General features: G+C 64.2%; 47 protein-coding genes (1 of these 47 running past the window's edge). 39 read left to right on the top strand and 8 right to left on the bottom strand.

What is annotated here, in order from left to right:
• The 8 genes from glmS to AUR_RS04420 all read left to right on the top strand — a co-directional run.
• Positions 1-1,585, top strand: partial view of a glutamine--fructose-6-phosphate transaminase (isomerizing) gene (gene glmS / locus AUR_RS04455; protein WP_062097453.1) — the 3' portion only. It extends 296 nt beyond the left edge of the window; 1,585 of the gene's 1,881 nt are visible here — the last part of the coding sequence; the start codon falls outside the window, past its left edge; the stop codon is at positions 1,583-1,585.
• Positions 1,586-1,589: 4 nt separating this feature from the next.
• The gene (locus AUR_RS04450) at positions 1,590-1,937 is read left to right on the top strand and encodes a holo-ACP synthase (RefSeq protein WP_011775548.1); all 348 of its coding nucleotides are present in this window, start codon (positions 1,590-1,592) and stop codon (positions 1,935-1,937) included.
• Between the two features lie 18 nt (positions 1,938-1,955).
• Positions 1,956-3,527: an NAD(P)H-hydrate dehydratase gene (locus AUR_RS04445; protein WP_206616219.1), complete on the top strand. Its 1,572-nt coding sequence runs from the start codon at positions 1,956-1,958 to the stop codon at positions 3,525-3,527.
• A 69-nt stretch (positions 3,528-3,596) separates the two neighbouring features.
• On the top strand, positions 3,597-5,918 hold the full coding sequence (glgX, locus tag AUR_RS04440) for a glycogen debranching protein GlgX (protein WP_021472455.1): 2,322 nt from the start codon (positions 3,597-3,599) through the stop codon (positions 5,916-5,918).
• Positions 5,915-8,227 carry a malto-oligosyltrehalose synthase gene (gene treY, locus AUR_RS04435; RefSeq protein ID WP_062097451.1) on the top strand — a complete coding sequence of 771 codons (2,313 nt, stop codon included), beginning with the start codon at positions 5,915-5,917 and terminating at the stop codon, positions 8,225-8,227. The genes glgX and treY overlap by 4 nt, the downstream gene beginning before the upstream one ends.
• A 96-nt stretch (positions 8,228-8,323) precedes the next feature.
• The gene (gene treZ, locus AUR_RS04430; RefSeq protein ID WP_062099280.1) at positions 8,324-10,090 is read left to right on the top strand and encodes a malto-oligosyltrehalose trehalohydrolase; all 1,767 of its coding nucleotides are present in this window, start codon (positions 8,324-8,326) and stop codon (positions 10,088-10,090) included.
• 82 nt (positions 10,091-10,172) lie between these two features.
• Positions 10,173-11,210 carry an L-glyceraldehyde 3-phosphate reductase gene (gene mgrA / locus AUR_RS04425; RefSeq protein WP_021472458.1) on the top strand — a complete coding sequence of 346 codons (1,038 nt, stop codon included), beginning with the start codon at positions 10,173-10,175 and terminating at the stop codon, positions 11,208-11,210.
• A 244-nt stretch (positions 11,211-11,454) separates the two neighbouring features.
• Positions 11,455-12,540 carry an inositol-3-phosphate synthase gene (locus AUR_RS04420; RefSeq protein ID WP_021472459.1) on the top strand — a complete coding sequence of 362 codons (1,086 nt, stop codon included), beginning with the start codon at positions 11,455-11,457 and terminating at the stop codon, positions 12,538-12,540.
• 185 nt (positions 12,541-12,725) lie between these two features.
• Here AUR_RS04420 and AUR_RS04415 read toward each other — a convergent pair whose 3' ends face one another.
• Entirely contained in the window at positions 12,726-14,414 is a 1,689-nt protein-coding gene (locus tag AUR_RS04415) for a formate--tetrahydrofolate ligase (RefSeq protein ID WP_062097449.1), read from the bottom strand.
• Positions 14,415-14,492: 78 nt separating this feature from the next.
• Positions 14,493-15,749 carry a D-inositol-3-phosphate glycosyltransferase gene (gene mshA, locus AUR_RS04410; RefSeq protein WP_062097447.1) on the bottom strand — a complete coding sequence of 419 codons (1,257 nt, stop codon included), beginning with the start codon at positions 15,747-15,749 and terminating at the stop codon, positions 14,493-14,495.
• A 92-nt stretch (positions 15,750-15,841) separates the two neighbouring features.
• On the opposite strand from mshA, the gene AUR_RS04405 reads away from it, so the two are divergent.
• Positions 15,842-16,357 carry a GNAT family N-acetyltransferase gene (locus tag AUR_RS04405; RefSeq protein WP_062099278.1) on the top strand — a complete coding sequence of 172 codons (516 nt, stop codon included), beginning with the start codon at positions 15,842-15,844 and terminating at the stop codon, positions 16,355-16,357.
• On the opposite strand, the gene AUR_RS04400 is transcribed toward AUR_RS04405, so the two are convergent.
• Positions 16,354-17,751: a family 4 glycosyl hydrolase gene (locus tag AUR_RS04400; protein WP_062097445.1), complete on the bottom strand. Its 1,398-nt coding sequence runs from the start codon at positions 17,749-17,751 to the stop codon at positions 16,354-16,356. The two genes, AUR_RS04405 and AUR_RS04400, sit on opposite strands and share 4 nt — an antisense overlap.
• 46 nt (positions 17,752-17,797) lie before the next feature.
• Between AUR_RS04400 and AUR_RS04395 the strand changes: the two genes are divergently transcribed.
• From AUR_RS04395 to tsaD, 6 genes are all read left to right on the top strand, one after another.
• Positions 17,798-18,892 carry a carbohydrate kinase family protein gene (locus AUR_RS04395; RefSeq protein ID WP_062097443.1) on the top strand — a complete coding sequence of 365 codons (1,095 nt, stop codon included), beginning with the start codon at positions 17,798-17,800 and terminating at the stop codon, positions 18,890-18,892.
• A gap of 63 nt (positions 18,893-18,955) precedes the next feature.
• Complete coding sequence (gene alr / locus AUR_RS04390; RefSeq protein WP_062097441.1) at positions 18,956-20,233, top strand: alanine racemase; 1,278 nt, start codon at positions 18,956-18,958, stop codon at positions 20,231-20,233.
• Positions 20,230-20,817 (top strand): tRNA (adenosine(37)-N6)-threonylcarbamoyltransferase complex ATPase subunit type 1 TsaE, encoded by a 588-nt coding sequence (gene tsaE / locus AUR_RS04385; RefSeq protein WP_021472466.1) that lies wholly within the window; start codon positions 20,230-20,232, stop codon positions 20,815-20,817. The genes alr and tsaE overlap by 4 nt, the downstream gene beginning before the upstream one ends.
• Positions 20,817-21,488 (top strand): tRNA (adenosine(37)-N6)-threonylcarbamoyltransferase complex dimerization subunit type 1 TsaB, encoded by a 672-nt coding sequence (gene tsaB / locus AUR_RS04380; RefSeq protein WP_021472467.1) that lies wholly within the window; start codon positions 20,817-20,819, stop codon positions 21,486-21,488. Before tsaE ends, tsaB begins: the two co-directional genes overlap by 1 nt.
• Positions 21,488-21,991, top strand: a complete 504-nt coding sequence (rimI, locus tag AUR_RS04375; protein ID WP_021472468.1) for a ribosomal protein S18-alanine N-acetyltransferase — start codon at positions 21,488-21,490, stop codon at positions 21,989-21,991. Before tsaB ends, rimI begins: the two co-directional genes overlap by 1 nt.
• Positions 21,988-23,121 (top strand): tRNA (adenosine(37)-N6)-threonylcarbamoyltransferase complex transferase subunit TsaD, encoded by a 1,134-nt coding sequence (tsaD, locus tag AUR_RS04370; RefSeq protein WP_021472469.1) that lies wholly within the window; start codon positions 21,988-21,990, stop codon positions 23,119-23,121. The genes rimI and tsaD overlap by 4 nt, the downstream gene beginning before the upstream one ends.
• Positions 23,122-23,160: 39 nt before the next feature.
• On the opposite strand, the gene AUR_RS04365 is transcribed toward tsaD, so the two are convergent.
• Positions 23,161-24,312 carry a glutamate--cysteine ligase gene (locus AUR_RS04365; RefSeq protein WP_062097439.1) on the bottom strand — a complete coding sequence of 384 codons (1,152 nt, stop codon included), beginning with the start codon at positions 24,310-24,312 and terminating at the stop codon, positions 23,161-23,163.
• Positions 24,313-24,473: 161 nt separating this feature from the next.
• Here AUR_RS04365 and AUR_RS04360 point away from each other — a divergent pair, with 161 nt between their 5' ends.
• The 3 genes from AUR_RS04360 to AUR_RS04350 all read left to right on the top strand — a co-directional run bounded on the left by AUR_RS04360 (position 24,474) and on the right by AUR_RS04350 (position 26,650).
• Positions 24,474-25,604 carry a GTP-binding protein gene (locus AUR_RS04360; protein WP_021472471.1) on the top strand — a complete coding sequence of 377 codons (1,131 nt, stop codon included), beginning with the start codon at positions 24,474-24,476 and terminating at the stop codon, positions 25,602-25,604.
• 25 nt (positions 25,605-25,629) lie between these two features.
• A complete protein-coding gene (ykgO, locus tag AUR_RS04355; RefSeq protein ID WP_021472472.1) occupies positions 25,630-25,752 on the top strand; it encodes a type B 50S ribosomal protein L36 in 123 nt (40 codons plus the stop codon).
• 79 nt (positions 25,753-25,831) lie between these two features.
• Positions 25,832-26,650: a shikimate 5-dehydrogenase gene (locus tag AUR_RS04350; protein ID WP_082694528.1), complete on the top strand. Its 819-nt coding sequence runs from the start codon at positions 25,832-25,834 to the stop codon at positions 26,648-26,650.
• 41 nt (positions 26,651-26,691) lie between these two features.
• Here the strand turns inward: AUR_RS04350 and AUR_RS04345 are convergent, their stop codons facing one another.
• On the bottom strand, positions 26,692-27,924 hold the full coding sequence (locus AUR_RS04345) for a THUMP-like domain-containing protein (protein ID WP_062097432.1): 1,233 nt from the start codon (positions 27,922-27,924) through the stop codon (positions 26,692-26,694).
• A 68-nt stretch (positions 27,925-27,992) separates the two neighbouring features.
• Between AUR_RS04345 and AUR_RS04340 the strand changes: the two genes are divergently transcribed.
• From AUR_RS04340 to AUR_RS04260, 17 genes are all read left to right on the top strand, one after another.
• Complete coding sequence (locus AUR_RS04340; protein ID WP_082694529.1) at positions 27,993-28,412, top strand: hypothetical protein; 420 nt, start codon at positions 27,993-27,995, stop codon at positions 28,410-28,412.
• 198 nt (positions 28,413-28,610) lie between these two features.
• The gene (gene groES, locus AUR_RS04335; protein WP_011775524.1) at positions 28,611-28,907 is read left to right on the top strand and encodes a co-chaperone GroES; all 297 of its coding nucleotides are present in this window, start codon (positions 28,611-28,613) and stop codon (positions 28,905-28,907) included.
• An 86-nt stretch (positions 28,908-28,993) separates the two neighbouring features.
• The gene (groL, locus tag AUR_RS04330; RefSeq protein ID WP_021472476.1) at positions 28,994-30,607 is read left to right on the top strand and encodes a chaperonin GroEL; all 1,614 of its coding nucleotides are present in this window, start codon (positions 28,994-28,996) and stop codon (positions 30,605-30,607) included.
• Between the two features lie 507 nt (positions 30,608-31,114).
• Positions 31,115-33,178 carry an acyltransferase family protein gene (locus tag AUR_RS04325; RefSeq protein ID WP_062097430.1) on the top strand — a complete coding sequence of 688 codons (2,064 nt, stop codon included), beginning with the start codon at positions 31,115-31,117 and terminating at the stop codon, positions 33,176-33,178.
• Positions 33,175-35,232 (top strand): acyltransferase family protein, encoded by a 2,058-nt coding sequence (locus tag AUR_RS04320; RefSeq protein WP_062097428.1) that lies wholly within the window; start codon positions 33,175-33,177, stop codon positions 35,230-35,232. Before AUR_RS04325 ends, AUR_RS04320 begins: the two co-directional genes overlap by 4 nt.
• Before the next feature lie 210 nt (positions 35,233-35,442).
• Complete coding sequence (gene guaB, locus AUR_RS04315; RefSeq protein WP_021472479.1) at positions 35,443-36,951, top strand: IMP dehydrogenase; 1,509 nt, start codon at positions 35,443-35,445, stop codon at positions 36,949-36,951.
• Positions 36,952-37,129: 178 nt separating this feature from the next.
• On the top strand, positions 37,130-38,989 hold the full coding sequence (locus AUR_RS04310) for an ABC transporter ATP-binding protein (protein WP_128397231.1): 1,860 nt from the start codon (positions 37,130-37,132) through the stop codon (positions 38,987-38,989).
• Between the two features lie 69 nt (positions 38,990-39,058).
• A complete protein-coding gene (locus tag AUR_RS04305; protein ID WP_021472481.1) occupies positions 39,059-40,195 on the top strand; it encodes a GuaB3 family IMP dehydrogenase-related protein in 1,137 nt (378 codons plus the stop codon).
• A 212-nt stretch (positions 40,196-40,407) separates the two neighbouring features.
• Positions 40,408-41,217: a hypothetical protein gene (locus tag AUR_RS04300; RefSeq protein ID WP_241650861.1), complete on the top strand. Its 810-nt coding sequence runs from the start codon at positions 40,408-40,410 to the stop codon at positions 41,215-41,217.
• Between the two features lie 48 nt (positions 41,218-41,265).
• Positions 41,266-41,898: a hypothetical protein gene (locus AUR_RS04295; protein WP_062097422.1), complete on the top strand. Its 633-nt coding sequence runs from the start codon at positions 41,266-41,268 to the stop codon at positions 41,896-41,898.
• On the top strand, positions 41,895-42,542 hold the full coding sequence (locus AUR_RS04290; RefSeq protein ID WP_031216587.1) for a hypothetical protein: 648 nt from the start codon (positions 41,895-41,897) through the stop codon (positions 42,540-42,542). Before AUR_RS04295 ends, AUR_RS04290 begins: the two co-directional genes overlap by 4 nt.
• Positions 42,543-42,645: 103 nt before the next feature.
• Complete coding sequence (locus tag AUR_RS04285; RefSeq protein ID WP_062097420.1) at positions 42,646-44,400, top strand: glycerol-3-phosphate dehydrogenase/oxidase; 1,755 nt, start codon at positions 42,646-42,648, stop codon at positions 44,398-44,400.
• Positions 44,401-44,460: 60 nt separating this feature from the next.
• Positions 44,461-44,949, top strand: coding sequence for a PTS sugar transporter subunit IIA (locus AUR_RS04280; protein WP_021472486.1), 489 nt, complete (start codon positions 44,461-44,463; stop codon positions 44,947-44,949).
• A gap of 43 nt (positions 44,950-44,992) precedes the next feature.
• A complete protein-coding gene (locus AUR_RS04275; protein ID WP_031216588.1) occupies positions 44,993-45,892 on the top strand; it encodes an SURF1 family protein in 900 nt (299 codons plus the stop codon).
• Positions 45,889-46,389: a DUF3817 domain-containing protein gene (locus tag AUR_RS04270; protein ID WP_021472488.1), complete on the top strand. Its 501-nt coding sequence runs from the start codon at positions 45,889-45,891 to the stop codon at positions 46,387-46,389. Before AUR_RS04275 ends, AUR_RS04270 begins: the two co-directional genes overlap by 4 nt.
• 123 nt (positions 46,390-46,512) lie before the next feature.
• On the top strand, positions 46,513-48,102 hold the full coding sequence (guaA, locus tag AUR_RS04265; protein WP_031216589.1) for a glutamine-hydrolyzing GMP synthase: 1,590 nt from the start codon (positions 46,513-46,515) through the stop codon (positions 48,100-48,102).
• A 153-nt stretch (positions 48,103-48,255) separates the two neighbouring features.
• Positions 48,256-52,533, top strand: a complete 4,278-nt coding sequence (locus AUR_RS04260) for a DUF4011 domain-containing protein (RefSeq protein WP_062097418.1) — start codon at positions 48,256-48,258, stop codon at positions 52,531-52,533.
• Between the two features lie 3 nt (positions 52,534-52,536).
• On the opposite strand, the gene AUR_RS04255 is transcribed toward AUR_RS04260, so the two are convergent.
• The 3 genes from AUR_RS04255 to AUR_RS04245 form a co-directional block, all read right to left on the bottom strand.
• Positions 52,537-53,319, bottom strand: a complete 783-nt coding sequence (locus tag AUR_RS04255; protein ID WP_079941116.1) for an RcpC/CpaB family pilus assembly protein — start codon at positions 53,317-53,319, stop codon at positions 52,537-52,539.
• A gap of 66 nt (positions 53,320-53,385) precedes the next feature.
• Positions 53,386-53,652 carry an FmdB family zinc ribbon protein gene (locus tag AUR_RS04250; protein ID WP_062097416.1) on the bottom strand — a complete coding sequence of 89 codons (267 nt, stop codon included), beginning with the start codon at positions 53,650-53,652 and terminating at the stop codon, positions 53,386-53,388.
• Between the two features lie 153 nt (positions 53,653-53,805).
• Positions 53,806-54,408 carry a 5-formyltetrahydrofolate cyclo-ligase gene (locus tag AUR_RS04245; protein WP_021472494.1) on the bottom strand — a complete coding sequence of 201 codons (603 nt, stop codon included), beginning with the start codon at positions 54,406-54,408 and terminating at the stop codon, positions 53,806-53,808.
• A gap of 131 nt (positions 54,409-54,539) precedes the next feature.
• Here AUR_RS04245 and galU point away from each other — a divergent pair, with 131 nt between their 5' ends.
• The 4 genes from galU to AUR_RS04225 form a co-directional block, all read left to right on the top strand.
• Entirely contained in the window at positions 54,540-55,445 is a 906-nt protein-coding gene (gene galU / locus AUR_RS04240; RefSeq protein WP_031216593.1) for a UTP--glucose-1-phosphate uridylyltransferase GalU, read from the top strand.
• A 5-nt stretch (positions 55,446-55,450) separates the two neighbouring features.
• Entirely contained in the window at positions 55,451-56,077 is a 627-nt protein-coding gene (locus tag AUR_RS04235; protein ID WP_062097414.1) for a GNAT family N-acetyltransferase, read from the top strand.
• A 152-nt stretch (positions 56,078-56,229) separates the two neighbouring features.
• Positions 56,230-57,099: a hypothetical protein gene (locus AUR_RS04230; RefSeq protein WP_062099272.1), complete on the top strand. Its 870-nt coding sequence runs from the start codon at positions 56,230-56,232 to the stop codon at positions 57,097-57,099.
• A 4-nt stretch (positions 57,100-57,103) separates the two neighbouring features.
• A partial coding sequence (locus AUR_RS04225; protein ID WP_128397054.1) for an SDR family oxidoreductase occupies positions 57,104-57,671 on the top strand: 568 nt, incomplete at its 3' end.

The following is a 57,671-nucleotide window of genomic DNA, read 5'->3' as shown; positions in this document are numbered from 1 at the left end:
CGGTGGCCGCCTGGCGTTGATCCACAACGGCATCATCGAAAACTTCGCCGAACTCAAGCAGGAACTCCTCGCCAAGGGCGTCACCTTCGAATCCGAAACGGACACCGAAGTTGCTGCCGCCCTGCTGGGCGATATCTTCCGTTCCGCGAATGGCGACGGCGGTGACCTCACCGCCGCGATGCGCCTGGCATGCCAGCGCCTCGAAGGAGCCTTCACGCTCCTGGCCGTTCACGCCGACCAGCCCGACGTCGTCGTTGCTGCCCGCCGTAACTCCCCGCTCGTGGTGGGCCTCGGCGACGGTGAGAACTTCCTCGGTTCGGATGTCTCCGGCTTCATCGACTACACCCGCCGTGCAGTCGAACTAGGCCAGGACCAGATCGTCACCATCACCGCCGACTCCGTGGAGATCACCGACTTCTTCGGCGCTCCGGCCGAGGGCAAGGAATACCACGTTGACTGGGATCCTGCTTCCGCGGAAAAGGGCGGCTTCAACTCCTTCATGGAGAAGGAAATCCACGATCAGCCCGACGCCGTAGGCCAGACCCTGCTGGGCCGTTCGGACCTGAACGGCAAGCTGACCCTGGATGAACTCCGTATCGATCCCGAGCTGCTCAAGCAGGTCAACAAGATCATCGTCCTCGCCTGCGGTACTGCTGCATACGCCGGCCTCGTGGCCAAGTACGCAATCGAGAACTGGTGCCGGATCCCCACCGAGGTTGAGCTCGCCCACGAGTTCCGTTACCGCGATCCGATCGTGGACGCCAACACCCTGGTGGTCTCCATCAGCCAGTCCGGTGAGACCATGGACACCCTCATGGCCGTCCGCTACGCCCGCGAACAGGGCGCCAAGACGATCTCCATCTGCAACACCAACGGATCAACCATCCCGCGTGAATCCGACGCCGTGCTGTACACGCACGCCGGCCCGGAAATCGCCGTGGCTTCCACCAAGGCGTTCCTGGCTCAGATCACCGCCGCCTACCTCCTTGGCCTCTACCTGGCGCAGTTGCGTGGCAACATCTTCAGCGGCCAGATCAAGGATGTCCTGGCGGACCTCGGCAAGATTCCTGCCAAGATCCAGCAGATCCTGGACGGCTCCGGCCCGTTGCGCGAACTTGCCCGCAGCATGAAGGACGAGAAGTCCGTGCTGTTCCTCGGCCGCCACGTCGGCTACCCGGTGGCATTGGAAGGCGCCTTGAAGCTCAAGGAAATCGCCTACATCCACGCCGAAGGCTTTGCCGCCGGTGAACTCAAGCACGGTCCGATCGCCCTGATCGACGACGGCCAGCCCGTCTTCGTCGTGGTGCCGTCCCCGCGTGGCCGCGATTCCCTGCACTCCAAGGTGGTCAGCAACATCCAGGAAGTCCGTGCACGTGGTGCCCGCACCCTGGTTATTGCCGAGGAAGGCGACGAGTCGGTCAAGGACTACGCAGAGCACGTGTTCTACGTACCGGAGACCCCCACGCTGCTTATGCCGCTGCTCACCACGGTTCCGCTGCAGATCTTCGCAGCAGAGCTTGCAGGAGCGAAGGGCTACGACGTCGACCAGCCGCGTAACCTCGCCAAGAGCGTGACCGTAGAATAACCGCATGATTGTTGGCATTGGCGTAGACGTCGTAGACATCGAGCGGTTCGGACGGCAGCTGGAGCGGACACCGGGACTAAGGGACCGTTTGTTCGTGCCCGCGGAGAGGGAACTCAACACGCGTTCCCTGGCTGCCCGGTTTGCCGCGAAGGAAGCGGTGGCAAAGGTCCTGGGCGCTCCTGCAGGTATGAACTGGCAGGACTGCTGGATCGGCCTTGATGAGAACGGCCCCACCGTGCAGGTGAAGGGAACGGTTCTGGCCGTTGCCGAAGCCAAGGGCGTCAAGCGCTGGCACCTGTCCATGAGCCACGACGGCGGCATCGCCACGGCCACGGTCCTGGCCGAGGGCTAGGGCAGGCACAACAGAACAATGATCAGCGCCTTCACCGGACAACAGATCAGGAACGCGGAACAACCGCTCCTGGACTCCGGTGAGGGCGCTGTTCTCATGCAGCGGGCAGCCTATGGCCTGGCGCAGGAAGTTGTCCGCGAAGTCCGGAAAAGGCGCAAGCTCACCGGTGCCAGCGTTACCGTGCTGGCCGGCAAGGGAAACAACGGTGGCGACGGCCTGTTCGCTGCCTCCATGCTGGCGCGCCGGGGAATGCGAACGACGGCGGTACTCGCCGCGGACGCGGCCCATCCGGAAGGGCTGGCTGCGTTTGAAGCTGCGGGTGGCCGGGTGCTCCACCTGGAATCCGGCGACCCCGAAGAGCTGGCCGTCGTGGCTGCCGGAAGCGACGTCGTCATCGATGCCCTGCTCGGGACAGGTGCCCGGGGTGGGCTGCGCGGTGCCGCTGCGGAGTTGGTTGCCTGCCTGCAGGAGCTCGGTCCCGCGTGCGTGGTGGCCTGTGATGTTCCCAGCGGCGTTGACGCCAACTCGGGCGAAGTGCACTGGCCGGTCCTGGAGGCCGATGTCACGGTCACATTCGGTGGTATCAAGGCCGGACTGCTGGCCGACCCCGGCGAAGGCTGTGCGGGCCGCGTGGTGCTGGTGGACATCGGCATCGAGCACCTGTTGGCCGCACCGGAACTGCGCCGGCTGACCGCCAAGGACGCAGCGCTCTTGCTGCCCCGGCCTACCCGCCGCTCCCAGAAGTACTCCAGGGGACTGCTGGGTGTGGTGGCCGGTTCGGAGCGATACGTGGGGGCGGCCGAATTGTGCGTGCATGCGGCCGCCGTCTCCGGTGTGGGCATGGTCCGTTACCAAGGGCCGGAGGCTGCTGCCCGCCAAGTCCTGGCCCGTACCCCGGAATCGCTGTGGGAAAGCGATGAACCCGGCCGCGTGCAAGCGTGGCTGATCGGACCCGGCGTGGACGGGAATGAGCAACAGGACCGCGCCCGCAAGGCGTTTCGGTCCGCCTTGGACGCCGGGCTGCCGGTGGTGGTCGACGCCGGCGCCCTGAGCCTCCTCCCGGAGCGTTGTCCTGCGAACTGGATTCTTACCCCGCATGCCGGTGAGCTCGCTACCCTGCTTGGCTCCTTGCATGCGGCCGGGGAGGTGGCTGTGACCCGTGAGGACGTCGAGTCCAGGCCGCTCCATTTTGTCCGCCTGGCTGCCCAACAAACCGGGGCCACAGTGCTCCTGAAGGGTGCCTCCACACTGGTGGCGTCGCCGTCGGGCGTTGTTTTCAGCCAGTCCGAGGGGACGCCTTGGATGGCCACCGCGGGAAGCGGGGACGTCCTGGCGGGGGTGCTGGGATCGTTGATGGCCCAGTCCGCTGAGGCACTGACGGACGACGATGGCGCTTACGCAGCCTTGGGGCTGGCAGTGGAGGACCGCTGGGCTGCTGTGGCGGCAGTTGCGGCTACCGTTCATGGCCGTGCCGGCACCGCAGCGTCGCGGGTTTTTGACGGGGGGCCCCTTACTGCCTCGGCGATCATGGGGGCTGTACCCCACGTTCTGGGTTCGCTCAGCGCGGAATGCGACTCGAGAAAACGGTAAGGTTACTGTCTTGTCGTAGGTCATGAGTAGGCTTGCAGCAGTTGTTCGCATCATCCAAGAGGAGAACGCATGGAAGTCTGGCCTGGATCGGCTTATCCGCTCGGCGCCACGTTTGACGGCACGGGCACCAACTTTGCTTTGTTCAGCGAAAGGGCTGAGCGGGTGGAACTATGCCTCTTCGATGACGACGGCGTGGAAGAGCGCGTCGAAGTCACGGAAGTGGACGGCTATGTGTGGCACTGCTACCTTCCGCAGGCACAGCCAGGGCAGAAGTACGGCTACCGGGTGCACGGTCCTTATGATCCCGATGCAGGATTGCGGTTCAACCCGAACAAGCTCCTGCTGGACCCGTATGCCAAGGCAGTCCACCGGCAGATTGACTGGGACCCGGCGTTGTTCTCCTACAACCTTGGAGACCCTGATTCCCGCAATGACGACGATTCCGCTCCCCACATGATGCTGGGCGTGGTCATTAACCCGTTCTTCGACTGGGACGGAGACAAGCTTCCGCGCATCCCGTACCACAAGTCGGTCATCTACGAAGCCCACGTCAAGGGCCTCACCCAGCTGCATCCCGAGGTACCCGAAGAGCAGCGCGGTACCTATGCCGGCGTCGCCCATCCGGCAGTCATTTCCCACCTGCAGAAGCTCGGGATCACAGCCATCGAGCTGATGCCGGTGCACCAGTTCGTGAATGACGGCATCCTGCAGGACAAGGGCCTGAACAACTACTGGGGCTACAACACCATTGGCTTCTTCGCCCCGCACAACAGCTACAGCTCCAAGGGCGATACCGGCCAGCAGGTCCAGGACTTCAAAGCGATGGTCCGTGCCCTGCACACCGCAGGCATTGAGGTCATCCTCGACGTCGTGTACAACCACACGGCCGAAGGCAACCACCTGGGGCCCACGCTGTCCTTCAAGGGCATCGACAACTCGGCCTACTACCGCCTGGTGGAGGACGACCAGAAGTACTACATGGACTACACCGGTACAGGGAACTCCCTGAATGTCCGGCACCCGCACTCGCTCCAGCTGCTCATGGACTCCCTGCGCTACTGGGTCACGGAGATGCACGTCGACGGTTTCCGTTTTGACCTCGCCTCCACGCTTGCCCGCGAGTTCTATGACGTGGACAAGCTCTCCACGTTCTTCGAACTCATTCAGCAGGACCCGGTAGTGTCCCAGGTCAAGCTCATCGCGGAGCCGTGGGACGTTGGCCCGGGTGGCTACCAGGTGGGCAACTTCCCGCCACAGTGGACGGAATGGAACGGCAAGTACCGGGACACCGTCCGCGACTTCTGGCGGGGCGAGCCGTCCACCCTGGGTGAATTTGCCTCGCGCCTCACAGGCTCGGCCGACCTGTACGAGCACTCCGGCCGCCGGCCCTATGCCTCCATCAACTTTGTCACCGCCCATGACGGCTTCACCTTGATGGACCTCGTTTCCTACAACGAGAAGCACAATGACGCCAATGGTGAGGACAACAACGACGGCGAATCCCACAACCGCTCCTGGAACTGTGGCGTCGAAGGACCCACGGATGATCCCACGGTGCTCGGCTTGCGTGCCCGCCAGCAACGGAACTTCATTGCTTCCCTGTTCCTGTCCCAGGGTGTCCCCATGCTCCTGCACGGCGACGAACTTGGCCGCACCCAGCAGGGCAACAACAACGGTTACTGCCAGGACTCCGAGCTCACGTGGATCGACTGGGAAAACGTCGACCAACCGCTGATCGAGTTCACCGCTGCAGTCAGCGCCCTCCGCGCCAAGCACCCGAGCCTCCGGCGGAGCCGCTTCTTTGACGGACGCCCGGCGATCCGTGGCGAGGGCGAACGCCTTCCGGACATCGTGTGGCTGGATAAGGACGGCGGCACCATGGCTCCCGAAGACTGGGACGCCGCCTTGGGCCGGTCCGTGGGAGTCTTCCTGAACGGCGACGGCATCCGCGGCCAGGACAACCAGGGCCGACGGATCACCGACGTCAACTTCCTGCTGTACTTCAACGCGGACGTGGATGAGGTGGGCTTCAGGATCCCGTCCGAAGAATACGCCCCCGCCTGGGACGTCATGATCGACACCGGCGCTGAAGGCGCCGTGGCCGACGTCGTCAAGCCGGAGCAGATCCTCATGGTCGCCGGAAAGTCGCTCGTGGTCCTCCGCGCCCACACCGCGCCCGAGGTCGAGCCGGACCACTCCGTGGCTGCTTCGCTGGCGGCACTGACCCAGACCAGCACGCCTGAGACCGCTTCGATCACGGCGCCGGCGGTGTCGTCCTTGGCTCTGGATTACAAGGATGACGACGCCGGCAGCGAGGCTACCGACGCCGAAGCTACCGAAGCTACCGAAGCTCCGGAGGCGGAAGAGGACGCAGAAGGGGACAAAGCATGAGGACGCCGGTCTCCACGTACAGGCTCCAGATCCGCCCAAGCTTCACGCTTCAGGACGCGGCCAAGCTGACCGGCTACCTGCACAACCTTGGTATCGACTGGGTGTACGTCTCGCCGATCCTCACGGCGGAGGAGGGCTCGGACCACGGTTATGACGTGACCGATCCCTCCACCGTGGATCCCTCACGTGGGGGACCGGAGGGTTTGGCTGCCTTGTCCAAGGCCGCCCGTGAGCAGGGGCTCGGTGTCCTGGCGGACATCGTGCCCAACCACATGGGTGTAGCAACACCGGGACAGAACCCCTGGTGGTGGGACCTGCTCAAGGAAGGCCGTAAGTCCAAGTACGCCGAGGCTTTCGACGTCGACTGGGACTTCGGCGGCGGCAAGATCCGTATCCCGGTGCTGGGCAGCGATGACGATGTTGACCAGCTCAAACTGGCCGACGGTGAACTCCATTATTACGATCACCGCTTCCCGCTCGCCGAGGGCAGCTTCAACGACGGCGATACCCCGCAGGAAGTCCATTCCCGCCAGCACTATGAACTGGTGGGCTGGCGTCGTGCGGATGCCGAACTGAACTACCGTCGCTTCTTCGCCGTCAACTCCCTGGCCGGCGTTCGAGTGGAGGTCCCCTGGGTCTTTGACGAGTCCCATGAGGAAATTGTGCGGTGGTTCCGCGAGGGCCTGGTGGACGGTCTGCGGATCGACCACCCCGACGGCTTGGCGGATCCCGAGGGCTACCTGGTCCGGCTTCGCGAAGCTACCGGTGGGGCCTACTTGCTGATCGAGAAGATCCTGGAACCAGGGGAGAAGCTCCCGGAGACGTTCCAATGCGAGGGAACTACGGGCTACGACGCCTTGGCGGACGTGGACCGCCTGTTCGTGGATCCGGCTGCGGAGGAGTACTTGAACTCCCTGGATGCCCGCCTGCGCGATGAAGCCGAACCCGCGGATTACCACGTGATGATCCACGGCACCAAGAGGCGGATCGCGGACGGCATCCTGCGTTCGGAGATCCTTCGCTTGTCCCGGTTGGTTCCCGAATCCAGCGCCTTGCCCCGCTTGGACGTCGCTGACGCCCTGGCTGAGATCATTTGCTGGTTCCCCATCTACCGCTCCTACCTTCCGTACGGGCGGGAGGTCCTTGAGGAAGCCATCGCCAACGCGGCCTCCCACCGCCCCGAGTTGAGGTCGGTCCTTGAGGGACTCCAGCCCCTTCTGCTGGATACCTCGGGAGAACTGGCGCGCCGCTTCCAGCAGACATCCGGCATGGTGATGGCCAAGGGAGTGGAGGACACTGCGTTCTTCCGCTACACCCGTCTGGGCACCCTGACGGAGGTCGGAGCGGACCCGACGGAGTTCGCCATTGCTCCGGAGGAGTTCCACGAACGCATGGCGCGCCGCCAAGCCGAGCTTCCTTTGTCCATGACCACCCTCAGCACCCACGACACCAAGCGCAGCGAGGATGCAAGGGCCCGAATCACGGTTATCGCGGAATCGGTCCCGGAGTGGGAGCTGTTCCTGGGCACCGTGCAGGAACTGGCTCCCATTCCGGACGGCCCCCTCGCCGCGCTCATCTGGCAGGCCATCGCCGGAGCATGGACCGCGGACCGCGGAAGGCTGCAGTCCTACGCGCTGAAAGCCGCCCGGGAGGCCGGCAATTCCACTAACTGGACCGATCCGGACCAGGAGTTTGAGCGGCACTTGGCTGCCGCCGTCGACGCCGTCTTTGACGTCCCTGAGGTGGAAGCTGCGCTGGAGAACTTCGTCGCCGAGCTGGAACCGTACGGTACTTCGAACTCGTTGTCGGCCAAGATTGTCCAGCTGACGATGCCGGGTGTGCCGGACGTTTACCAGGGCACGGAATTCCGGGACGGATCACTCACCGACCCGGACAACCGGCGCCCGGTGGACTTCGACGCCCGGATCAGTGCGCTCGCCGAGCTCGACTCAGGCTCCCAACCTGAGTACACGGAGGAAGCCGCAAAGCTGTTGGTGGTCTCCCGGGCGCTGAGGCTGCGCCGGGACCGTCCGGAACTGTTCGGCGGTTACCGTCCGGTGCCTGTCCAAGGTTCGGCTGCTGCCCACGCAGTGGCGTTCGACCGTGGAGACGCGAAGCCCGGCGCCCTCACGGTTGCCACGCGCTTGCCCAAGCGCCTGGCCCGCGACGGTGGTTGGCGGGGCACGTCCATCGACCTGCCTGGCAGCTACAAGGACGAGCTCACCGGCTCTACCTACCAGGCAGGCTCCGTTGAGTTGGGCACACTGCTGGACCAGTACCCCGTGGCGCTGCTGGTACCGGTCGACTGAGTCTGCAACGCTCCGCTGTCCACGCCTGGGCGCTGCTCACGCGTGGACAGCGTGTTTGAACTGAACCAAGTGTTTGAACGAATGACAGGGGGCATGATGCTGGAACACGCAGCCGGGAAAGACCTTTTTGATGTTTGGGCGCCGAACGCAGATTCGGTGAAGCTGCTCGCGGACGGCCGCGAGTACGCCATGGAGCAAAACCACGACGGCGGTGCGCGCGGTTGGTGGCGTGCCCCCGCGGGCGTCCCCACGGCTGACAACACCGCCTACGGTTACCTGGTGGACGGCGAGGGCCCTTTTCCGGACCCGCGCTCCAGGAGGCAGCCGGACGGCGTCCATGGGCTGTCGGCGACCTTTGATGCCTCCGGCCACCAGTGGAAGGACCAGGACTGGAAAGGGCGGAAACTCCAGGGGGCTGTGATCTACGAACTGCACCTTGGGACATTCACGCCCGAAGGGACGCTGGAAGCTGCTGCCGGAAAGTTGGACTACCTGGTGGACCTGGGTGTCGACTTCATCGAGCTGTTGCCCGTCAACGCGTTCAACGGTGTCCATAACTGGGGCTACGACGGCGTCCTCTGGTACGCCGTCCACGAGGCATACGGTGGACCTGCCGCTTACCAGCAGTTCGTAGACGCAGCCCATCAGGCCGGGCTCGGAGTCATCCAGGACGTGGTCTACAACCACCTCGGCCCCAGCGGCAACTACCTGCCCAAGTTCGGGCCGTACCTGAAGTCCGGTGAGGGGAACACCTGGGGTGACTCAGTCAACCTCGACGGTCCCGGCTCGGACGATGTCCGCCGGTACATCCTGGAGAACGCCGCCATGTGGCTGCGTGACTATCACGTGGATGGACTGAGGCTGGACGCCGTTCACGCCCTGAAGGATGAACGGGCCGTGCACATCCTTGAAGAGTTCGGGGCGCTGGGTGACAAGGTCGAATCCGAAACAGGGATTCCCCGGACCATGATCGCTGAATCGGACCTCAACAATCCGCGCCTCATCTATCCGCGCAGCGTCAACGGGTACGGCTTGGAAGGCCAGTGGAGCGACGACTTCCACCACGCCCTCCACGTCAACCTCAGCGGGGAAACCATCGGCTACTATTCGGACTTCGATTCCCTCGCCGTCCTTGCGAAGGTACTGGAACACGGATTCCTGCACGACGGCAGCTACTCCAGCTTCCGGGAACGCCACCATGGGCGGCCCATCCGGCAGGACCTGGCCCACCCTTCAGCCCTGGTGGTCTGCTTGCAGAACCACGACCAAATCGGGAACCGCGCCACGGGGGACCGCCTCACATCGTCCCTCTCCGACGGGAAGCTGGCGATCGGAGCGGTGGTCACCATGACCTCACCCTTCACCCCGATGCTTTTCATGGGCGAAGAGTTTGCCGCATCCACGCCATGGCAGTTCTTCACCTCCCACCCCGAACCGGATCTCGGCAAGGCGACGGCCGAAGGAAGGATCAAGGAATTCGAACGGATGGGTTGGGACCCGGACGTGGTACCCGATCCCCAGGACCCGGAAACCTTCCAGCGTTCCAAACTGAAATGGGAGGAAGCCGGCCAGGGCAACCATGCGCGGCTCCTGCAGCTCTACCGGGATTTGGCACGGCTGCGCCGTGAAACTCCGGAACTGACCGACGGAGGTTTTGCCGAGACCACCGTGGAATACGACGACGACGAGCACTGGCTGCAGTTCTCCCGCGGCAAGCTCCGCGTCGTCTGCAACTTCGGCAGCGAAGCTCTGGAGACTGCGCTCGAAGGTACCCTGCTCTTGGCAACCGAACCCGAAGCGGTGATCGCCGACGGTTCGTTGACCCTCCCGGGTGAGAGCGCCGCCGTCGTACGCGTCAACTAAGCCGAGTGGCCCAGGCAGGTGACGGCGCCCACATTCCGGACGGCGCCGTCACTGTCCGGCCTCCGGTGGCAGGATGGTACGTATGACTTATTCGGCTGCGGAGAACCGTTACGAAACCATGCCCTACCGCCGCGTTGGACGGAGTGGATTGAAGCTTCCGGCCATCTCGCTGGGCTTGTGGCACAACTTCGGTGATGACAAACGTTTTGACGAGCAGCGCGCCATCCTGCGCCGCGCCTTCGACCTGGGCGTTAACCACTTCGACCTCGCCAACAACTACGGACCGCCGGACGGTTCTGCGGAGACCAACTTCGGTCGGCACCTCAAAGAGGACTTCAAACCGTACCGGGACGAACTGGTCATCTCCACCAAGGCCGGTTACTACATGTGGCCCGGGCCCTATGGTGAATGGGGATCCCGGAAGTACCTGATCTCCAGCCTGGACCAATCCCTGCAGCGCATGGGCTTGGAATACGTGGACATCTTCTACAGCCACCGCCCGGACCCGGAGACGCCCCTTGAAGAAACCATGGGCGCCCTGGATTACGCCGTTCGCTCCGGCAAGGCGCTGTACGCAGGCATCTCCTCCTACACGCCGGAGCAGACCCTTGAGGCGGCCCGCATCCTGAAGGAACTTGGCACACCCTTGCTGATTCACCAGCCCAGCTATTCCATGCTGAACCGCTGGACCGAGGACGGCTCGCCGAACCTCTACGAAGCACTGGACCAGGTGGGCGCCGGTTCCATCGCCTTCTCACCCTTGGCGCAAGGCATGCTGACCAACCGCTACCTCAACGGAGTGCCTGCAGATTCCCGGGCGGCGAAGGAGCGCTTCCTTTCCGAGTCGTCGCTGACCGAGGAACGGCTGGACAGGGTGCGGGGCCTCAACGCCATCGCCGAAGGCCGCGGTCAGACGCTTGCCCAGATGGCCATCGCCTGGATTCTCCGCGACCAGCCGAAGGGTTCACCGGTGACCTCCGCACTTGTCGGTGCGTCAAGCGTGGCGCAACTCGAGGACACCCTGAGCGCCATCAACAACCTGGGGTTCACCGACGACGAGCTCACCGCAATCGACGAGTTCGCCGTCGAATCGGACATCAACCGCTGGGCCCAAAAGTAACCTGACTCCCGCGTTGCTCTGCCACATCCCGTCGCGTTTGGCGCGTTGCTCTGCCACATCCCGTCGCGTTTGGGGGACGACGTTCGTCGCTGACATATTGCGAGGGGGGCTGCCGGGAACAAAAAGGGCTCCTCGGGTGTTGGTTACAATGCAAAGTGGGCGCCGAGCGGCGCCGTGCCTGTAAGCCGCCCTCCGGGCTCAGTCGGATGGTGCTTGGCACCTGAGGTTTCCCCAAAGGAGTTCCGTGTCTTCACATCCGATTCGTGTTGCCATTGTCGGCGTAGGTAACTGCGCCGCATCGCTGGTCCAGGGTGTCCAGTACTACCGCGACGCCGACCCTAAAGCAACGATTCCGGGTCTGATGCACGTTGAGTTCGGTCCGTACCACGTCAACGATGTCCAGTTCGTCGCCGCTTTCGACGTCGACAGCAAGAAGGTCGGGCTGGACCTCGCCGATGCCATCGGTGCGAGCGAAAACAACACCATCAAGATCGCCGATGTCCCGGCTACGGGCGTCAAGGTCCAGCGCGGCCACACGCTCGACGGCCTTGGCCGCTACTACCGCGAGACCATCGTTGAGGCACCCGAAGAAGCTGTCGACGTCGTCGCTGCCCTTCGCGAAGCCAAAGCGGATGTCATGGTCTGCTACCTGCCCGTCGGTTCGGACCAGGCTGCCAAGTTCTACGCCCAGTGCGCCATCGACGCCGGTGTTGCCTTCGTGAACGCCCTGCCCGTCTTCATTGCCGGTACCAAGGAGTGGGCTGACAAGTTCACCGAGGCCGGTATTCCGATTGTTGGCGACGACATCAAGAGCCAGATCGGTGCCACTATCACGCACCGCGTCATGGCCAAGCTGTTCGAAGACCGTGGCGTTACCCTGGACCGCACGTACCAGCTGAACGTCGGCGGCAACATGGACTTCAAGAACATGCTCGAGCGTGACCGCCTTGAATCCAAGAAGATCTCCAAGACGCAGGCCGTCACCTCGAACGTTGAAGCTGAGCTGCATGCGGACGACGTCCACATCGGCCCGTCGGACTACGTCGCGTGGCTTGATGACCGCAAATGGGCTTTTGTCCGCCTTGAGGGCCGCAACTTCGGTGACGCGCCCGTTTCCCTTGAATACAAGCTCGAGGTGTGGGATTCCCCGAACTCCGCAGGCGTCATCATCGACGCCATTCGTGCCGCCAAGATCGGTTTGGACCGCGGCATCGGCGGCCCGCTGCTCTCCGCGTCGAGCTACTTCATGAAGTCCCCGCCGGAGCAGTTCAACGACGACGTCGCACGCGAGAAGGTGGAAGCCTTCATCCGCGGCGACATCGAACGCTAAACAGCAAAACCCCGGTTCTTCTGACGCCCCCGCACTGTGTGCGGGGGCGTCATTTGTTTCCGCGTGTTCGCCTGGGATGTGGAAGAGGACCGCGGGAAAGGGGGTGGGATGTGGAAGAGGAACGCCGGAAAGGGGGTGGGATGTGGAAGAGGAACGCGGGAAAGGGGGTGGGATGTGGAAGAGGATCAGAAAAGGCCTGTGGGGTTGCCGTCCTCGTCCACGTTCATCCGCATCGCCGCCGGTTCCTTGGGCAGGCCTGGCATAGTCATGACTGCACCGGTCAGCGCCACGATGAAGCCCGCACCGGTCTTGGGAATGAGCTCCCGCACATGCACCCGGAATCCCTTCGGCGCTCCGAGCTGGGACGCGTCGTCCGTAAACGAGTACTGGGTCTTGGCCATGCAGACGGGCAGGCCGCCCCAGCCGTTCTTCTCGATCTCCGCCAGCCGCCGCAGCGCCGGGACCGAGAATTCGACGCCGTCCGCACCGTAAATTTCCTGCACAATGGTCCGGATCTTGTCCTCGACCGGCATCTCGAGCGGGTACAGATGGTGGAAGTTCGACGGCGCGTCCAATGCGGCTGCCACCTTCGCCGCCAGTTCGTCCCCGCCGTCGCCTCCGCCGCCCCGGCCCCACACATCGGCGACGGCGGCTTGGACACCTTCGGCTGCGCACCACGACAGGAGCCAGTCGAGTTCTTCCGGGGTGTCGGTGCCGAACTTGTTGATGGCCACCACGGGCGAAATACCAAACTTGGCCACGTTTCCAACGTGTCGTTTCAGGTTCCCGACGCCGGCGGCCACCGCCTCCACGTTCGGCACGCCTAATTCCTCCTTGGGGACACCGCCCTGCATCTTCAGGGCGCGGATGGTGGCCACAATCACGACGGCGGATGGGGCCACGTCCGCGATCCGGGACTTGATATCCATGTACTTCTCCGCACCGAGGTCCGCACCGAAACCAGCTTCCGTCACCACCACATCGGCCAGTTGCTGGGCGGTACGCGTGGCGATGAGTGAGTTGCAGCCGTGCGCGATGTTGGCGAAGGGACCACCGTGGACCAGTGCCGGCGTACCCGCGATTGTTTGGACGAGGTTCGGCTTGATGGCGTCCTTGAGGAGCAGGGTCAGCGCACCTTCAACGCCGAGGTCGGCCACGGTGACGGGCTTGCGCTCATAGCTGTAGCCGAACGTGATCCTTCCCAGCCTGGTACGGAGGTCGTCGAGGCTGGAGGAGAGGCAGAAGACGGCCATGATCTCGGACGCCACGGTGATGTCGAAACCATCCTGCCGGGGTACGCCTTGGGCGGGGCCGCCGAGGCCGATGACGATTTCCCGAAGGGAGCGGTCGTTCATGTCCAGGACGCGTTTGAACGTCATCCGCCGGGGGTCGATGCCCAGTTGGTTGCCCTGATAGATGTGGTTGTCCACGAGCGCCATGAGGGCGTTGTTGGCCGAGGTGATGGCGTGGAAGTCCCCGGTGAAATGGAGGTTGATGTCGTCCATGGGGAGGACCTGGGAGTAACCGCCGCCGGTGGCGCCGCCCTTCATCCCCAGGATGGGTCCAAGGGAGGGTTCCCGGAGCGCAATCATCACCTTGTGCCCGGCACGTGCCAGGGAATCGGCCAGTCCCACGGTAGTGGTGGATTTCCCCTCCCCGGCAGGCGTGGGGGACATGGCGGAAACCAGGACGACTTTGCCCGCGGGCTTGCCGCCCGGCAGGCGCAAGTGGGCGGGATTTATTTTGGCTTTGTACGGGCCGTAAAGCTCCAGGGCGTCAGCGTTGATCCCGGCACGTTCGGCAATTTCCGTAATGGGCTTGATGCCGGCCCGGCGGGCAATCTCAAGATCCGACAAGACTTTGTTTTCAGACATCGTTGTCCTTCGACTGGGTGCTTACGCTGTGCCCGTCAATCTATCAGCACACCCACGCGGACCCTCGGAAGGAGCCACTCAGGCCAGGCTCCCGGTAGCCGGAACCAGCAGCCCGGCCACGGACTCCCGGTAGCTTTCCAATGTGATGGCCGCCGTCCGCTGCCAGCCAAAGGACTCGGCATATGTCGCCGCGGCCCGGCCCATATCTTCACGGGTCCGGACGTCGTCGTAGAGGTCCTCCAAGGCATCTGCCCAGTCGGAAGGGTCATGGCCGTCCACCAGGATCCCCGTGCGGCCATCCGACACAGCCCGTGTCAACCCGCCGACGTTGGTGGCGATGACCGGAGTACCGCACGCCTGTGCTTCCAAGGCCACCAGGCCGAAGGACTCGCTGAAGGAAGGCATCACCACGACGTCGGCGGACCGGAACCAGCCTGCGAGTTCGGGCGCCACTACGGGCGGCCTGTGGGTGACCACATCGCTGAGCCCGGCTTCTTCGATGATCTTGGTCAGGTCGAAGTCCTTGGCCCCGCTCAACGATCCGAGGATGGTCAGTTCAAGGTTGATGTCCGGGCGGCGCTGGCGAAGGAGGCCGGCTGCCTTCACGAACACCTGGGGTCCCTTCAGCCGCTGGATCCGCCCGGCGAAGACAAGGTGGAAGGTGTCCGGGCCAACGTCGTGTTCCCTGCGGGCCTTGCGCCGGAAGGAGGGCGTGAAAACCCGCAGATCCACTCCGGGTGGTGCCACGTCGATGCGGTCGATGTCAGCGCCGTAGTGTGCCACCAGCTCCTGCGCCTCAGCCGGGGTGTTGGCAATCAGCCGGGTGGCGCCGTCGACGATCCTCTGCTCACCTTCCTCCCGGCGGCGGGGTTCGCGGCGCTCGCCGGACTCAAGGACGAGGTTTTTGACCTTGGCCATGGTGTGCATGGTGTGGACCAGGGGCAGCCGCCAGCGTTCGGACAACTCAAGGCCCGCAACCCCGGAAACCCAATAGTGCGAATGGATGACGTCGTAACGGCCGTGGGGTTGCTGGTGACGGATGCGGTCGATCTCATCCACCATCTGGTGCAACAGCGCGGGAAGCTCTTCCTTGGGCAGTTTGCGGCGCGGGCCGGCCATCACGTTGTGGACGCAGACTCCCGGCCCGGGATGTTCGACGGCGGGCTGCCCGGCAGTGGTGGCACGGGTGAAGATCTCCACCTCAACGCCTACCTCGGCCAGCGCCATGGCCAGGGCCCGCACATAGACGTTCATGCCACCGGCATCACCTGCGCCCGGCTGTTCCATGGGGGAGGTGTGCAGCGACAGGAACGCGACGCGGCGGATCATTGGCACCGCTCACCTCCTGCCCTGATGAATTGAGGGAATTCCCTGCAGAAAACACTACTCCTGCGGCGATCCTGCCGGAGGCACGCCAAACTGCTAGCCTGTCCGCTGTGAGCCACGACGATTCTTTTGAAATCCGCCCCGCAACCCCTGATGACTGGCCCGGCATTTGGTCGGTCATGGAACCGGTCATCCGTGAGGGCGAAACGTTCACGTGGGACCGGGACACCGGTGAAGAAGCAGCCAAAGCCAAGTGGATGAAGGCAGCCCCGGGCCAGACGTTCGTGGCGGTCCGGGAAGACGGTACGGTCCTGGGGACCGGTGAATTCCATCCCAACCAGGCCGGCGGCGGCAGCCATGTGGCCAACGCGGGGTACATGGTGGGCGCCAAGCATTCCGGCCAAGGGGTGGCACGCGCCCTGTGCTCCTACTCCCTGAAGGAAGCGAAGGCCGCCGGTTTCCGCTCCATGCAGTTCAACGCGGTGGTGGAAAGCAACGTCAGGGCTGTGTGGCTCTGGCAGTCCATGGGTTTCCGCATCCTGGCCACCGTCCCCGATGCCTTCGAGCACCCGGAGATCGGCTACGTCGGCCTGCACGTGATGTACCAGGAGCTTTAGCGCCCCCGCCAGAGCCCCGCGAGTTCAGGGAAGCCCGCCTCATACCCGTCAAGGAGGCGGCGGCCCAGCTCCTCGGAACCCACCAAGGGATGCGCGGCGAACGCCTGCACGGCGGCTTCCCGGTCACCCTCCACCACGGCGGTGATCGTGAGCCTTTCCACTTCCTTGATGTGGCGCATCAAGGTGAGGAAAGGCCCTCCGGGACGGTCCTGCGGGAGCGGCAGGGCGCCGTCGGACGTCACCTCGCAGGGAACCTCGACGACGGCGTCCGCAGGCAAACCGGGCACCGCCACCTCGGCCGGGGGAGCCCACGGGACAGCTGCCACGGGCGAGTTGGGAACGTTGAGGATCAACTGGGTGGTCATGGAAGCTGCAGAACCGGGGAAGAGGGCGCGCATGAGAGACAACGCAACGCGTTCGTAGCCGCCCCCGGCCAGGTCCTGCTCGTCCCTTTGCTCGCCCTTGGTCCGTGATTCCGCGAGGTAGCCTTCCTCCCTGGACCGGCGGGCTTCTTCCCACGACGCGTAGGCGTTGGCCGGGCCTGCCAGCGCTGTGTAGAGGGCCTGCTGCTGGTCATGGATCGATGCTCCGCGGGTGCTCGCTTGGCGGCGGATCCCGTCGATGGCCTGCTGGGTGTCGTAATAGTAGTAGAGGTATTCGTTCGGAAGGCAGCCGAGCAATTCCAGGGTGTGCTGCCCGAAGAGCCGGCCTTCCTCAATTGACGCCAACGCTGCGGGGTCGGCAAGGAGGCCGGGGAGCAGGTCCCGTCCTTCCGGTGCCAGGCGGTAAAGCCAACCCAGGTGGTTGAGCCCGTAGTAGCCCACGCCGTCGAGCCTTCCGTCCGGCAACGCATGGCCTGCGGCCGCCGCCGCGCGTTTGACCAATCCACCGGCGGAATCGCAGATTCCGATCACTTTCCGTCCGAGCACCGGCACCAACGCCTCGGTCACCATCCCGGCAGGATTGGTGAAGTTGATCAGCCACGCGTCCGGGCTGTTCAGGCGCATGGCGCGGGCAAGTTCGAGCATCCTCGGGATGGTCCTGAGGGCGTAGGAAATCCCGCCTGCGCCCGTGGTCTCCTGCCCCAGGAGGCCGAGGTCCAGCGGGACACGTTCATCGATGATCCGGCCGGCCGTACCGCCTGGGCGGATGGCGGCGAAAACCACGTCGGTGCCCGTCAATGCAGCGCCAAGGTCTGTGGAAACCACGACGGCGGGCGGCGCGCCGTCCGCAACCGGCATGTCCCGGAGGACGGCTTCAACAGCCGCCAGGCGGGACGGATCGACGTCGTAGAGCACCAACTCGTCCACCACATCCGCGAAAGGACCCAAGCACAAGGCGCGGTAGATGAGGGGAACCCGGAATCCGCCGCCGCCGGCGATCATGAGCCGCATGATTCGAGTCTATGCAGCCCGGAGGGTGCAGCGTAGTGTGCCGTGCATGGATGCAATGCCACAGCGTCGCTTCGATCCCCTTGCCGCTGTAAGGCCCGACGGCGACCACCAGTGCGATCTACTTCTTACCGGGACTGTTTTCCAGGACATAATTTTCACCGGCCTTCCGCATTCCCCGGAACCGGGCACTGAAGTGTGGAGCGAAGGGATGGGCAGTTGTCCCGGGGGAGTGGCCAACCAGGCGATTGCCGCGGCAAGGCTGGGTTTGCGGACCAGCCTCGCGGCCACTTTCGGTGACGACGGCTACGGGGATTACAACTGGCAGATCCTCGAATCCCAGGAACACGTGGACCTTTCGCTCTCACGCAGGATCCCGGGCTGGCACTCTCCGGTGACGGTGTCCATGTGCGTCAACCAGGACAGGTCCATGGTCACCCACGGCCATCCCGCCCCCGTCAATGCCTCGGAGATGATCGGCAAACCGCCCAAGGCGCTCGCGGCCGTCGCGGATCTCGGCGAGGAGCTGGAACCGTGGATGCTCACAGCGAAGGAAAGCGGCACCAAACTTTTCGGGGTTGTCGGCTGGGACCCCAGCGGTGAATGGTCCCAACGCAGGCTGGAGCAACTGGAACACTTCCACGCGTTCCTCCCCAACGCGCCCGAGGCCATGGCCTTCACCGGCAAAGCCGATCCCTGGGCTGCCCTGTATTCCCTGGCGGACCGCGTTCCCGTGGCCGTGGTGACTCTTGGAGCGCAAGGGGCCATGGCGGTGGACTCCGAAACGGGCGAGGAAGAATGGGTGCCTTCCCTGCCGGTGCCGGCGTCCGACCCCACCGGAGCAGGTGATTGCTTCGATGCGGCCTTCATCGTAGGAAGCCTTGCCGGGTGGAAGCTCGGGGACCGCTTGCGGTTCGCCAACCTGTGCGCCTCGCTGGCAGTGCAGCAGGTGGGCGGGTCCCTCGCGGCGCCCGGATGGGGTGACATCGCCGACTGGTGGCAGCGCGCCAACGCACGGAAGGAACGCCAAACGAGCCAATGGCTCAGGCGGTTCGCCTTCCTGGAGCCGATTGTCAAGGACATCCCCGCCGAAGCGCAGCGCCGGGCCCGGGCGACCATTGCGCACCTGTCCGACGCGCAGTAGCGGCGGGCCCGCCAACCCTCCCGCAGTTAACGGCAGTTCACTGGCGCCACTAGAATCTCTAGGGTGACTTACGAAGCAGCTGCAGACATCGGAATCGGGTCGAAACCATCAATCGCCAAAACAGCGGTGCTTGAGCGCTCCGCCGTGATCGACCTCGAAGCCGTGCGGCACAACGTTCGTCAGTTCGCCGGAATCGCTTCCCCGGCCAACGTCATGGCCGTCGTGAAGGCCGATGCTTACGGGCACGGCGCGGTGCAGGTTGCCCGCGCAGCACTGGAAGCAGGCGCCACCTGGCTTGGGGTTGCCCATATTTCCGAGGCGTTGGCCCTGCGGGCAGCCGGCCTCGATGCCCCCATGCTGGCTTGGCTGCACACGCGGGAAAGCAACTTCCAAGCCGCAGTGGCCGCCGGCATCGACGTCGGGGTCTCCGGTTGGGAGCTGGACGCGGTGGTCGCGGCGGCCCGTGAGCAGGAACGTCCCGCCAGGGTCCACCTAAAGATCGATACCGGCCTTGGCCGCAACGGCTGCCCCATAGCCGACTGGGACCAGTTGGTGGGCCAGGCCATGGAGTACCAGGACGAAGGGCTCTTGCGCGTCGTGGGCATCTTCTCGCATCTGGCCGTAGCCGATGAACCGCAGCGGCCGGAGACGGACCAGCAACTGGCCGTCTTCCGGGAAGCAATCGCCATTGCCGAGGACGCCGGCGTGGATACGGAAGTCCGCCACATCGCCAATACTCCGGCCACCCTGTCACGTCCCGATTCACACTTCGACCTGGTCCGCGTCGGGCTGGGTATTTACGGACTCTCACCGTTCCAAGGTGCCACTTCCGCCGAGCTTGGCCTCCGCCCGGCCATGACGGTCCGCGCCCTTGTTTCCAACTGCAAGACGGTCCCTGAGGGCCAAGGCGTGTCCTACGGACTGAACTACCACACCGCCGGCCGTACCACGCTGGGCCTCATCCCCCTGGGGTACGCGGACGGTGTTCCGCGGGTGGCCACCGGCGGGCCGATCCGCGTCAACGGCGTCACGTACCCGGTGGTGGGCAGGATCGCCATGGACCAGATGGTGATCGACTTCGGGCCGCTGACGCCCGAGGAAGCAGCCAAACTCAAGGGCGCTGAGGCGGTCATGTTCGGTGAAGGCACCGACGACGGTCCCACCGCGGACGAATGGGGCCGAGCCGCGGGCACCATCAACTATGAGATCGTGACCCGCATCAGCCCCCGCGTTCCGCGCACCTACGTCAATGAGTCCGCTGCCGGGCCAGCGGCCGGGGCTGAATCAGCTGCCGGCTCGGTCCGGCCCAGTGAGGCGGCAGCTAAGGCAGCCTCGCTGTGAACCAACCGCAATGGGAACGCCGCTTCAACGTCACGACGGCGGAGCAGACACACGCGCTCGCCGCAGCTCTGGGCGGGGTACTGGAAGCAGGAGATCTCCTGGTCCTCACCGGTGAACTGGGTGCGGGCAAGACAACGTTCACCCAGGGCCTCGGCGAGGGGCTGGGTGTCCGGGCGGGCATCATCTCGCCCACTTTCGTCCTGGTGCGCATCCATCCCAATCTTCCGGACGGCCCCCGGCCCGGCGGTCCGGACCTGGTCCACGTGGACGCCTACCGCCTTGAGTCTGCGGCCGAAATCGATGACATTGACCTCGAAAACACCATGGATACGTCCGTGACGGTGGTGGAGTGGGGCCGCGACCGGGTGGAGCATCTTGCCGAAAGCCGGCTGGACGTGGAACTGCACCGGGCCGTAGGCGGCGAATCCACGACGGAAACCGACACTCCCCGGCAGGACGACGTCCTTGACTTCGATACCGAGGAGGACGACGAGCCACGCACCATCGTTTTCCGCGGCTACGGTCCCCGCTGGGCGGAAGTACCGGACGTCCTGGAAACCGCGCTGACAGGGGGAAACAACTGATGCTGATCCTGGCCATAGACACTTCCGCCGTCGCCAGCGCCGCACTCATTTCCGATGAAGCCTTGGAAACCGTGGTGGATTCCTTCGTCACCGAGGACACCCGCAGCCATGCGGAAGTCCTGGCGCCCGGGATCGGGCAGCTCCTGGCACGCGCCGGCATCACGGGTGCGGACATCGATGCCATCGTCACCGGCGTCGGCCCCGGTCCCTTCACGGGCCTGCGCTCCGGCATCGCGACGGCCCGCACACTGTCTTTCGTCTGGAACAAGCCGCTGTACGGGCAGATGAGCCTGGACGCCATCGCCTTGGAGGTGGCCGGATCCACGTCCGCCGTGCCGGAATTCCTGGTGGCCACGGATGCCCGGCGCAAAGAGGTTTACTGGGCGCACTACACCCTGGCTGACGGCCAACTTCCCCACCTGGTGGATGGTCCCCATGTGGGCTTCGCGGCCCAACTGCCGGACCTCCCCGTGTTCGGCGCCGGAGCCGGCTTGTACTCTGAGGTCCTGGACGCCAACGAAGACTTCGCTGCGACGCAGCCGGACGCCGCTTCCTTGGGACAGTTCGCCTTGGCGAAGCTCGCCGCGGGGGAGACCCTGCTGGATTCGACACCCCTTTACCTGCGCGAGTCCGATGCCCAGGTGCCTGGACCCCGGAAGCGGGCCTTGTGATGAAGCTGTCTCCCAACCTCGAACGTGCCGGCATCTCCCTCCGGGACATGACAGACGCCGACGTGCCCGCAGTGGAGGCCCTGGAACGCAGGCTGTTTCCGATCGATGCCTGGCCGCTGCAGATGTTCTTCGATGAGCTGTCCCAGCCCGAAACACGCCGTTATGTGGTGGCAGAGTCCGCGGGTGAAATCATCGCCTACGCGGGTTTGATGTGCATTGAGCCCATCGCGGACATCCAGACGATCGCCGTCGTGCCTGAATGCGAAGGCAAGGGCATCGGCTCAGCGATCCTCACCGAACTCATCGACGAAGCGCGGCGCCGCAAAGCCGCTGATGTATTGCTGGAGGTCCGTGCAGACAACCCGCGGGCGCAACAGCTGTACCGCCGCTTCGGTTTCGAACAGATCCATATCCGCCCGCGCTACTACCGGGATGGCACCGATGCCTTGATCATGCGGCTGCCACTGAATGTTGCCGGGTCCACAGAAGGAGCAGAGGCGTGAGCGCCGTACTTCCCAACGCCGCATCCCCCAAGGAACCACTGGTCCTGGGCATCGAGTCCTCCTGCGACGAGACCGGCGTCGGCATTGTGCGGGGGACGACGCTGCTGACCAATACGGTCTCCTCTTCCATGGACGAACATGTCCGCTTCGGCGGAGTCATTCCGGAAATCGCCTCGCGGGCGCATCTGGACGCCTTCGTCCCGACGCTGCAGGAATCGCTGCAGGAAGCGGGAGTGACCCTGGAGGACATCGACGCGATTGCCGTCACGTCCGGGCCCGGCCTGGCCGGAGCCCTCATGGTGGGCGTCTGCGCGGCCAAGGCGCTCGCAGTAGCCACCGGCAAGCCGCTTTACGCGATCAACCACTTGGTGGCGCATGTGGGCGTCGGCCTTCTGGATGCAAAGCACGACGCCGGTGCTGCCGCAGGCCTGGGTGCCGGGCAACTGCCGGAGAACCTCGGTGCCCTCCTGGTCTCCGGAGGACACACGGAGATCCTCCGGATCCGGAGCATCACCGATGACGTTGAACTCCTGGGTTCCACGATCGATGACGCCGCAGGGGAGGCTTACGACAAGGTTGCCCGCATTCTTGGCCTGGGCTATCCGGGTGGTCCGGCCATCGACAAGCTGGCACGCCAAGGGAACCCGAAAGCCATCCGCTTCCCGCGCGGCCTGACCCAGCCCAAGTACATGGGCACCGCCGAGGAAAAAGGTCCGCACCGCTATGACTGGTCGTTCAGCGGCCTCAAAACGGCTGTGGCGCGCTGCGTGGAGCAGTTCGAAGCCCGCGGTGAAGAGGTTCCAGTGGCGGACATCGCGGCGGCTTTCCAAGAGGCTGTTGTGGACGTTATTACGTCCAAAGCCGTCCTGGCCTGCAAGGAGCATGGCATCACCGACCTCTTGCTGGGAGGCGGCGTCGCCGCCAACTCCCGGCTCCGCGAACTGACCGGACAGCGGTGTGCTTCGGCCGGGATCAAGCTGCACGTCCCGCCGCTGAACCTGTGCACGGACAACGGTGCCATGGTTGCTGCCCTCGGGGCTCAGCTCATCATGGGAGGGATAGCCCCCAGCGGGGTGGCGTTTGCGCCCGATTCCTCCATGCCCGTCACCACGGTGTCGGTCCCGGCCTGAGCCCGAGCTAACCGGTGCCCCGACCTGCCCGGTGCGGGATCAGGCGTCGGGGCCCTTGCGCATCTGTTGGACGAGGTCCATCACCACGGCCTGCAGATCGCCATTGTGTTCGGCGGCCACACGGCGCTGGCGCTGGTAGCTGGCACCCCGCTCAATGATTTTGGCAACGTCGGCGAGTTCCTCCGAGCAGCCCAGCTCGGCGGCAATCGGCTCAAGCCGTGCCAGGGTTTCGGTGAGGTGCTCGGTGACGAGTTTCTCGTTGCCTTCGGCGTCCAGGATGATGATGGCTTCCATGCCGTACCGGGCTGCACGCCACTTGTTCTCCTGCACGTGCCACGGCGGCATGGTGGGAATAGTGCCCCCTGCGTCCAGGATTCCGGAAAACTCGTGGACCAGGCACTGCGTCAGGGCGGCGATGGCGCCGACTTCCTCCAGCGTTGCCAGGCCATCGCAAATGCGCATCTCGATAGTTCCGAGCGCCGCCACAGGCCTGATGTCCCAGCGGATCTCCGAAATGGCGTCGATGACACCAGTGGTGAACATGTCCTGCACATAGGACTCGTAGGCCTCCCAGGACTGGAACTGGAAGGGCAGCCCGGCGGTGGGCAACTGCTGGAACATCAGGGCCCGCTGGGACGCGTACCCTGTTTCTTCGCCGGACCAGTAGGGGCTGGAGGCCGAAAGAGCCTGGAAGTGCGGGAAGTAGTTGACCAGTCCATCTAGAATCGGAAGGACCTTGTCCCGGCGGTCGATGCCGACGTGGACATGGACGCCGTAGATCACCATCTGGCGCCCCCACCACTGGGTACGCTCGATCAACTTGGCGTAGCGCTCCTTGTCCGTCACCGGTTGGAGGAGGGGAGGGCTGAAGGGGTGGCTTCCGGCGCAGAAAACCTCAACGCCCATGGAATCCGTGACCTCGCGGACCGCTGCCAGCGAACGGCTGAGGTCTTCTTTGGCTTCTTTGACCGTGTTGCAGACGCCGGTGACCAGTTCGACTGTGTTGAGGAGCAGTTCCCGCTTGATATGGGGGTGCTCGTCGTCCTCGTTGAGGTCCGGATGATTGGCGGCAACGCCCCTGAGGACGTCGTTCGCGACCGAGACGAGTTCTCCTGTGCGTGCGCTGACGAGCCCCAGCTCCCATTCCACACCCAGCGTCGATTGCCTGGATGGCGCAAACTCTATATGCACGTAGTCCCCTCGTTGTTTTGTCATTTCGGCCGGACGCCGCCCCGCTGCGGGGCCGCCAGCGGTCGGATCAAGTCTAGTGCAGCCCAAGGCGCCGGACGGGCGAAGGGTAATGTCTTTCCGCTTCTTGCTATTGAGAACAATTCTCAATTACGCTGGCTTTCATGCACATCACAGTCCTTAGCTCACTAGACACCCATTGCCGCGACTCTGCTGCTGCCCGGCTCGGCCGCACCCACGGCAACTCGGCGGTAGTCCTCCACGACCTCCTGGACGGGTCGCTCGTGCTGCGGAGGGTTTACCGGGGCGGCCAACTCTTTGAGCGGGAAACCACGGTTCTTGAGCACGGCTGCCTCAGCTGCACCGTCCGACTGGATGTGGTTCCGACCGCGGAGCGGCTCGCTTCCTGCGGGTTCGACCAAGTAGTCCTGGGACTCCCGCCGGGAGTCGCTGCAGCCATGGCGGCAGCCGAACTGAAGCAGGCCCTGGATGGTCGCATGGTCATCGACAACGCGGTGCTGGCAGTCGACCCCGCGGAGCTCGAGGACCACATGTGGGACCGGCACACCCTGTATGAATCCGGCTTCACCGCAATGCCCGAAGACGACCGGACCAGCGGTGAGTTCCTCATCGGAGAATTGGGCCACGTGGACTCCGTCATGCTGTTTCCGGGCCTCAGTGCCGGGCTGAGCGGTGAAACGCGGATTGACAGCGCGCATTGGCGGGCCGGCACCGAACTCGTTGGGCAGCTGGCGCCGCATGCTGCCGTCATTGGCTCCGCTGATAAGTTCACGCCGGGATGCTACGACCATGTCGAGGCAATCGCCCGGACCAGGCCCGGCGTGGTTCGCCGTCCACCGGATGATGCCACGGGGACGTTCAGCACCGTCCTCCACGCTCTGTCCAAGCCACTCCATCCGGGCCGTTTTCGTGAAGCCCTGCCGCAGCTGGCCGCCGGCACCCACTGGATGCGGGGCCGCCTTTGGATTGCCTCGGCCGCCAACATCCGGATCACAGTTCAGGGGATAGGCCCTCGCGTTTGGCTGGAAAGCACAGGGCCCTGGTCAGTCGAGGCGGCCGCACAGGCAAAGCCGCACACCGGCGTCGACATGGTCCTTGACGGTCACGCCCACCACGGCGACCGCGGAACCGTGCTGGCCCTAACCGGACGGTCGGAAGACGTGAACGCACAGGAAATCAGGCAGCTGTTGGATGGCTGCCAGCTGACCGAGGCGGAGATGGAGGCCCAACCCGCGGCGTGGGATGACCCGTTTGAGCTCAGCAAAGCCCTCTAGCCCTACAACACAAAGGAGAACATCAATGAAAGTCCGCAACTCGCTCCGTGCCTTGAAGAAGATTCCCGGAGCCCAGATCGTGCGGCGGCGCGGACGCACCTTCGTGATCAACAAGCAGAACCCGCGTATGAAGGCCCGGCAAGGCTAGCCGGGGCCACGGGGCGGGCCGGCGTTCATAAATATGACTTAGTGGTCCGCCCGCCCTGTCCGGGCTGTTTAATGGATGCATGCCCATCCTCAACAAAGACATGTCCCTGTGCATCTCGTTGGCTGCGCGACCCAGCAACATCGGGACCAGGTTCCATAACTATCTCTATGACCAGTTGGGCCTGAACTTCGTTTACAAAGCCTTTGCCCCCGCCGACATCACCATGGCGGTCGCGGGCATCCGCGGACTTCCCATCCGTGGAGCCGCAGTCTCCATGCCCTACAAGGAGCAGGTCATTGACCTGGTGGACGTCATGGACCCCTCAGCGAAGGCCATCGACTCCGTCAACACGATCGTGAACAATGACGGCGTCCTCACCGCCTACAACACCGACTACATTGCCATCGCGCGGCTCCTGAAGGACCACGAGGTGCCGACCAGCCACTCAGTATTGCTCCGGGGCGCGGGCGGGATGGCCAAAGCTGTGGCCGCCGCCCTCCGTGACGCCGGGTTCACCGACGTGACCATCGTGGCGCGCAACGAAACCACGGGCAGGGCGCTCGCAGCGCTGTATGGCTTTACGTGGCAGGACGACGTGAACGAATCCACAGCGGACCTCATTATCAACGTCACGCCGCTGGGCATGGCCGGTGCGGACGAGACTGCCCAGTCCTTCGACGACGCCACCATTGCAGCGGCGAAGATGGTGTTCGACGTCGTCGCCTTACCGTCTGAGACTCCGCTGATCGCTGCGGCGCGCCAGGCCGGCAAGCCCGTCATCACGGGAGCGGAAGTGATTGCCATCCAGGCGGAAGAACAGTTCGTTCTGTACACGGGCGTCCGTCCCACTCCCGAACAGGTCCGCGAAGCGTCGGAGTTTTCGCGGCGCCAAGCCTAAGGTCGGGCCCCGGGGCCCTCCCGCCAGCGCCCCGGCCTGTGTCAGGCGCTGACCGGCTCCACGACGACGGCCACCCTCTCCTCCCCGATCCGGGTGAGGACCAGGGTGGCTGTCTTGGGTTTTCCGGCTTTCCCGGCAGGTTTGCCCGGCAGGAGTTGCTTGCGGAGCTCTTCCGGCGTGACCGCTGTTCCGCGCTTCTTGATGTCCAGTACGCCGATTCCGTTCGCTTTTACCCAGGCCTTGAGGGCTTTGACGTTGTATGGCATGACGTCCAGCACCCGGTAGGCGCGGGCGAAGGGCGTGTCGCGCAGCTCCGGCGCGCAGATGTAGGCAATGTGCTCGTCCACCAAGTGGCCGTTCAGCATTCCTGCCACATCCGCGACGAGGCCCGCCCGGATCACTGCGCCGTCCGGCTCGTACAGGAATCCCTCCACGGGCCCGACGGCGGCTGCCGGGCCGCCGTCGAAATCCTCACCGCTGGTGATCTCCGCAGCGCCCTGGGGGCCGATCACCAGGGCCGCCCGACGGACACCGGGCCGCGCCACTGCGTTGAACCACAGCGTTACCTCGGTGACGTCGCCACCTACGGACACCCACTGCGCTTCGCAGCCTGCGGGAACTGATTCGTGGGGCATGCCCGGACCCATCTTGACGCCGACGGCGCGTCCCGTGGCGGCAAGGCCTTCCACGAACGACAACGGCGGAGAGAAGGCTTCCGGGTCCCAGATCCGTTTGGTTCCGGAGGTGGACGTGGTGCGCCGTGCCGGATCAAGCCACACCCCGTCCACGCCGTCCAGGTCAACGGAGGTGGCATCGGAATGAAGGACCCTGGCGTGGGGGAACGGCATGAGGTTGATAGTGGCGCACGCGGCTGTGGTCTCGTCCATTTCAACGGCGGTGACGTTGATGTCCATGGAGGCCATTGCCATGGAATCGGCGCCCAATCCACAACCCAGGTCAGCTACGTGCGAAATTCCGGCCTTGGCGAAACGTTCGGCGTGACGTGCCGCAACGTTGAGCCTGGTGGCTTGTTCCAGGCCGGCCTGGGTGAAGAGCATTTGCCTGGCGAACTCTCCGAACTTTGCCTCCGCGCGGGTCCTGAGGCGGGATTGGGTAAGGACCGCGGCGACCAGCTCTGCCGGGTGCCCGGCCTTGCGCAGTTCCTGGTTCACTGCCATGGCGTCGGCCTCTTTGTAGGGCCCTAACGAGGCGAGAAGCTCCCACCCTTCGGTAGTCAGCAACGGCGCGAGGTGGTCCTGGGGAGCGTGGGGCATGCCATCCAGCCTAACGTTTATGACCTGCGGGCCGGGACCGGCCAGGTCATCCGGATAGGGTTGTTTTCATGGAAGACACCGCAACCCCGCAGCCCTCCGACACCAACAATCCGGACGACCACAGTTCCGCCCGTTCCGGAGCCGAAGAGCATAGCCCCGGCCGGTCGCTTTCTACTTACGCCCGCCCGGCATTGATCGCCGGCGTCGTTATCGCCGTCGTCTGCGTGGCGCTGTTGATCGTCATTTTCGCCTTGGATGCCTTCAACGCAGCTGCCTATTCCGTCTCCGGAAAAAACATTGGCGACGCGACGGACGAGGCCCGCGATATCCGCGAACTCCACAGCGGCGCACGTGCAGGGGGAATCATCGGTTTGGTGATCTCCGGCGTCGTAGCTGTAGGCGCCGGCGTCGTGCTCTACCTGAACCGCGGAACGGCGGGCGGCAACGACGACGATGACTACGATCTCGAGGACCTCCGGGACCAGTAGTCCGGGTTCACCCATGACGAAATGCTGGCACTCACCTTGACCGAGTGCTAACGCCTTACATAGAGTCTTGTTAGCACTCTCCCCGTGAGGGTGCTAACCACTACCGCCAGGTACGCTGCCGGCACCGCGACGACGGTTGCACGCCTCGGCACCCTTGTTCTTAGTCCATGAATCAGCTCATGAAAAGGAGAGATCCGAGTGTCGGTCTCGATTAAGCCTCTTGAGGATCGTATTGTTGTTCGCCCGCTCGAAGCAGAGCAGACCACGGCTTCCGGCCTGGTCATTCCGGACTCCGCACAGGAGAAGCCGCAGGAAGGCGAAGTTGTTGCAATCGGCCCCGGCCGCTTCGATGACAACGGCAACCGCGTGCCGGTTGACGTAGCTGTTGGCGACGTCGTTATCTACTCCAAGTACGGTGGAACCGAAGTCAAGACCGGTGGCAACGAGTACCTCGTTCTGTCCGCCCGCGACGTCCTCGCGATCGTCGTAAAGTAACTTCCTGGAATCCCGCGCTGCAGGCCCGCTTGGAATATCTTCCAGCCGCCTGCGGTGCGGGTTTTCCGTTCTGAAAGGACACAACCATGGCAAAGCAGCTTGCGTTTAACGACGCTGCCCGCCGGTCCCTCGAGGCCGGTATCGACAAGCTCGCCAACACCGTCAAGGTGACGCTTGGTCCCCGCGGCCGCAACGTCGTCCTGGACAAGAAGTGGGGCGCCCCCACGATCACCAACGACGGCGTGACGATCGCCCGCGAAGTTGAGCTGGACGACCCCTACGAGAACCTTGGCGCACAGCTTGCCAAGGAAGTCGCCACCAAGACCAACGATGTTGCCGGTGACGGCACCACCACCGCCACCGTGCTTGCACAGGCCCTGGTCAAGGAAGGCCTGCGCAACGTTGCAGCCGGCGCCGCACCGGGCGAAATCAAGCGCGGCATCGAGGTTTCCGTCGAGGCCGTTGCCGCCCGCCTGCTGGAGAACGCCCGCGAAGTCGAAGGCACCCAGGTTGCCAACGTCGCTGCCATCTCCGCGCAGAGCGAAGAGGTTGGCGAACTGCTGGCGGAGGCCTTCGGCAAGGTGGGCAAGGATGGTGTCATCACCATCGAAGAGTCTTCCACCACCCAGACCGAACTCGTCCTCACCGAAGGCATGCAGTTCGACAAGGGCTACCTTTCCCCGTACTTCGTCACCGACGCAGAACGCCAGGAAGCCGTCCTCGAAGACGCCCTGATCCTGATCAACCAGGGCAAGATCTCCTCGCTGCAGGAATTCCTGCCGCTGCTGGAGAAGGCGCTGCAGGCCTCCAAGCCGCTCTTCATCATCGCCGAGGACATCGAGGGCGAAGCCCTGTCCACGCTGATCGTCAACCGCATCCGCGGCACGCTCAACGTTGTTGCCGTCAAGGCTCCCGGCTTCGGCGACCGCCGCAAGGCCATGCTGCAGGACATCGCCACCCTCACCGGTGCGCAGGTTGTTTCCCCGGACCTGGGCCTGAGCTTGGACACTGTTGGCCTGGAGGTGCTGGGTACGGCCCGCCGTATCACCGTCACCAAGGACCACACCACCATCGTTGACGGCGCCGGAACCGAGCAGGACGTTGCGGACCGCGTTGCCCAGCTCCGTGCTGAGCTCGCCCGCACCGACTCCGACTGGGACCGCGAGAAGCTGCAGGAACGCCTGGCCAAGCTGGCCGGCGGCATCGGTGTCATCAAGGTTGGCGCTGCTACCGAAGTCGAGCTCAAGGAAAAGAAGCACCGCATCGAGGACGCTGTTTCCTCTACGCGTGCCGCCCTTGAAGAAGGCATCGTTTCCGGCGGTGGCTCGGCCCTCATCCACGCCCTCAAGGCCCTGGACGAGGACCCGGCCGTCAAGGCACTCGAAGGCGACGCCGCCGCTGCGGTTGGCATCGTCCGCCGTGCACTGACCCAGCCGCTGCGCTGGATTGCCCAGAACGCAGGCTTTGACGGCTACGTTGTGGTTGCCAAGGTTTCCGAGCTCGAGGCGAACCACGGCTTCAACGCCAAGTCCGGCGAGTACGAGGACCTGACGGCTGCCGGCATCATCGACCCCGTCAAGGTCACCCGCTCTGCCCTCCGCAACGCCGCTTCGATCGCTGCCCTGGTTCTCACCACCGAGACCCTGGTTGCCGAGAAGCCGGCCGAGGAAGAAGACGCACACGCAGGCCACCAGCACTAGGCTGCCTGCCCCAAAGAACCCCGGTCACGCCCAGTGGCCGGGGCTTTTTGCTGCCTCGCCGCGGCTGCAAACCGTCCCTCTATCACCTCCCGCCGGCTTTCGGGCGTCCCTCTATCACCTCCCGCCCGCTTTCGGGCGTCCCCCTATCACCTCCCGCCCGCTTTCGGCCGTCCCTCTATCACCTCCCGCCCGCTTTCGGGCGTCCCCCTATCACCTCCCGGTCCCGGCCGACGTCATTGGTGCGGAAGCCCGGCAACCGGCTGATTCTTTGCGTGGAATGCGTCACATTGCGGTCGGTAATCTTGACTAAGTATCCTTATTATCGTTTTGCCTCGTCACAGCAGTGTTGGTCCTCCGGGCGCAGCCCCGGCACGGTCCCGATCCTTAGTGCAAGGTGCGCTGATTGGCGTTCCCCGGCGCCTCCGGGCAAGCCACTTGACTGGGTCGCATGCTCCAAACCGCATATGATGGAACCTTTGCAAAATAGCCCCTGAGGAATCGCCTAACGTGTCTGCATCAACGATCCAACAGCCCGCCCGTCCCGACAGGCGGGCTCATGGACCCGTTGCCAAGTCAAAGTTCCGCCCGGAAATACAGGGTCTCCGTTCGCTCGCGGTCCTCATGGTGGTCAGCTACCACATCTGGATCGGCCGCGTCTCCGGCGGTGTGGATGTTTTCCTGCTGATCTCGGCGTTCCTCATGACGCTCCAGTTCACCGGGCGCTACAAGCAGCGCCGTCCCATGGACTTGGTCAGGCACTGGCTGCACCTGTTCCGGCGCCTGCTGCCGGCCGTCGTCGTCGTTCTGCTTGGCACCCTGGCCGCCACCTTTGTGTTCCTGCCGCCCACGCGGTGGGTGGAAGTGGTGAACCAAGGCTGGGCGTCGTTGTTCTATTTTGAGAACTGGCTGCTCCAGACGCTGGCGGTCAATTACTACGCAACAGACCACAGCCTCGCCAGTCCGCTCCAGCACTTCTGGTCGCTGTCCATCCAAGGGCAGGTGTTCATCCTGTGGCCGGCCATTTTCGCCGCTGTGGCAGTGGTGTGCCGGAAGTTCCAGCTCCGTTACCGGGCGTCGTTGGCCTACGTGTTCGCGCTGATCTTCATCGCTTCGCTGACGTACTCCATCATCTTCACCGCCAACAACCAGGCAGTGGCCTACTTCGATACGTTCGCCCGGCTATGGGAATTTGCCTTGGGAACCTTGGTTGCCTTGATCCTGCCTGCCCTGGACTTCTCCAAACCCGTCCGTGTGGTGATGGGTTGGGCGGGGGTCGCCGCGATGCTCAGTTGCGGCATCCTCCTGCAGGTGCAGACGGCGTTCCCGGGCTTCGTCGCCCTGTGGCCAACCCTTGCTGCCGTTGCCGTCATCGCGGCAGGCCAAACGGGCAGCCGCCTCGGCGTGGACCGCATCCTGAGCTCAAAGTTCCTGGTCCGCCTGGGGGACAATTCCTACGGGCTGTATCTGTGGCATTGGCCCATCCTGGTGATCTACCTGGCGTGGAGCGGCAAGGACCACGCCGGTTGGTTGTCCGGCTCGGCGATCATTGCCCTTGCTTTGGGCCTGGCATTCCTTACCACCAAGTACGTGGAGAAGCCCTTCCGCGAATGGAAGTGGCCGGAGGTGAAGCGGCGCCGCGCTGCCATCTCCATCGCCGTATGCCTGGCAGTTGCCAGCGCTCCGATGGTGGGCTTCCAGTACAAGCAGTACCTTGACCAAAAAGCCGCTGAAACCCAGGCCTTCAATGACAATCCCGGCGCTCACGCGTTGCTTCCGGATTACGTCGATCTGGTGAGCGACGGAGCCAGGACCCTGCCCACGGCCGAGCAGTTGCCGGAGGATTGGGCCCGCCTGAACGGCACGTGCGAGGGCGCCGACAAACCCGAGGACAAGCTCCTCGCGGAGAACTGCCAGCAAAACGATGTTGGCGATGACGCCGTGAAGCACATTGTGGTGCTGGGGGATTCCCATTCGCAGCAATGGCTTGCGGCGCTTGGCCCCATGGCTGAAGCGCATCGCTGGAAGGTGACGGCACTCCTCCTGGGCGGCTGCCATTTCATGCCGGAAAACCCGGACGCGGAGGACCAGTGCAACGAGTTCAACTCTGCGGCATTCCGCTACGTGGCGTCCCAGACTCCGGACGCAGTGTTCATGGTGGGCACCATGGCGTCCCCGTCGTCCCCGGATGAAAAGCTTGTTTATGGTTTCGACCAGACCGTCACCAACCTCAACGACCTCGGCATCCAGGTGGTGGCCGTCCGCGACAACCCCCGGTACGACTACAACGTGACCGAGTGCGCCCTCGCCAAGGGCGTGGACAGCGCCGAGTGCAAGTCGGACCAGCCCGATGTCCTTGCACCAACCAGTCCGTTCGCCCAAGTACAGGGGACCTTCGGTAACGCCGCGTTCCTGGACATGACCGATTTCCTGTGTGACGGCACCACATGCCCCAGCGTCATCGGCAACGTGTTCGTCTACCTTGACGACAACCACTTGTCCCGGACTTACGTCAAGAGCATGGGCGATATGTTCTCCGAGAGGTGGTTTGCCGCGACTGGATGGGCGCAATGACGGAACAGACAAAAAGCACGACGGCGGAGCGCACCTTCCGCCCGGAGGTCCAGGGCCTGCGGGCCCTGGCCGTGTTGATGGTCGCCACGTACCACATCTGGCTCGGCCGGGTGTCGGGCGGGGTGGACGTATTCCTGCTCATCTCGGCATTCCTGCTGACGCTGTCCTTCACCAGGAAACTTGAAGGTGGCAGGCCCCTGCGCCTGCTGCAGCACTGGCTGCACGTGTTCAAGCGCTTGCTGCCCGCCGTCGTCGTTGTGCTGCTGGGAGTCCTCACTGCCACGTGGGCGTTTGTTCCGCAGAGCCGCTGGCCGGACGTTCTGGCGGAGGCCTGGGCCTCTTTGCTGTACCGGCAGAACTGGCAACTGGCTGATTCCGCGGTGGACTACTATGCGCAGAACCATTCAGGCGCCAGCCCCCTCCAGCATTTCTGGTCTTTGTCCATCCAAGGGCAGGTCTTCATCCTGTGGCCGTTGATCTTCGCCGCCGTGGCCCTGCTGCAGCCCTTCCTTGCCAAGGTTTTGCCCGGCAGGAAGGCAGTGGGCCACCGGTCTCTGCTCCTGATGGCGTTCGGGGCCGTCTTCGTGGCGTCGCTGGTGTACTCCATCGACCAGACGGCCAACAACCAAAGCTACGCCTACTTCGACACCCGCACCCGGCTGTGGGAATTCGCGCTGGGATCCTTGCTCGCTCTGGCGTTGCCGTACCTGAAACCGGGTCGCAAGCTCCGCGTGGTCCTCGGCTGGGGCGGCCTGGCTGCCATGCTCTCCTGCGGACTGGTGCTCACGGTTGACCGTTCGTTCCCCGGCTTTGTTGCCCTGTGGCCCACCCTGGCCGCGGCCGCAGTGATCGTGGCAGGGCAAAGCGGAAGCAGGATCGGAGCCGACCGCTTCCTTGCCTCCCGCCCGCTGGTCATGGTGGGGGACAACTCCTACGCCTTGTACCTGTGGCACTGGCCGGTCCTGGTGTTCTTCCTCCTGGTGACGGAAACCGCCACGCCCAACCTGCTGCAAGGACTGGCCATCATGGCCGTTTCCATGATCCTGGCGGTGGCCACTACCCGGTTCGTGGAACGTCCCATGCGCCGCTGGGAGTGGCCCAACGTGCGCTCCTGGCGTGCCGCCGTCGTGATTGCCTCCTGCGGTGCCCTGCTCGCGCTGCCTGTCACCGCCTGGCAGGGTGCCATCTCGGCTGAGGGGGCGGCGATCGCGGACCAGCCCATGGAGCTGACCCCGGGTGCCGCTGCGCTGGCACCGGACAAAGCCGGGCAGCCGACTCCCGAAGCGAAGATCATCCCGGCGCCGGCCGCCATGAAGGATGAGTGGGCGGACATCGACGGCCTCTGCACCGGCGATAACGTCCCGTCGGATCCTCTGCTGGAGGGCTGCCTCCAGAACGATCCGCCGGAAGTCACCACCAAAAAGATCGTGGTCCTGGGTGACTCGCATGCGCAGCAGTACATGGCGGCACTGGGCCCGATTGCCAAAGCGCATGGCTGGGAAGTCGTGACGCTCCTGAAAGGCAATTGCCGGTTCGGCGCGGAGTCCACAGAACGGCCGGACGACTGCAATGCGTTCAACAAAGCCAGCGCGGACTACGTCCTGGAACACAAGCCGGATGCCGTGTTCACGGTGGCATCCCTGACCCACGTCACTGAACCGTTTGAAACAGAGGTCCCGGGCTATCTGGAAGGCATCAAGCCCTTTACCGATGCCGGAATCGACGTCGTGGGTGTTCGGGACAATCCGCGCTTCAGCATCAACATGCCGGAGTGTGTCCAGAAGAAGGGGCCGGATTCCCCCAACTGCAACGCGCCATTGGAGCACTCGTTGGCGGCGTCCTCGCCATTGGACGACTACGCGGGCAAGGTGGACGGGCTGTACCTGGTGGACATGAGCGATTTCATTTGCGCGCAGGGTACGTGTCCGGCCGTGGTGGGCAATGTGTACGTCTACAAGGACGACAACCACCTCACCAAAACCTATGTGCAGAGCATGATTCCCATGTTCGAAGAAAGGCTGCTGGCCGCGACGGGTTGGGCTACTTCCCGGTAGCCATGGGTGCCCTCCGCGGTTGAAATGCACGACGGCGGCCTGCCGCCAGTGCCGTTGCTCACACTCAGCTGCCGCGGAATATGGCGATCGCCGCGGAGGTTCTAGTATTTATCCAACACTTCTGCACAGGCCAGTCCCGTAATGACGGGCTGGTCATCAGTTGCAACCCCTACCAGTTCCAGTCCCCAAACCCAGGTAAGAGGCGCACTCATGACCCAGCCCGAACACGATCCCTTTGGCTTCGTAGGCCTCACCTACGACGACGTCCTGCTGCTGCCCGGCCACACAAACGTCATCCCGTCCGAGGCCGACACGTCCTCGCGCATCTCCAAGCGCATCACGGTCCAGACGCCCTTGCTCTCGGCAGCCATGGACACCGTGACCGAGTCCCGCATGGCCATCGCCATGGCGCGCCAGGGCGGCCTCGGTGTTGTCCACCGCAACCTGTCCATCGATGACCAGGCAGAGCATGTGGACCGCGTGAAGCGCAGCGAATCCGGCATGATCACCAACCCCGTGACCATCGGCCCCGAGGCAACGCTGCTGGAACTTGATGAGCTGTGCGCCCGTTACCGCGTCTCCGGCCTTCCCGTGGTGGACACCGACGGCCGTCTCCTGGGCATCGTGACCAACCGCGACACCCGCTTCGTTCCCGAATCGGATTTCCCGCTGCGCAGCGTCAGCGACGTCATGACCAAGATGCCGCTGGTCACCGGCCACGTCGGGATCAGCCGCGAGGAAGCTTCGCACAAGCTGGCCACCAACAAGATTGAAAAGCTGCCGCTCGTGGATGACCAGGGCCGGTTGAAGGGCCTCATCACCACCAAGGACTTCACCAAGGCCGAGCAGTACCCGCTGGCCACCAAGGACGATGAGGGCCGCCTGCGTGTCGGTGCGGCCATCGGCTTCTTCGGTGACGGCTGGGAGCGCGCCATGAAGCTCATCGACGCCGGCGTGGATGCGTTGTTCGTGGACACCGCGAACGGCCACTCCCAGGGCGTGCTGGACATGATTGCCCGGCTCAAGTCCGATCCCGTTGCCGCGCACGTTGACATCATTGGCGGCCAGGCAGCCACCCGTGAGGGAGCCCAGGCTCTGATCGACGCCGGTGCCGACGGCATCAAGGTGGGTGTCGGTCCCGGTTCCATCTGCACCACCCGCGTGGTGGCCGGTGTTGGCGTTCCGCAGATCTCCGCCATCTACGAATCCGCGAAGGCCGCGATTCCGGCCGGCGTTCCGCTGATCGCCGACGGCGGCCTCCAGTACTCCGGCGACATCGGCAAGGCGCTGGTTGCCGGCGCCGACACCGTGATGCTCGGTTCCCTGCTGGCCGGTTGTGAAGAGTCTCCTGGCGATCTCATCTTCGTCAACGGCAAGCAGTTCAAGAGCTACCGCGGCATGGGCTCCCTGGGGGCCATGCAGTCCCGCGGCAAGAACACGTCCTACTCCAAGGACCGTTACTTCCAGGCCGACGTTTCCGGTGACGACAAGCTCATCCCGGAAGGCATCGAAGGCCGCGTTGCCTACCGTGGGCCCCTGGCTTCGGTGGCGTACCAGTTGGTCGGCGGCCTGCGCCAGACCATGTTCTACACGGGCGCACCCACCATCCCGGAGCTGAAGGCGCGCGGCAAGTTTGTCCGCATCACCGCTGCAGGCCTGAAGGAATCGCACCCGCACGACATCCAGATGACGGTGGAAGCGCCGAACTACTCCCGCTGATTCCCTGCAGGATTGACGCGATCGAAGACTCCCCGTGGTGTTCCACGGGGAGTCTTTGCGTCCGGGCATGTTCCGCGGGCAACCGCGGTCCCTTCGCGGCTGGTGCCTTGGTGTCAGAGGGGAGGAATAGGCTGGGCGTATGTCAGAAAACCCAGGTGGCCCGGGCCGCGACCGGCCTATGCATCCGGAGTCCGTCCGGGTGTCCAAGGCGCCGCCCCGGAAGCTGGCACTCCGGCCGTATGCACGCGCCGTCGGGCAGGTCCTGAAGGTCAGCTTCAAGGCCTCGCCCGCCGCCGTCATCATGAAGGTGGCCGGCTCGCTGATTTCAGCCACGCTGCCGCTGGTGACAACATACTTCGCTGCGTTGACCACAACGGCGCTGGCGGCCGGCTACGCAGGAGACCCCGACGCCGGTCCGCGCGCCATCCTGTACGTCGTCATCACGGCGGCGTTGGGACTGTTCTGGGGCGGCTTCAGCAGCGTTGACCGCTACATCCAGCAGCTCATGAGTTTCCGGGTAGGCGCAATCGTCGGCGACATGATGTATGAGCGCTTCCTTGCCTTGGAATTCTGGCGTTACGACGACAAGGAAACGGTAGACCTCTACGATCGTGCCAAGCGGTTCTCCGACTCCTATGCCCGCGTCCTTGACCGCATTGCCGCGATCTTCACGCAATTGGTTTCCGTTATCCTCGCCGTCGGAGCCTTGTTCCTGGTGAGCTGGTGGATTGCGGTGATCGTCCTGGTGGCGATCGTGCCCAGTGTCTATCTGCAGTTCAAACTTTCGCGTGAACAGATCGCCCACTGGAACACGCAGGTCGACTCCCGGCGGCAGCGCCGCATGATCGAACAGAACCTCCTGAGGCCGCAACACATTGCCGAGATGCGCCTCTACGGGATCGTGGGGTACCTTATGGGCCTCCGGTCGAGGTTGCGTGACGCGGACGAGCGCCGGCGCCTCGATTTCCAGAAGCGCTACATCCCCAAGCAATTGGCGGCCGACGCACTCCAGTACGGCGCCGAGGTGGTCTCGCTCATCTGGGTGGTCGGGCAGATCATTGCCAGGGCGCAGCCCGTGGGCCAGTTCCTCTACGTTCAGCAGATCGTGAGCCGGGCCCTGTCCACGGCCAACAACCTGGTGTCCTCGCTCAGCTCCATCGACGAAGACCTCGCCAACCTCAAGGACTACGAGCTCTTCATGACGCTGCCGGTGCCCACCGGCCACGAACCGCCGCTCCTGAAATCCCCGCAAACCGTGGAAATGAAGGACATCCGCTTCAGCTACACCGGCAGCGATATTGAAGTCATCAAGGGCATCTCGCTCACCATCAAAGCCGGGCAACACATCGCGATCGTGGGGGAGAACGGTGCTGGAAAGTCCACGCTGATCCGGATCCTGGCCGGGCTGTACCGGCCGGACTCAGGCCAGGTACTGCTCGACGGCGTCGACCTCGCCACCGTTGACGTGACCAGTTGGCACCGCCATCTGGCCGTGTTGAGCCAGGAGTTCCTCAAATACGAGTTCGCCACGGCCGCTGACAACATCTACCTGGGGGACGTCCAGCAACCCCGGGACGATCAGCGGATCAGGCGCGCGGCATCTGATGCTGAGGCCATGGACTTCATCAACAAGCTTCCCAACGGCTTGGACAACCACGTCAGCAACTGGATGGAGGATCCGCGCGGACGCAAGGGGAGCGGGCTGTCGGGTGGCCAATGGCAGCGCCTCGCCATGGCACGCAACTTCTACCGCGACGCATCCTTCATGGTGATGGACGAGCCCACCTCGGCCATCGATGCCCTGGCCGAGCACCGCATCTTCTCGCGGCTTTTCGCCGACCGCAGCAGTACCATCATCGCCATCAGCCACCGCCTGGCCACCATCGAGAAGGCTGACGTCGTCTACATGCTCGAGGACGGCCGGATCGCGGAGCAGGGAACGCATAAGGAACTTGTTGCGCTGCGTGGCCGGTACTTCCGGATGTTCGAGTCCCAGCTGTCAGTGGATGAGACCAGTCGGGCGGCTCCAGAGGCTTAGAGCGGTGGAAAACCGCGCGGCGTGCCGGGCGGTGCCTGGTTGCCGGAGGGGTCCAGTAGAGTTGTAGCCGTGACTTATGAGATTGAGATTGGCCGTGGCAAGCGTGGGCGTCGAGCCTACTCCCTGGATGACATCGCGATCGTTCCGAACCGACGGACGCGTGACCCGAAGGACGTCTCGGTCTCCTGGCAGATTGACGCCTACAAGTTCGACATGCCGGTGATTGCCGCTCCCATGGACTCCGTCATGTCCCCTGAAACGGCCATTGCCCTTGGCCGGCTGGGTGGCCTTGGCGTCCTTGACCTTGAAGGCTTGTGGACCCGTTACGAGGACCCGCAAAAGGTCCTCGACGAAATTGCCGGCTTGGCCGACGAAACCAGCAGCCCCGCTGTCACGCGGCGCATGCAGGACCTCTACCAGGCTCCCGTGCAGCCCGAACTCATCAGCTCCAGGCTCGCCGAGATCCGCGCAGCGGGAGTAACGGTTGCTGGTTCACTCACGCCGCAGCGCACCCAGGAGCACTACAAGACCGTGGTGGCTGCCGGCGTCGACATCTTCGTCATCCGCGGCACCACAGTCTCGGCTGAGCATGTCTCCAAGAACCACGAGCCCCTGAACCTCAAGCAGTTCATTTACGAGCTCGACGTTCCCGTGATCGTGGGCGGCGCGGCCGGCTACACCCCGGCGCTGCACCTTATGCGCACGGGCGCTGCCGGCGTCCTGGTCGGTTTTGGCGGCGGTGCGACGACCACCACCCGGCGTGCGCTTGGTATCCACTCGCCCATGGCCTCAGCCATCTCCGATGTTGCTGCCGCCCGGCGGGACTACATGGACGAATCCGGCGGACGGTACGTCCACGTCATCGCCGACGGCGGCATGGGCAGCTCCGGGGACATCGTCAAGGCGATCGCCATGGGCGCCGACGCCGTGATGCTCGGCAGCGCGCTGGCACGTGCCGAAGAGGCCCCCGGCCGCGGCTGGCACTGGGGTCCGGAAGCACACCACCTTGAATCACCGCGTGGGGATCGCGTCAACGTGGGAACCGTCGGTCCGCTGGAGGAAGTCCTGTTCGGACCGGGTCACCACACCAACGGCACGTCCAACCTCATCGGAGCACTCCGCCGGTCCATGGCCACCACGGGCTACTCGGACTTGAAGGAGTTCCAGCGCGTGGATGTTGTGGTTTCGCCCTACGAAGGCAACTGATTTCCTGACGTGAAACGCCCCTGCTGGTCCCGGTCTTTACGGGGACCTGCAGGGGCTTTTTTCGTTGCCCGGGGAAGTTCTCCCCATCGCGTTGTGTTGCCCCCGCACGTAGTCTGGCAGCCGAAGAACTATTGCTGTCATGAATCGGGGGAAGTATGGCGCCGGGAATCTACGGGGCAGACATTACACAACTGAGGTCTCTGTCAAAGGTGATGGGAACATCGGGGAACACGCTGGCCAACCTCGAGCTCAACATCAACGGGATTGTGGCTTCGGCCGCCTGGAAGGGCGCGGACGGCGATCGGTTCCGGGCTGACTGGTCAAGCAAGATGCGGCCCATGCTGCACAAGGCCAGCGAGTCCCTGCGAATCCAGGCAAAGGCCCTCCTGGTCCAGGCGGATGAACAGGAGCAGGCCAGCCAGACAGGCTCCGGAACGTCGCCCGGCCAGGGCCCGACGCCGGCTCAGCCTTCCACGCCCTTCACCCCCGTGGTGGATGCCAACGGCAACACTGTCTACCAGTCCTTGAACTTTGCGGCTTCCGGCAGCGGCTTCATTGCTGATGTCCTCCTGAACAGGATGGCCCAAGGCGGCCTCCTGTCCCGGATGCCGTGGAGCGTCCTCGGTGCACAGTACGGGCAGATGCCGGGCGTGGGCTATGTGAGGGGCACCCAGCTGCTCAATGGCCTGTCCATGGTGGGCCGCGCCGCCGGTGTCCTGAGCGTTGTAGGCGGCGTTGCCCAGTTCGCCGACGGGTACATGCGCGGCGATGGATATGCCATGGCCGATGGTGGCATCACCACGGTCCTGGCCGCCGGCAGCTTCGTGCCCGTGGTGGGTCCCTTCTTTGCCGGGGCAAGCCTGGCCTGGGCGGGAATGGGGTTCCTCGCCAAGGGGCTCGGCTATGGATCCACCTCGGAAATGGTGGTGGACGGGGCTAAAGCCGTGGCCGGCGCAGTAGAGGACGGAGCCCAAGCCATTGCGGACGGAGCCAAGAAGGTGTGGGGCTGGCTCGGTGGTTGACCGGCAGTCCTGGGATAGCGTTGTACAGACGAACAACATGAGGATGGCATGACACAGACAGCAAACGTGGACACACTGCGACTGACCGATCACGAACTCCTGGCGTTGCTTGCCATGAACCCCACGCCCGCCGCGGAAAGATCCCGGGAGCTGTTCCGCCTTGCAGGCGTGAACCACCAGGACGTGCTGGAGCAGGCGGGAATCACCACCCTCCTTGTGCGTGGCCTGGCGGAGGTTGCCGGCGAGGACATCGTTCCCGTGGACAAGGGAGCCATTGTGGCTGCCGTGGTCTCTACCGCAGACGAGTGGCTGGAGATGGCTTTGGTGACGCCCACCAGCGACCATGTGCTGTTCATTGCGGGTTCTGAGCAAGGCGCCGTCCTGCTGAACCTCAGCCGTTACGGGGTTCATGAGATCCAGCCGGTTGATTCGCGCTCAGGGATGCTGTCACTGGGTGTTGCGATCGCCAAGCAATACTTGGTGGACGGCCCTGACGGACTACCCGCAGCCGCGATGATCAAGCACCACCGGGCCGGGGGTGAGCCTTTGGTCGCCAACCTCAAGGCCGGTGAAGACGGCAGTTGGACACTTGCTGAGGGCGACGGCGACAATCCGCCTACCCGTCCGGTGCCCGCAACGGAGGCCCTCGCTTCCTTCGAGGCCGCGCTGACCTTCGCATGAGTCAACAGTTCCACTCTCCAGGGCACCATTCCAGGCAATACCCCCTGGATTACTGGCTGTCCCGTGATGTCGCCCGGGCCACCCCGGAAGGCACGCAGTCGGTATTGCGAAACATGGCCTGGAACCAAGGCCAGTGGCGTGGCCTCGCCGTCGCTTGTGGCGGAAGCGGGGCCGCGCTGCTGGCGGCAGCACTGCTCATCCTGATCCTCGGTGGCCCGGCCGTCGGGATAGTCCTGTTCGCTGTGGCCGGGCTCGGCCTCCTCGGCGGTGCCGTGCTTGCGTTGCAAAAGCTGCGCGGCGTGCCCCGTATCAAAGCCGTGATGCAGTCCAGGGCGCCCGGAAAATTTTCCTCCGGGCTCGGGCTGGCCGCCTTCCTGGCCGTGGTGTTTGGCATCGGGCTGTTCCCGGTTGTGGCCCCGTTGCTTCAAGGAGGACCACTCCAAGTCCTCGCGTTCGTGGCGGCCTACGCGTTGATGCTGGTGGTCGTTGTGAGCCTGTTCGCGGTCCCTGCCTTCTTCTCCGAACACGCACGCGAGCACTTCCGCAGGCGCATCGACGCCGATCTGCAACTGCGCCGATACCTGGAAGAAATGGCCCTCACGTGGCAGGACACCCAGGGCGGCAGGGCATTCGGCCCGCTGTAGGGACCGGCGCGCCCAAGGATCTCCGGGAAACCGGCACTGCCGCGGGCGGCGGCCAACCAGTAGGGTAGTGGACTACCAGCTGTTGCGTTTGAGGAGGAGTCCGATGAGCAATATCGCAGGCGGTTCGCAGGTGAATTCTGCGGGAGCCCTAAGCCCCGAGTCCCGTGCCGCATCCATTGAAGCGTTGAAGGCCACTGCTGAGGCAGGCAAGGAACTGGACATCCTGATTGTCGGCGGAGGCGTCGTGGGCGCCGGCGCCGCGCTTGATGCAGTGACCCGTGGCTTGACGGTGGGCATCGTCGAGGCGCGCGACTGGTCATCGGGCACGTCGTCGCGATCCTCCAAACTCATCCACGGCGGCTTGCGGTACCTTGAGATGCTGGATTTCGCCTTGGTGCAGGAAGCGCTCCAGGAACGCGGGCTCCTGATCCAGACCATTGCACCGCACTTGGTCCGCCCCGTGCCGTTCCTGTACCCGCTGACGCGGCGCTTCGTCGAGCGGCCCTACGTCGGCGCCGGCATCATGCTCTATGACACCCTGGGCCTCACCTCCGGCCACAGCCGTGGCGTGCCGATGCACCGGCACCTCACCAAGCGCGGCACTCTTCGTGCAGCTCCCAGCCTCAAGGACGACGCGTTCGTGGGATCCATCCGCTACTACGACGCGCAGGTGGATGACGCGCGATTGGTGGTCAACGTCGTCCGGACCGCCGCGCACTACGGAGCCCATGCTGCCAACCGGCTACGCGTGGTGGACTTCCTCCGCGAGGGTGAGCGCGTGGTCGGCGCCAAGCTTGAGAACCAGGAGGACGGCGAGGTTTTCGAAGTCCGGGCCAAGCAAGTGGTCAATGCCACGGGCGTCTGGACGGACGAGACCCAGGCCATGGTCACCGATCGCGGCCAGCTCAAGGTCCGGGCATCCAAGGGGATCCACCTGGTGGTTCCCCGCGACCGTTTCCAATCAACCGTGGGTCTCATCCTGCGCACGGAAAAGTCGGTCCTTTTCGTTATCCCCTGGGGTCGCCACTGGATCATCGGCACCACTGACACCGACTGGACGCTGGATAAAGCGCACCCCGCAGCTTCCAGCAAGGACATCGATTACGTCCTGGAGCACGTCAACCGTGTCCTGAAACGCCCGTTGACCCGTGAGGATGTGGAGGGCGTCTATGCCGGGCTCCGGCCGCTCCTCGCAGGGGACAACGACTCGACGGCAAAGTTGTCGCGGGAGCACGTCGTGGCGCATCCGGTTCCAGGGCTCGTGGTGGTTGCCGGCGGTAAGTACACCACGTACCGGGTCATGGCCAAGGACGCCGTGGACGAGGCCACCCGGGCCATGGACGAGCGCGTCCCGCCGAGTTGCACGGATACCATTCCGCTGCTCGGAGCCGAAGGCTTCAAGGCAGCGTGGAACCGGCGCGCACGTTCAGCGGAGGAAGCCGGAGTCCACGTGGCACGGGTGGAGCACCTGCTGAACCGTTACGGCTCCATGACAGCCGAGGTACTGGATCTCATTGCGCGGCAACCGGAATTGGCGGAGCCGCTGCCCGGTGCGGACGATTACCTGGCAGCCGAAGTGGTCTACGCAACCACCCACGAAGGCGCCCGGCATGTACACGATGTCCTGACGCGCCGGACCCGGATATCCATCGAAGCCTGGGACCGGGGTGTGTCCGCCGTTCCGGTAGTCGCTAAGCTGATGGGAGAAATCCTCGGCTGGAGCGACACCCAGCGCGAAAGCGAAATCAAGCATTACTTGGCAAGGGTTGAAGCCGAAAGGCTCAGCCAGGAGCAGCCGGACGACGAGTCAGCGGATGCGGCCCGCATGGGAGTCGATGACATCATGCCCCTTCGCTGACATTCGCTTGGCTCCGCCGGGGGACTCCGGCCGGGAGGCCGCATCTGGAGGGAACAGGACTTGGCAGAACCACTTGACCGGTATGACGCGGAACTCACAACGCCGCAGACCGTCATTCTTGAACTCGTTGCCGAGGACAAGAATGACGCTGCGGCACAGTTGGCCGGAAAGCTTTACGAAGCAGGCAGGATTACGGACCTTGACGGGTTCCTGAAGCAGGTTCAGTCGCGTGAACACCAGCTGGCCACCGGCCTTCCTGGCGGGATCGGACTTCCGCATGCGCGCAGCGAGTTCGTGGACCGGATCTCCATCGCCGTTGGCGTCACCAAGTTCGGGCACGCCCTGGACTTCGGTGCCACCGACGGTCCCGCCACCGTCATCCTCCTGATCGCCACCCCTGCAAGTTCCTTCTCCGACCATTTGGAAGTCCTTGCCACGTTGGCGAGGTCACTGTCCAAGGAGTCATTCCGGGAATCCTTGCGCCGGGCCCACGACACCGAAGTCATCGCAGAGCTCATCAACTCCTCCCTGGTGTTCTTCGACCACTGACCCCGTTTCGTTGTTCTACAGCCGGACGAAGTACGGTTAAGGGGTGTTGAAAACTGCGTTGAAACCCCGCTGGATCGCAGGGTTGGTCTTTGCGCTCCTGCTCTCCGGGGTTTTTGTGCTGCTCAGCCAGTGGCAGCTCAGCCGTTCAGCACAGCACGAACCGGCCACACCGTCCTCCATCGAGGAAGTCAAACCCCTGGTGGACGTCCTGAAGCCGGGGCAGTTCTTCCCCGGTTCGGTGGAAGACCAGATGGTCACAGCCAGCGGCAGCTATGATCCGGGCAAGCAGGTGCTCGTCGAAGGCAGGCTGTACGACAACCGCAAGGGCTACTGGATCGTTACGGCCTTCGCCGTGGATAACGCTCCCAAGCTCAGCGGAGCAGCGGCCTCACCCCAAACCTGGATACCTGTCGCACGCGGTTGGGTGGCCGAACCCGACCAAGCCGGACCGCCGCCGTCGGGCCCCCTGACGTTGACCGGCCGCCTGCTGGCCTCTGAAGCACCACTGCCCAATGTCGACGCCGGTCCAGGCCGGGCATCGGCGGTTTCCGTCGCGGAGCTCATCAACAAATGGGACGTTTCCAGCTACCCCGGATTCGTCGCAGCCACCGCTGAATCGACGCCTACGGGCCCGGTTCCGGCGAACGAGGCCGTGAAGGCCCTGAACATCCCGGCCCAGCCGCCTGCCACGCAGATCAACTGGTTGAACTTGTTCTACTCGGTTGAGTGGGTGGTGTTCGCAGGCTTCGCCCTGTACATCTGGTGGCGCATGGTCGCCGATGACTACCGTCGGGACCTCGAGGGCGACGAGTTCGACGGTGGCGACTTTGACGACGACTTCGACGACGGCGGCCCTCACCACAGCGGCGAAGCGCACCACAGCGACGAACCGGCCGTCCAGGAATCCCAGCACTCTGAACCAGAACATAAGGTACAGCCATGATTGAACCCAAACCGGCCATCCAGCCCGAACAGTCCGGACCCAAGCCCAAGAAGCGGCGGTTCGGCGGAACCGAAGCGCAGATCCGTTCGGCCCTGAAGTTCTACAAAGTGATGGCTTACCTCACCGGTGCCATGCTTCTCCTGCTGTGCGCAGAGCTGGTGGCCCGCTACGCCTTCGGTGTCTCGCTGTTCGCCGGCGGGACAAACGCCGTGACCGGCCAGCCGTTCGGTTTCGGATTCGCCCAGTCTGAACCGAAGGGCGTCATTGGCGGATTCAACATTTCCACCACGGTGCTGATCGTCCACGGCTGGATGTACGTGGTGTACCTGGTTTCCAACTTCCGGCTGTGGTCGCTCATGCGATGGCCGTTCTCCAAGCTGATCCTGTTGGCGCTGGGCGGCGTGGTCCCGCTCCTGTCCTTCATTGTGGAGAAGAAGTTCCACGCGCAGGTCGAGGCGGAACTTGCGGCCAACCCGAAAGCGTCAAAGCGGTACTGAAAACGTCGTCCGTCCGCCGGGTGGTGTGAGATCGCTTACGGTGGGCCCGTTTTAGGCTCTATTTGACCGTCGGGGGCGTTCCCCGGCGTGCGCCGGGGCGGCCGGGCAAAGTAGTCTTGTTTGGTGACTACTCCCACCGCACCCCAGACTTCCCAGAAGCCGGTGCTGGTTGTTGACTACGGTGCCCAGTACGCGCAGCTGATTGCCCGCCGCGTCCGCGAAGCAAATGTGTATTCGGAAATTGTTCCGCACACCTTCACCACCGAGCAGCTTCTGGCCAAGAACCCGGCAGCCATCATCCTCTCCGGCGGACCGTCCAGCGTGTACGCGGATGGTGCCCCCAAGGTTGACGCTGACCTCTTCGACGCCGGCGTTCCGGTTTTTGGCATCTGCTACGGCTTCCAGGCCATGGCGAACGCACTGGGCGGAAAGGTAGCCCGCACGGGCCTGCGGGAGTACGGCGCAACCGAAGCGCTGCTGGTGGGCGATGCCCGCTCCATCCTTGACGGCGTTCCCGCCACCCAGAACACCTGGATGAGCCACGGTGACTCCGTCCACGAGGCCCCGGAAGGCTTCGAGGTCCTCGCAACCACTGAGGGCGCCCCCGTTGCAGCGTTTGCCAATGACCAGAAGCGCCTTTACGGCGTGCAGTGGCACCCCGAGGTCAAGCACTCCGTCCTGGGGCAGCACGTCCTGGAGAACTTCCTCTTCAAGGGTGCGGGCCTGACGCCCAACTGGACCACCGGCAACATCCTCGAAGAGCAGGTGGAACGCATCCGCCAGCAGATCGGGGACTCGAAGGTCATTTGCGGCCTTTCCGGCGGCGTCGATTCCGCTGTGGCCGCAGCCTTGGTCCAGCGTGCCGTGGGGGACCAGCTGACCTGTGTCTTCGTTGACCACGGTCTGCTGCGTGAAGGTGAAGCCGAGCAGGTGGAGCGCGACTTCGTTGCAGCCACGGGCGTCAACCTCTACGTTGCCAACGAACAAGAGCGTTTCCTCAACGCACTGGCCGGGGTCAGTGATCCGGAGACCAAGCGCAAGATCATCGGCCGTGAGTTCATCCGGGCCTTCGAAGAAGCGGAACGGGCCATCATTGCCCAGGCCGCGGCCGAGGGTGAGAAGATCAAGTTCCTCGTGCAGGGCACCCTGTACCCGGACGTCGTCGAATCCGGCGGTGGTGAGGGCGCAGCCAACATCAAGAGCCACCACAACGTTGGCGGGCTCCCGGAGGACCTGCAGTTCGAGCTCGTTGAGCCGCTGCGCGCCCTCTTCAAGGACGAGGTACGCGCCGTTGGCGCACAGCTCGGCCTGCCCCAGGAAATCGTTGGCCGCCAGCCGTTCCCCGGCCCCGGCCTGGGGATCCGGATCGTCGGCGAAGTCAACAAGGAACGGCTTGACCTCCTCCGCAAGGCCGACGCCATTGCCCGCGCCGAGCTGACCGCTGCCGGCCTGGACAACGACGTTTGGCAGATGCCGGTGGTGCTGCTCGCAGACGTCCGCAGCGTTGGCGTGCAGGGCGACGGCCGGACCTACGGCCACCCCATTGTCCTGCGCCCGGTGTCCTCCGAGGACGCCATGACGGCAGACTGGTCGCGCTTGCCGTATGACCTTCTGGCACGTATCTCCAACCGCATCACCAACGAGGTGGATGGCGTCAACCGCGTAGTGCTGGACGTGACCAGCAAGCCGCCGGGAACCATCGAGTGGGAATAGCATCGTAAATGGCCGGTCTCCTTTTCGGAGGCCGGCCATTGCGTTATCCAGGGGCCGGCCCGAATGTGGCGGCACCCACGAATTGTGGTCGATTTTTTCCCCGGCCAGTGTCGTGAAGCGGGCTTGCAGGGTATTCCCGCTACCCTCGAAAGTATGCCGGTATGGTCCAAGGCGTCTAAAGCTAGTACAGAAAAGAAGGCAGAAGTTGTGTCAGTAAGTCAAGGCCACGAGGACGGCTCCGAAGAGCTCCGGAAATGGCTGTCCGGACTTAAGCCCGTTACTGGTGCGGACACGATGCTGCGTTTCGTCAAGACGCCCGAAGGCGCCATTGATCTCAGCAACGCCCATCCATCCGGACTGGCGCAGTTGTTGGCGGGGCGCAGAACGCGCCTGTCCACGCTGATCCGGGACAGGCAGCAATACATTGTTGCAGCCCGTGCCGCCCGGAACATCCGCTCAAAGATCTTCGAGCTGGGCAACGACCGCGGCATTGAGGCAGGCTATCTGTCGGCCGGCACTGTGGTGTGGACATCGGCCGTCGGTGGGAAGCCGCAGCGCGTTTCGGCTCCCGTGATGCTGACGTCCATTGCACTCACTGTTCGTCCGGGCGAGGACGACTTCGAACTGCAGTTGACCGAACAGGCCCGCATCAATCCGGCCCTGGTGCGCCATCTGAAGAATGTTCACGGCATCGTCTTCGACGTCAACGCTGTGGCACGCATGGCCTACAACACCGCGCGGCTGGATCCCCAACCGGTCCTCGACCGCCTTGCCACGCTCGTACAGCCCATCCACGGCGCCGAGGTGGAGTTCAACCTCTTGGTCACCACATTGGCCGACCTTTCGGGCAATCTCGATGATCCGTGGATCAACATGAACAACCCCATCGTCGCCGCGCTGGCAGCGGTCGCCAATGGTGCCGATATTGAACCGGAGCCCATCAAGGCCGGGCGTTTCCCCAGCTTGGATGATCGCGATCCCGCCGATGAGCTTCTGCTGTTGGATGCCGATACCGACCAGCAGTACGTCGTGGATGCGGTCCGGGCCGGTGACTCCCTGGTGGTCAGCACGCCTCCCGGCAGCGGCCAAACCCAGACCGCCATCAACGCGATCGGCGCCCTGGTCAGCGAAGGCAAGTCCGTGCTGGTGGTTGGCGAACGTCAATCCAGTGTTGCGGGCCTGTCTGCACATTTGGAGTCCCTCGGTCTGGATTCCATGCTTTTCCGGCCCGGCAACGGCACCACGCCGCAGCAATTGAAGGGCCAGTTGGTCCGTGCAATCATGCGGAACGAGAAAGCCCTGGAGCCGCAGCTCGGCAACCTGCATGCCACGTTGACCGGCCACCGGCATGCCCTGGTGGACCATGTTGCCTCGCTGCACAACGTCCGTGAACGGTGGGGGTGCTCCCCATACCAGGCCATGCAGTCGCTGGCCGAGCTGACGTCCATCCACCCGGCACCGTCCACCACCGTTCGACTCAAGCGCAGCGTGCTGGACAACATTAAGGACCGCGAGGAGCTGGCTGGCCGTTTGCGCCGCGCCGCGGAACTTGGCAGCTTCAGCCGGGCATCGACGTCGAGCCCCTGGTACGGGGCCCGGCTCCTCACCCGCAAGGAAACCGAAGAGGCCCGGCAGCTGGCCCAAGTGGCGGAAGAGAAGCTTCCTGTTCTCCGGGAGCGCATGAAGCAACTGGCGGACCACGCAGAGATCCGCCTGGGCGATACCTTCGCTGAGTGGGGCACGCAGCTGGAACTGCTGATCGCGGTGCGCGAGAGCCTGGACAAGTTCACCCCGGATATTTTCGACCGTCCGGTCCATGACCTGATCTCGGCCACGGCCACCTCGGCCTGGCGGCGGGAACGCAACATCGAGATGCCCTCCATGCAACGTTCCAGGCTGCGCCGTGTGGCCAAGGAATACGTTCGTCCCGGCGTCCACATAGCTGATCTGCACAGCTCGCTGGTCCTCGTTCAGGAGCAGCGTGCGCTGTGGGCTGGCTACGCCACAACGCAGAGGCATCCCGCTGTACCGTCCGGTCTTGCGGATCTGGGCGCGCTTTACCGTGAATTGGAAGGCGAACTGCAGCGTCTGGGGGAGGCGTTGAAGTACACCTCCGATGGCGGCTCCCTGCATAAGACGCCCTATGAAGAGCTGATGGAGCGGTTGGAGCGTTTGGTGGCCGATACCGCCACCTTGGAGACGCTGCCCGAACGTACCCTCCTCATCGAACAGATGCGCGAGCACGGCCTGGGTGAGCTCCTGGCAGACCTCGCTGCGCGCGAGGTGCCCGCCGAATCCGTGGCCGCTGAGCTGGATCTGGCCTGGTGGCAGTCCGCTCTGGAAGCCATGATCAGCGGGGACGATTACCTGGCTATGTCCGACGGCGACTCCTTGCGCAAGCTGGAAGCCGAGTTCCGCCTCGCCGACCAGGCGCACATTGCCAGCGGGGCCGCCCGATTGCGGTGGCAGCTCGCGTCCAAGTGGCGCCAGGGGATCGAGGAACATCCGCGCCAAGCCGAACTTCTTCGTGCTTTGCTCAAGGACGGCAGGGTTACCCTGCCTGCCCTGAGCGCACAGGCGCCGGACCTGGTTCCGCGCTTGGTCCCGGTCTGGTCGGTCAGCCCCTACCTTCTCACCGGGGTTCTTCCGGCCGAGCAGAAGTTCGATGCCGTGGTGATCATCGACGCCGAATCGACGTCCCTCCAAGCGGTGCTCCCGGCTATTGCCCGGGCCCGTCAGGTGGTGGCTTTCGGTGACGCGAAGATCGCCAATGCGCGCACGTTCAGCGTGGCCGTGGAACCTCCGGTAGCGGGGGTAGCCAGCCACGAAGCCGTGGACAGCGCCTTCAAAGCACTGGCACGGATTCTGCCAACGTGGCAATTGAACTGGGTCTACCGTGCGGTGGACGAGGACCTGGTCCTGCAGCTGAGCAAGAACTATTACGACGGCGGACTTCGGCGGCTCCCCGACGGCAGCTCCGTAACGGGCCTGGACCGCTCCATTGTGGTGGAGTACATTCCTGACGGCACCGGCCTGCCGGGAGCCGACCATGAGGGTGTTGAATCCGTCGCAGCCGAGGTGAACCGGGTAGTTGACCTGGTCTTCGAACACGCCCGCCTGCGGCCCCGCACCTCGTTGGCTGTTGTGACGGCCAGCCTGCGCCACGCGGCCCGGATCGGTGAGGCCATCAGGTTGCAGTTGCCCAACCACCCGCTGCTGCAGACCTTCTTCGGTGCCGGTCCGGAGTCCTTCCGGGTGGTTGACCTGGAGCGGGCGCAGGGCCTTGTGCGGGATCACGTGATCTTCTCGCTCGGCTATGGCCGCACGCCGCACGGCCGTGCACTGCACTCCTTCGGTCCGTTGTCCACTGAGGGTGGGCGGAACCGCTTCGCGTTGGCCATGACCCGGGCCAGGCGCTCGATGCACGTCCTGAGCTGCTTCCGCCCGGAGGACCTGGACCTTGACCGGCTTTCGCATGGTGCGGTTGATTTCTACGAACTGCTGGACCGCGAGCTTTCGGGTAACAGCAATCTGGGTACACCCGCTTCCCGCGCGGTGGCCAGCGAACAGGCCCTGGGTGAAGATCCGCTGGTTGCCGACCTCGGTGAGAGATTGCGGGCGAGGGGAGCCCGGGTTTGGCATCTCTACGATGGCGTCCTGGATATTGCCGCAGCCGCCGATCCCGTGCACACCATCGGCAGGGAAGGCGCGGAGATTCCTACCCCCGTGGCCATCGAGTCGGATGGTACGGAACGGTACCGCCGGATGAGCGTCCGTGAGCGCAGCAGGCTCCGCCCGCAGTTGCTTGAGCGGATGGGATGGCGCTACATGTCCTTGTGGACCATCGAGGTTTTCACCGATCCCTCCTCATGTGCCGATCGGATCGGCTCCTACTTGGGGCTCGAAAACCACGTTCCGCAGCCGGCGACTGCGCCCCACCATGGTTTCCTGGACATGGATGTAGAACAATTGGACTTGCGTGACGTCCAGCCCTCCTACATTCGCTCATCACCGGCAACTCCGATGGGCGTTGCGTCAGGGGCCGCAACCGGTGACGGGAAAGAAGCGACCCTGAACCCGGCTGAACCCGGCGCTAAGAGCCAGGATGTGGCCAAAGCCAAGGGCAGCGACGAATCCGGAAGCGGCGAGTCCGGAAGCAAGGGGAGTACCGACGGGATGGCCCAGGCAACGGACGATGATGAAGGCAACGCAGACGCTGCCGGCATGACGGAAAGCACGGAAAAGGAAGAACCGGAAGTGGATAGTGAGGCACCCGAGGACGCCAAGGGAAAGCGTGCTGCGGCTAAGCCCAGTGCTGAAGGCGTCCTGCCGAATAAGGCGGCCGAAGATGATCCGCGCCGATGGGGTGACGAACCCGGCTATGACCATGACCAATGGCTGAAGGAGCAGAAGCCCCCGCACTGGGGCTGACGTTCATTCTGCAGTGTCCGGTGGGCCGGATTGGGGTCCATGCACCAACATAAAGAAAAGCTTGCCGTGCGTTGAAGCGCCGGCAAGCTTTTCTGCTTGCTGGGGGTCTGCGGCTACCACTACCAACCCGTCCGCTTCGGATGTGCCCGGCCATTGACCGGGGGCATCGCCTTGGGCTGAGGTCCACAGCACAGGAACGGCCCCTGCCAGCACGTCATGGCGTGGGGAAGATGCGGATGCCTCGCTGGCCGAGAGGATGACCGAGATGAGCTGCCCGGGCGAGAGTAAGCGAATTGATGCCGGGTCGGCCATTCGGAGCGGGACGGCGGCCGACCCCGGCGGTGCACCGGTGAGCAATCCCGGACCCAGGAAGCTGGTCTCGGTGGGGATTTGGCCTTTGGCCAGTGGTGCAGCGAGTTGGCGGCCTTGAAGACGTGCAGGGTCCTCGATGGCTCCGGGGAAGGAAGCGCTTCGGGGTATGCCGGCGGTGATGAAGTCTGCTTCAGAGACGCTGGCGCCGACCGGGAGGTCCCTGGCCGAAACCACTATGCTGACCTGTTGCTCGGGAACTGGAGTAAGTTGCTGGACGGCGATTCCGGTGGCCAGGCAGAGCAGCAGGGCCACTGTCAGGCGCCGATGCCTGGCTCCGAAGGAAGCGGCGGTGGCTGTCCAGTGCTGCCCGTGACCGCTTGGGTCTGTTGTACGGGTGGTGCCCTGATGGCGCCGGGTCCCGAAGGGCGTTTGCCTGGTGCGGAAGCGCGGTGCGGAGGGTGGCTTGAGTGGCATATGGCCACGCTAGCCAAGGGGTCCGGCCGCAGGGGAGCGGCCGGAAGCCCTATGTGGATAAAGCGATCAGCTGGCGGCGGCAGCAGGCGCAGGAGTCGCAGCGGGTGCCGGGGTCGCGGGAGCCGAAGGAGCGGCCGAAACCGTGCTTCCCTTGGAATCGCGGGAATCCGTGCGGTAGAACCCTGAGCCCTTGAAAACGACGCCGACGCTGTTGAACTTCTTGCGAAGCGCACCCTTGCACTCCGGGCACTCCGTCAGGGAATCGTCCGAAAAGGACTGCACGAGGTCAAAGGCATGGTTGCAGTCTTTGCAGGCGTATGCGTAAGTGGGCACTGAATTCCTCCTTCAGAACAAAGTTCAGGTCCGGCGGCGGCGCGGGGAGGACAACCTCCCTTAGCAGTCGCAGGGCCTGAGTGCCAATTCTATCATCCCGTGGATTCCGCCGGTCGACCGGTCGTTATCTGTGCGGGATACCACGGCATATAACTACCGGCCGAGCCGGACAATTCCCGAGGGCGTCAGAACTTCCGTAACCGGCTGGTCAAAAGCCTCGGCGGGAATAGCACCGGACGGCAACACGTCGTCGTCGTACGTCACCGCTATGGTGCGCGGCCGCTGCGCCGAATCCTTGAGGCCCTGGAGGAAGCGGTCATAGTATCCGCCGCCCTGGCCGATCCTGTTGCCATCGCCGTCAACGGCAGTCGCGGGCATGAAGATGCCTGCCGCGTCCGCTCCTGCCACCGCACTGGTAAGCCTCTCGCCCTCGGGCTCATCGATGGGGGCGTATGTGGACCTCACGAAGGTGGTTTCCGGCGTCCATTCCACCCAGCTCATCGTGCGCCCGGGCTCGCAGACGGGCAACAGGATCCTGTGCCCCTCTTGATGCAGCGCCTCAATCAATGGCAGGGTGGGCGGCTCGAAGGCCACGCCCAAGTAGACGGTAAAGGTGGCCGGGGACCCGCCTGAGACGTCCTTCGCCCAACTCACCCCGTGCCGTGCCAGCGCCTCTCCGGCCGCGGCAATTTGTTCCGGCGTGCGGTTTCGCCGCTGCAGCCGTCGGGCGCTGCGGATTTCTTCCTTGGATTCCATGTCCGTCCGTTTCGTCGAAGTGGTCCGGGGGGGGCAGCGCTGCCCTTGCCGGACGTGAACGTCAACAGATTGTGCACACCCGCACGGCGGGGGTTTACCTTTTGACGTGATCCTTCCGTTAGATTAGTCCGGTGACTCACCATAACAATGCTGTCCGTAAGGCCGTCATCCCCGCAGCGGGTCTCGGTACCAGGTTCCTTCCTGCCACGAAGGCAATGCCGAAGGAAATGCTGCCCGTAGTTGACAAGCCCGCCATCCAGTATGTGGTCGAAGAAGCAGTCAAGGTCGGCTTGCACGACGTCCTCATGATCACCGGCCGCAGCAAGCGTGCCCTGGAGGATCACTTCGACCGTGTGCCGGCGCTTGAAGCCACGCTTGCGGAGAAGGGGGACACCACCAAGCTGGAGGCGATCCAGTCCGCCACCAACCTCGGGGACATCCACTACGTCCGCCAAGGCGATCCCAACGGTTTGGGCCATGCTGTGCTCCGTGCAAAGCAGCATGTGGGGCACGAGCCCTTTGCCGTGCTCCTCGGTGACGACCTCATCGATCCCAAGGACGACCTCCTGAGCGAAATGATCGCCGTGCAGCAGAAGACCGGCGGCTCTGTAGTTGCCCTGATCGAGGTGGAGCCCTCCAAGATCAGCGCCTACGGTTGTGCCGACGTCGAGGAAAACGACGAAGACGGCTACGTACGCATCAAGCAGCTTGTTGAGAAGCCGTCCCCGGAAGAAGCACCCTCCAACCTGGCCGTCATTGGCCGGTACGTCCTGCACCCGGCAGTGTTCGATGTCCTGGAAAACACCGCTCCCGGTCGCGGCGGCGAGATCCAGTTGACCGACGCCCTTGAGGTACTGGCCCGTGGAGAAGGCGAAGGATCCGGCGTCTATGGCGTGGTCTTCCGCGGCCGCCGTTATGACACCGGGGACAAGCTGAGCTACCTCAAAGCCTGCATCGAGCTTGCTTGCGAGCGTGAAGACCTCGGTCCCGAGCTTCGCGAGTGGCTGCCGGACTTCACGGCTTCCCTGCCCAAGTAACTGCGGTGTACGGCTCTGCCATCTGGCCGGTAACGCTGGAAAGCGGAGACCTCGTACTTCGGCCAATCCGGTACCGCGACAAGCGGGAGTGGTCCGAGGTCCGCACGCGGAACAGTGAATGGCTCGCGCCGTGGGAGGCATCCAATCCGGCTCCGGGCGGACGGCTCCCAAGCTACCGCCAGATGGTGGCGTCACTTAATGACCAGGCGAGGCAGGCTACCGCACTGCCTTTCCTGATCACCGAAAGGACTCCCGGTTTCCGCGAGCCGCGCATCGTGGGACAGCTGACCGTCTCCTCGATCGTTTGGGGATCGGCGATGATGGCCACGCTGGGGTACTGGGTGGACAAGGACCGCGCCGGGCGCGGGATTGCCCCAACGGCGGTGGCTATGGCTACGGATCATTGTTTCCGCGCGCTCGGATTGCACCGGATGGAGATCAACATCCGTCCAGAGAACGGGCCCAGCCTGCGCGTGGTGGAAAAGCTCGGATTCCGGGACGAGGGCTACCGGCAGAGGTACTTGCACATCAATGGTGAATGGGCGGACCACCGGTCCTTCGCGCTGACGTCCGAGGAAGTGCCGCAGGGACTTCTGCGAGGTTGGCTGGAACGAAGAACGGGCAGGTCATAGGCCGTTTTTCCCGTTCGCGGCCATCATTTGGGGACTCGCAAGCGACACACCGCAGGCAATGCCGCAGCACCTGACGATTTGCTTCTACGGTTTTGAATGTGGACTTCCCTCTCAGCAGCTCAGTGATACTCGTTGTCACTGTTGCGCTGTGGATGGTGTGGGTGGCGCCCTATGTTCTTCGGAGCAAACGGACGCAGGTCCAAACGGCCACCGTGCCGGGTGAGGTATTCGAGGACAAGCCAGACGAAACGCAGGCAGGGGTGGTCTTTACCGTGGCACCTCAGCAGGAGAAACCGATGGAGACCATGCACAGCAAAGCACAGGCGTCGCCCCAGGAATCCCGTGTGGCTGAGTCGTCTCCCCGGGCTACGCCCAACACGCCGTTTACCATCCGCTACGCAAGGTTGACCCTTGCCCTGGCCGGTTTGATATTGCTGGTCACTGCCGCCGTCTCGGGGGTGTTCACCCTCTTCGGCCAAGGCTCCTTCTGGTTGCCTTTGGTGTCGTTCATCGGTGCCGTCCTGGCCGTGGTCGTCTTGCGGAAGCTGGCCCTGCGTGATCTCCGTGAACGGCGCGCCCGCCGCGCGGCACAGGCCACGCGGATTCCCACGCCGGCCAGGTACCTGCCCAAGGAGCCCATTAACGAGGCCAAGGAAACTCCCGTTTTTGATGCGGAAGCGGACAAACCGGAAACGCCACGGCTTTCTGCCTTGGAACTCCGGCAAGCGGCACTTGCAGTTGCCGTGGCAGCAGGTGATAAGTCGGCAGAAACGTCCGCCGGGAACGAGGGAACTCCCTGGGAACCGGTTGAGATCCCCAAGCCCACGTACGTGGGCGCGGCCAAGGCGAACCGTCCCGCCCCTGAGCCCTTGGACCTGCCTGAGGCCCCCAAGCCGGTGGGCAAGCCTGTGCTCAAGCAGGGTGCCGTCCAGCAGGAGGCTGCAGGGCCGGCCCGTACCGCCGTCAAGGGACAGAGCGCCCTGAGCAACCTCGACGACGTCCTCCAACGCCGGCGCGCCTAGGCCAATGGCGGTTCTTTGCGTTGCGGGCGGAACCGGTCAGGTTGGTCGCGAAGTCGTTCGGCTCGCCTTGGCAGCAGGCCACACCGTCAGGGTGTTGAGCCGCCACGTGCCGTCCCCTGGATCGTCCACGCATCACGACGGCGCCACCTACTTCGCGGGCGACGTCACCACCGGTGTTGGCTTGGATGCCGCAGTGGCGGGTGCCGACGTCGTGATCGACTGCCTGGAGGGGCAATTCGGCAAGGCACGGAAGCAGTTCGCCGACGGCGGTGCCCGGCTTGCTCAGGCAGCGCGCGATGCCGGGGCGGGCAGGGCCGTGGTGTTGTCGATCATCAATTGCGATCGCAGCACGTATCCCTACTACGTATCCAAAGCTTCAAAGGAGCGGGCCTACGCCGACTCCGGGCTGGAGAGCGTAGTGGTGCGGGCCACCCAGTTCCACAGCCTGGTGGCAATGGTCTTTGGAGCCGGTTCCCGTTTGGGGCTGATCCCTGTCTTCAAGGGCGCGAGGTTCCAGACCATCTCCCCGGCGGATGCGGCCAAGGCAGCGCTGGAAGCAGCGGAGGGCCGGG

The organism is Paenarthrobacter ureafaciens (genome assembly GCF_004028095.1).
In the GTDB taxonomy this organism is placed as follows: domain Bacteria; phylum Actinomycetota; class Actinomycetes; order Actinomycetales; family Micrococcaceae; genus Arthrobacter; species Arthrobacter ureafaciens.
This window is presented reverse-complemented; position numbering and strand designations above follow the sequence as displayed.

Coding starts and splice junctions, on each gene's coding strand:
- guaB (WP_021472479.1), top strand. CDS start 35,443: ATGACCCAGCCCGAACACGATCCCTTTGGCTTCGTAGGCCTCACCTAC.
- glgX (WP_021472455.1), top strand. CDS start 3,597: ATGGAAGTCTGGCCTGGATCGGCTTATCCGCTCGGCGCCACGTTTGAC.
- AUR_RS04255 (WP_079941116.1), bottom strand. CDS start 53,319: ATGCCACTCAAGCCACCCTCCGCACCGCGCTTCCGCACCAGGCAAACG.
- AUR_RS04300 (WP_241650861.1), top strand. CDS start 40,408: ATGGGAACATCGGGGAACACGCTGGCCAACCTCGAGCTCAACATCAAC.
- mgrA (WP_021472458.1), top strand. CDS start 10,173: ATGACTTATTCGGCTGCGGAGAACCGTTACGAAACCATGCCCTACCGC.
- AUR_RS04350 (WP_082694528.1), top strand. CDS start 25,832: ATGCCCATCCTCAACAAAGACATGTCCCTGTGCATCTCGTTGGCTGCG.
- AUR_RS04270 (WP_021472488.1), top strand. CDS start 45,889: ATGATTGAACCCAAACCGGCCATCCAGCCCGAACAGTCCGGACCCAAG.
- AUR_RS04340 (WP_082694529.1), top strand. CDS start 27,993: ATGGAAGACACCGCAACCCCGCAGCCCTCCGACACCAACAATCCGGAC.
- AUR_RS04285 (WP_062097420.1), top strand. CDS start 42,646: ATGAGCAATATCGCAGGCGGTTCGCAGGTGAATTCTGCGGGAGCCCTA.
- AUR_RS04450 (WP_011775548.1), top strand. CDS start 1,590: ATGATTGTTGGCATTGGCGTAGACGTCGTAGACATCGAGCGGTTCGGA.
- AUR_RS04320 (WP_062097428.1), top strand. CDS start 33,175: ATGACGGAACAGACAAAAAGCACGACGGCGGAGCGCACCTTCCGCCCG.
- treZ (WP_062099280.1), top strand. CDS start 8,324: ATGCTGGAACACGCAGCCGGGAAAGACCTTTTTGATGTTTGGGCGCCG.
- AUR_RS04310 (WP_128397231.1), top strand. CDS start 37,130: ATGCATCCGGAGTCCGTCCGGGTGTCCAAGGCGCCGCCCCGGAAGCTG.
- AUR_RS04395 (WP_062097443.1), top strand. CDS start 17,798: ATGGATGCAATGCCACAGCGTCGCTTCGATCCCCTTGCCGCTGTAAGG.
- AUR_RS04415 (WP_062097449.1), bottom strand. CDS start 14,414: ATGTCTGAAAACAAAGTCTTGTCGGATCTTGAGATTGCCCGCCGGGCC.
- groL (WP_021472476.1), top strand. CDS start 28,994: ATGGCAAAGCAGCTTGCGTTTAACGACGCTGCCCGCCGGTCCCTCGAG.
- AUR_RS04295 (WP_062097422.1), top strand. CDS start 41,266: ATGACACAGACAGCAAACGTGGACACACTGCGACTGACCGATCACGAA.
- AUR_RS04245 (WP_021472494.1), bottom strand. CDS start 54,408: ATGGAATCCAAGGAAGAAATCCGCAGCGCCCGACGGCTGCAGCGGCGA.
- AUR_RS04260 (WP_062097418.1), top strand. CDS start 48,256: ATGCCGGTATGGTCCAAGGCGTCTAAAGCTAGTACAGAAAAGAAGGCA.
- ykgO (WP_021472472.1), top strand. CDS start 25,630: ATGAAAGTCCGCAACTCGCTCCGTGCCTTGAAGAAGATTCCCGGAGCC.
- tsaB (WP_021472467.1), top strand. CDS start 20,817: ATGCTGATCCTGGCCATAGACACTTCCGCCGTCGCCAGCGCCGCACTC.
- AUR_RS04360 (WP_021472471.1), top strand. CDS start 24,474: ATGCACATCACAGTCCTTAGCTCACTAGACACCCATTGCCGCGACTCT.
- AUR_RS04290 (WP_031216587.1), top strand. CDS start 41,895: ATGAGTCAACAGTTCCACTCTCCAGGGCACCATTCCAGGCAATACCCC.
- rimI (WP_021472468.1), top strand. CDS start 21,488: ATGAAGCTGTCTCCCAACCTCGAACGTGCCGGCATCTCCCTCCGGGAC.
- treY (WP_062097451.1), top strand. CDS start 5,915: ATGAGGACGCCGGTCTCCACGTACAGGCTCCAGATCCGCCCAAGCTTC.
- AUR_RS04345 (WP_062097432.1), bottom strand. CDS start 27,924: ATGCCCCACGCTCCCCAGGACCACCTCGCGCCGTTGCTGACTACCGAA.
- AUR_RS04230 (WP_062099272.1), top strand. CDS start 56,230: ATGGTGTGGGTGGCGCCCTATGTTCTTCGGAGCAAACGGACGCAGGTC.
- AUR_RS04445 (WP_206616219.1), top strand. CDS start 1,956: ATGATCAGCGCCTTCACCGGACAACAGATCAGGAACGCGGAACAACCG.
- AUR_RS04400 (WP_062097445.1), bottom strand. CDS start 17,751: ATGCGGCTCATGATCGCCGGCGGCGGCGGATTCCGGGTTCCCCTCATC.